The sequence below is a fragment of the Paenibacillus barcinonensis genome, assembly GCF_003217495.1.
GTDB classification, from domain to species: Bacteria; Bacillota; Bacilli; order Paenibacillales; family Paenibacillaceae; genus Paenibacillus; species Paenibacillus barcinonensis.
The window spans coordinates 1-50,462 of sequence record NZ_QJSW01000032.1 but is presented as its reverse complement, the minus strand read 5'-3'; the positions used below and the strand labels follow the sequence as shown (position 1 = coordinate 50,462).

Sequence of the window (50,462 nt, the reverse complement as noted above, 5' to 3'; positions counted from 1 at the left end):
ACGAAGCTGGTGGCGATCTGGCAGGACGTGCTGGGGCTTGGGAAGCAGATTGGCGTTCATGATAACTTCTTCGACCTTGGCGGGCATTCCCTGCGGGCGACAACGCTGGTCAGCAAAATCCATCAAGAGTTGAACGTGAATCTGCCGCTGCGCGATGTGTTCCGGCATTCAACCATTGAAGCGATGGCTGAAGTGATCAGTCGATTGGAGCAGCAGGAATTCCTCTCTATTCCCGTGCTGGATAAGAAGGATTGGTACCCGCTTTCCTCCGTGCAAAAACGGCTTTACATTCAGCAGCAGATGCAAGGTGCCGAGCTTAGCTACAACATGTCCGGCATGACGGTGCTTATTGGACGTTTGGAACGGAAACGATTCGAGTTGGCACTCAAAGCATTGATTGCACGTCACGAAATTTTACGAACCGGCTTCGACATGGTGGGTGGCGAACCGGTGCAACGGATTTATGAGGACTTGGCGTTTGCCGTAGAGTATACCAAGGCAACGGAAAGTGAAACAAGAGGCATTGCGGACGCCTTTGTACGTGTCTTTGATTTGGAGCGGCCACCGCTGCTCCGTGTGGGCTTGGTTGAATGGGAAACGGAGCGGCATCTGCTGATGCTCGATATTCATCATATCGTTACGGATGGTATGTCGATGGGCATCTTTGTCGAAGAGCTGCTGCGCCTGTATAACGGCGAGATGCTCGAACCGCTTCGGATTCAATATAAGGAGTTCGCCGCTTGGCAGCAGTCCGAGCCTGTAAAAGAACGGTTGAAACGTCAGGAAGCTTACTGGCTGGACGTGCTGAAAGGTGAACTGCCGACGCTTGAATTGCCTACAGATTTTGTTAGACCTGCTGTTCGCAGTTTTGAGGGAGATGTGTTGCCTTTCGATATTAACAAGCAGATGACCGAGAGCTTGCAGCGCATCGCAGATGAGAACGGTGCAACCTTGTATATGATGTTATCCGCGGTCTATTCTATCCTGCTCAGCAAGTATTCGGGGCAAGAAGATTTCATTGTAGGCACACCGGTGTCGGGTCGCACCCATGCTGACCTGGAGCCGCTCATCGGAATGTTTGTCAACACGTTGGCGATTCGTCATTATCCGTCAGGGGAGAAGACGTTCCTTGCTTACTTGAACGAAGTCAAAGAAACGATGCTGGGGGCCTACGACCACCAGGATTATCCTTTCGAGGAGCTTGTGAAAAGGCTGCAGGTGCCGCGAGATCAAAGCCGCAACCCTGTATTTGATGTCATGTTTGCTCTGGAGACAAAGGAAGATAACGTTCAAAGCTTCGGGGATATTCAGATCGAATCTTATCCGGAAAAGCATACGGTTTCCCAATTCGATCTGACTCTGGTCATTTCGATGCTGGATGAGGGCATGAACGGGCAGTTCGAATATGCCACGAAGTTGTTTACGCACAATCTGATCGACAATTTTGCTCAGGACTTGCTCGTGATCATCACCCAAATTTGCGAACAGCCTTCAGTGCTGCTCAAGGATATTTCTCTGAACGGGCAATCTGAACAGGAACAAGATGAGTTAGAGGCTATTGATATTATTTTCTAAACCTGTACCCGGCTTGGGTGCATACCGTATTTTCCTCGGTATGTATCCTGCCGGGTATTTTCTATGCTGATGTGTGGGGGGGGATTATAACGGTTGAAGATAGCGTGCTAGTTGTTTGCTACCATTTAAATATGCTGCAGCAAATTCAAATAATGCTGTCTCAGAGATGCTTTCAATGCATCAGGAGTGACAATCTGTATGGAGGTACTGAAACCTGCAAGGCAGCTCACAGTGAAATCCAGTTCATGAGGTTCATAGGTTCCGACAAGCAGGGGAACGCCGTTGTGATGAAGTAATACCTTTCCTGTCCATGAACGGGAACGCGGCGGAGGCTATTGAGTTCACGTATCCCCCAGGTCAGGATGAATACATCACACATTCTGTGCTGCAGGTTGGTGTAAACAAGCTAATGATTGCCGAGGAAGCGATGGATGTGGAGAAACCTTGGTTACTGGGGAACAGTACCTCAATGTGTATTCAGTCTCAGGACCAAGGTCAGATTGACCATTTATATGAAGCGCTATTACAGCATGCAGGGGTGAAGGTGCTTGTGCCATATGAACGGAATGAATCCAGCCCCGGCTATGGAATTGTGCGTGATCCGTTTGGTGTTGTGATACAGCTGTGTGTTACTGTGCATCATTTTTGAGAGCACGGTGATGACAATTTCAACTTAACAATGATGTGTAAAGGGTGATCTTTGACGGCCTTTTTGAAGAAGAGTACATGGGGATATGAATCTCCCTATTGCTCTTCTTTTTTTACCTTATATTACACGAACGTGAATTCTGCACTGGTAAGCAGAGGGAATTTGTTGTATGATCTTGCCCGTGATGTTCAGCAGTATAGGAGCATTGTAGCTGTATAAAAAATATTTTTTGGGATTCATGCAATTTAGTGATCCAAAAGTCCTGAATTGGGGTATCAATACCTAGAGTCTAATGCAAGGAATAAGATGCATTAAACTATGCTATGAATTGCACTTGGCATCCATCTGCATCAGGCAAGTTGTTTAAATGCATCACATTATTGATTACGGGACGGATTGTGGGGGATTTAGATGTCTTTATTGGGGACTGTACAACAGGATGAGGTTACGGACAAGCTTGTGATCAAGGCGATGGAAAATAGCCTGGCGGTTATCCGCTTTGACGTAAATCGCAAGGTTACATACGTGAATGATGTATTCGCTTCAACGATGGGGTATACGAAGGAAGAGATGTGTGGCATGCATCATCGTCAATTATGTTTTGGCAAATTTACAGACACTCCAGCGTATGAGGAGTTCTGGAGAAGTATTTTGAACGGGAAAAGCTTTCAGGACAAGGTGGAGCGGATGGATGCCAGAGGGCAGTCTGTATGGCTCGAAGCCACGTACATGCCGGTATATGATGAATCAAATCAAAAAATACTGGGAGTCTGCAAGATGGCCACGGATATTACAAATCGCCAGAATAATATAACAACCGTTGTGCAGGAGCTGAAGGCACTCTCTCAGGAATTAAACGAGCAGGCCGATGCGGGCATCGGTCGAAGCCATGAACTGCTGTCCAGCGTTGCATATATCTCGGAGGTATCGGCGGCAAACCAGTCTACGTTGACTCATCTTCAGGAGCAGGCGGGCTCCATTCAAGGTGTGGTGCGCACGATTCGGGAAATATCGTCTCAGACTCAACTACTCGCACTTAATGCGGCTATTGAAGCTGCACATGCAGGAGAGTTTGGAAGGGGCTTCGATATTGTGGCGAAGGAAGTGCGCAAGCTGTCTGCGATGGTGGAAAATTCCATTAACGAGATTCGGGACAGTGTCACGGGTATTACCAAGGAAATTACGAATATCACCAATGGTACCAAAAAGGTGGAGCAATACGTGCAGCAGAGCAATGAGCGGATTGAGATTGCGTTAAAGGATTTCAAAACAATTGCAGACGCAGCTCATCTGCTTGATAATAAGGCACAGCATGTGACTCGGATAGTATAACCTGAAGTTGAGAACGATTCTGCTCTTTGCAGGGTCGTTTTTTTGCTGTTCAGGGAATGGAGATAACAAAGCGCTCTATTGGATATGCTGCCCCAAATGCGGAATTTTTACGGAGAAACAGGACACAATAATTCGGGAATACCTGTAATTAGTTTTGGCAGAGAGGGAGGGGAGAGCATGTGGTCCAGCATTATATCGTATATTCCCGAATGGCCGATCTGGGCGCAGGCGATGCTGGTATTCCTTGTTCCTGTGAGCATTACGCTAATCTGGAGATGGTTGAATACAGCTGTGCATAGAGGCAGCTTTTCTCGTTCTGCCAAGCCTTCTTCCATCTCCTCCAGAGACATTTCGCCTGCAGAGGCAGGCATAGGTCCGGGTACGGAGACAGGTCATTATGCAAACATCAAAATAACAGGTGAATATGCGACAGATATGACGAGTGTGAAAGAAACCTTTGCCAAAAATGCAGATGTACATATCCGTGAGTTTATGATCCGAGGTACGAATACAAGAGCCGCTGTACTCTATACAGAAGGACTGGTGGATCAGGAGTTGATTGATGAGCATTTGATTACACCGCTGATGATGAATGGTGTGCCTGAACTCAAACAGGAGGGTTTTGTTCACCCGGAGAATCGACAGATGTTATCGGGCTATCTCCAGAACCAATTGTTGCCTGTCAGCCAGATTCAGGAGACTGGTTCGTTGCAGGAGTTTGCGCTCGGTGTGCTGGTTGGGAAAAATGGATTGCTGGTAGATGGTATGCCAGGCGGTATGCTGATTGGCACATCGAAGGGCAAGACACGAAGCATTGACGAGCCGTTATCCGAGGCATTACTGCGGGGTCCGCGAATGGGATTTACGGAGCAGTTGAGTGATAATACAGGGATTCTTCGTAGATACGGTAGTGATCAAAGTTTGTTCATTGAAAAGATTGAAGTGGGCTCACGCATTAAGAAAGACCTTGCCATTGCTTATATTCAGGACATTGCTGACCCGAAGCTTGTGGCAGAAGTCGAGAAGCGCATTCGTGAGATGGATATGGACAATTTCCTGGAATCGGGTTATGTCGAGCAATTGATTGAAGACAATACACTAAGTCCGTTTCAGCAAATATTAAATACGGAAAGGCCTGACCGGGTGATCGGTGCCCTGCTGGAAGGGCGAGTTGCTATTTTACTAGATGGAACACCATTTGTACTCGTTGTGCCTGTGACCTTCAGCATGCTGCTGCAATCTCCTGAGGATTATTATGAGCGTTGGATTCCCGGAACGTTTATGCGTATGCTGCGTTTTTTGTCCGCCATGCTGGCCCTGTTTGCCCCTGCGCTGTACATCTCGTTTATCTCCTTTCATCCAGGTCTGATTCCTACCAAGCTGGTGCTGACTATTATTGAAACAAGAACGGGTGTGCCATTTCCCTCCCTTATCGAAGTTCTCATTATGGAGCTATCCATCGAAATTTTGAGGGAAGCCGGCATTCGCCTGCCGAAACCGATTGGACCTGCGATGGGCATCGTTGGGGGTCTGATTATTGGTCAGGCTGCGGTGCAGGCGGGGATTATCAGTCAGTTTCTGGTCATCGTGGTGGCCGTTACGGCCATCTCTTCTTTTACCATCCCGGTGTACAGTGCAGGATTGACGCTGCGCATTTTGAGGTTTGCGGCCATGTTCAGCGCTGCTGTGCTTGGATTATATGGTGTGATTATGTTCTTCTTGCTCATTTGTACTCATCTGGCACGGTTGACGAGCTTTGGTGTTCCCTATGTGGCCCCGGCTGTCCCATATCGTTTGAGTGATTGGAAGGATTTTATCATCCGCGCACCGCTCTCCATGATGAGAAGACGCCCTGAGATGATGAATACGGTAGATGAGGATCGGAAGAAGTAGCCGGGCATTGGCTTGAATCAAATGTAAGCGTGGAGGTGTCGTGAAGTGAATGACGCTCAGGGGAAAATAACTACAACACAGGCGGTTGTGATCATCGTCAATTATATGCTGGGTGCAGGCATATTAACGTTACCACGCACGACCAGTAAGGCAGTGGGCACACCTGACGTCTGGATCTCCATCATTGTGTCCGGGATGATCATTACAGGAGTGGGGATCATCCTCGTGACCTTGTGCCGCAGATTCCCCGAAAAGACAGTGTTTCAATTCACAAGAGAAATTACCGGGCGCTGGATTGCGTACATTCTGGGCTGTGCCATGATTCTGTATTTTATGGTTATTGCTGCCTTCGAGATCAGAGTGATGGCCGATGTAACAGGCATGTATTTGCTTGAGCGTACCCCTACGTGGGCTATAGTGATGGTATTTATGTGGATTGGTATCTATCTCATCTCTGGCGGACTATCTGTGATCCTGCGTGTATTTGAGATCATTCTGCCTATCACGCTGGTCATCTTTGTCATGGAAATATTGCTTAGCAATCAGTTGTTCGAAATCGGTAACTTGAGACCGGTGTTGGGTGATGGCATCCTGCCTGTAATTAAAGGATTGAAGCCAACGCTGCTGTCTTATACCGGTTATGAGGTTATGCTGGTCATTACCGCATATATGCAGAATCCGAAACAAAGCAACAAAGCGATGACCTGGGGGTTAGCTATATCCACTGCTGTCTATCTGATTACGGTTGTCATGGTTGTAGGCAGCCTGTCTCTTGACGGAATCAAAACGAGAACATGGCCGACGCTGGATCTGGTGCGAAGCTTTGAGATTCAAGGCTTGATCTTTGAACGCTTTGAATCGCTCCTGCTGGTCATCTGGATTATGCAGATTTTCTCCACGTTTGCGATTACCCATTACTGTGCTTCTGTAGGCATTCGCGACTTGTTCAAGGCGAAGAAGATGGGCAGGATCATGTATGTTCTGCTGCCTATCATTTATGTAACGGCGATGATACCCAAAAATGTAGATGAAACGTTCGCACTTGGAGACACGCTGGGTAACGCTTCGGTTCTGCTGTTCGCGATCTTGCCACTGGTGCTGTTGATCATAAGCATGATACGTAAAAAAGGAGGTAAACACGCATGATTTTTATTCGCCTGCTGAGACGGATTACTTGCGCTGTAGCCATCCTGAGCATACTCTCAGGCTGCTGGAGCAGTCGGGAGATTGAGGACCTGAGCTTGTATGTTGCACTCGGAATTGATGTCGGACATGAAACCGAGTTTGAGAAAAAAATTGGAGAGCAGGGTGGCCGTTATCCCAAGCTGGACAATGTGACAGCCACCGTTCAGATCGCACCAGGCTACTCTAACAGTCAGAAAAGTGATCAGCCGGGTTCCCCTGCATCCGGGAAAACCTCCTATTCCAATGAACGGCTCACGGGGGATTCCATGCTTCAGATTTTTCGTCAGTTCGCCTTGCGACGTGACCGTCCACTCATTGGTCATCATCTCAAAGTGATCGTCATTTCCAAGGATATTGCCAAAAAATATGGACTGGACCAGCTGCTCGACTTTATACTGCGGGATAACGATATTCGTCCGAACTGTCTGGTGTTAATCAGCCATCATCGCGCGGTGGATGTGCTGACTTCCAACGATCCATCACGCATTCCGGCGTTCTATCTCACCGGTATTACGAATAATTCTTATATTTCCAACAAAATTCTGGAGCCCGTCACGCTCGCAAAACTTGATGCACAGATGCAATCCGGGTCGAGCTTTTTGTTGCAAAATGTGCTGAACTATGACGGGGAGGACAAGTTCTCTGGTGGCAGCATTTTTGACGCCAAAACCAAAAAATTTATAGGGGAGCTCGGTCAAACCGATCTGGAGGCGTTATCCTGGCTCAGGCCAAATCAAAAGGGCGGGGTTATTAAAACCTATAGCAAGGAAGGATTTACGGTGATCTATGAGATCAAAAAGAAGAAAACGAAAATTATTCCGAAGGTGGTTGGTGACCATATTTCGTTTCACATCAAGGCAGAGTCCGAGGGCTGGATGATGGAGGATTGGCGTTCCCCGGAAGAGGAAGAGAAAGGAGCTTATCTGGACGAATTGGAAAAGGATTTTGCCAAACTGGCTGAACAACAGATTAAGCAGCTGCTGTATAAGCTCCAGCATACGTATCGAGTGGATGTTGCTGATTTTCGGGACACGATTCGAATTAAATATCCGAAGACGTGGAAGAAGGTGAAGCATAACTGGGACGAGGTGTTTGCGAATATACCCATCACATATGAAGTCAAGACCAGCATTGTGAATCCAGGGTCTTCCACAGAGTGAATTTTTGCAACACCGTAAGCACGCTGGAATACTTTGCAGGTGTAATTCTATTTAATTGTTGACACATTCGACCTCAGTCGATATAGTTATAAAAAATCATTTTCTTATCCAGAGAGGTGGAGGGACTGGCCCTTAGAAACCTCAGCAACAGATCTGAAGGATACTGTGCTAATTCCAGCGGGTGAAAGCCTGATAGATAGGAGCAGTTGTTTTTATTTGTCAGTAACGGCGCACTCTTCGGGAAGAGTGGGTCTTTTTTTGTTTGTTCTGGATGAAGAAGCGGGGAGTACGTCATATGCACAATAACAGCGATAAAGGTCATTTTCAACGTAAGATGCAAACGAGACATTTGGTCATGCTCTCGCTGGGTGGTGTCATTGGAACAGGATTGTTTCTCAGCTCGGGTTACACGATTCAGCAGGCGGGACCGCTCGGTACTATTTTATCCTATCTCATCGGGGCACTTGTCGTGTATCTGGTCATGCTCTGTCTGGGTGAATTATCTGTACATATGCCAGAGACGGGTGCATTCCACAGCTACGCAGCCAAATATATCGGACCAGCTACGGGGTATACGGTCGCTTGGCTGTACTGGCTGACCTGGACCGTAGCGCTGGGCTCTGAATTTACGGCAGCGGGACTGCTCATGCAGCGCTGGTTCCCATCCGTCAATGTCTGGATCTGGAGTGCGCTGTTTGCACTGCTGATTTTTCTGTTTAATGCATTCACGGTCAAACTGTTTGCCGAATCGGAATTTTGGTTCTCTTTGGTGAAAGTGATGACGATTGTTCTCTTTATCATTCTTGGCGGGGCTGCCATGTTTGGCATCATTCCGATGGCTGATGCATCTCCGGCGCCACTCTTTACCAACATCACAGCATCAGGGTGGTTTCCACACGGAGCAACAGCGATACTGATGACGATGCTTGCAGTGAACTTCGCCTTTTCGGGAACAGAGCTGATTGGTATTGCTGCTGGTGAGACGGAAAACCCGGAAAAAAACATTCCGAAAGCCATTCATACGACATTATGGCGTCTGATTATTTTCTTTATTGGTACAATTGTCATTCTGTCTGCGTTACTGCCGATGTCAGATGCAAGTGTACTTGAGAGTCCATTCGTTGCTGTTATGGAGCGGATCGGTGTTCCGTATGCGGCGGATATTATGAATTTTGTTATTTTAACGGCGATTCTTTCTGCTGCCAACTCGGGACTGTATGCTTCTTCTCGGATGCTCTGGTCACTGGCCGATAAAAAGACGATCTCTCCATGGTTTGCCCGCTTGACCAAAAGCGGTGTGCCGTTTAATGCGTTGGTGCTCAGTATGGCTGGCGGTGCACTGGCTTTACTGTCCAGTATTATTGCACCTGGAACGGTCTATATCACGCTGGTCTCGATCTCAGGGCTTGCTGTAGTGGCAGTATGGATGAGCATCAGCGTGTCTCAATATATGTTCCGCAGACAGTATGTTCGGGAAGGGAACAACGTGCAGGATCTGGTTTACCGGACACCGTTATATCCTATTGTACCTATCGTTTCATTTTTGCTGTGCCTCGCCTCCTGTATTGGTATTGCTTTTGATCCAACACAGCGAATTGCTTTATACTGTGGAATTCCATTCATTGTATTGTGTTATATCGTATATTATTTGACAGATCGTACGAAGAAGAAGAGAGGACTGACCCCATGATTCAACGTGAGCAAACGAATGATATTAATGTAATTCAACGTATTCTGCACGAGTATCCACTGATGATTCTGGATGGTGCACTAGCCACGGAGCTTGAGCAGCATGGCTGTGATCTGGATGACCCCCTCTGGTCTGCGCGTGTGTTGCTGGAGAACCCGGATGTCATTGTGCAGGTGCATGCGGATTATTTCCGTGCAGGTGCAGATTGTGCAATCACTTCCAGTTATCAGGCCACTGTCGAAGGTTTCCGCAAGCGTGGCATTGGGGAGCAGGCCGCCCTGGAGCTGATCCGCAAGACGGTAGAGCTGGCTGCAAAGGCGAGAGATGACGTGTGGGCAGAAGTCCGAAATACCGCAGATCACGTAGATGGACCTCTGCGTCGTCCGCGTCCTATAGTCGCTGGTTCCGTTGGGCCATACGGCGCTTATCTGGCGGATGGTTCAGAGTATGTTGGGCATTATGGCGTATCGGATGAGACCTTGGCAGCATTCCATCGTCCGCGTATCGCAGCGCTGGTTGAAGCGGGAGCAGATGTGCTGGCGCTGGAGACGATTCCTTCATTGCAGGAGGCCCGGGTGCTGGTTGAATTGCTCAAGGAATTCCCTGAAACAAGTGCCTGGCTGTCGTTCTCGTTAAAAGACGGGACAAGCATCAGCGAAGGCACACCGCTTGAGGTATGTGCACAAGCCTTTGGCTCCGAGCCGCAGCTTGCGGCGATTGGTCTGAACTGCGCTCCGATGGAAGTGGTGACGGAAGCCATCGGCATACTGCGTAGCTCCAGCGACAAACCGGTTATCGTATATCCCAATTCAGGCGAGACTTATGATGCGGAAACCAAAACATGGAGCGGCCAAGGCTCCTGTGGCAGTATGAAGGATGCATCCGAGCAATGGGTTGCTGCGGGCGCACGGATTATTGGCGGCTGCTGCCGCACAACGCCGCATCAGATTAGCGAGCTGGCGAGGAAGTGGCGGGGGTAATCGACTTGATGTAAGAGTAGCCCTGAACAGCTGAAGATACGGCTGGTTGTAAAGAAGCCCTCACGATCCCTTACAGGATTTGTGGGGGCTTTGTCAGTGTGATTTAGCGTTCTAACGTGAGGAGAGATCTCTTTTTTCTTAAATGAAGTTATTTGCTTAACTGCGAGCTAACTAAGGTACGACCTTCGTCGCTTATGATGTACAGACCCGTTGTGTTATTGAGAAATAGAAAATGTTCTTAGAGTGTTCAGCGCCCTATGTGGGATACACTCAAATGTGTTCCAGATCATCCGTCGGTTCATGCTGCCTTGATTTATAATACTCCGCCGGAGATGTCCCAAAGTGTGTACGGAAAACCCGGTGAAAATAGGAGTAGCTTGCAAAACCGCAGGATTCGGCAATATGCTCCAGTGTCATCTCGCTGTATCTCATCCGCTCCAGGGCGGCATTCAGACGGATTTCGATCGCATACTGAATCATGGTCTGGTTGTAATGCTCCTTGAATAAACGCACGGCGCGTGACAGGCTGAGCCCGGCGTAACGTGCGGCTTCATCCAGCTTGAACGTCACGGTAGCATGTTCTTCGATAAAACGCTTGAGCTTGAGAGCCGAGGAAACGGCCCGATCCGTCTGAATGTTCTCCGTAATGGCCCGGTCAATGTACAGGCATAGTCCGCGCAGCAATGCATCCTTGAGCTCGGCATCTTCCTCCAGCGGCCCGCGCCGTTTCTCCAGCAGCAGGTTGCGCCACAGGCTGATCAGTTTGTCATCCAGTCCGATGCGGCTTACGGTAGGGCGTGATTGGCGTTTCCACCACTTCTCAATCCAGCTGCCTTCACAGAACAGGTAGTAGTCTCCGCTGGACAAACGCCCTTCCTTATGCGGCTCGTCCACTACAAGGCGGTAATCATCTCCCGGTTTGAGTAAAAGCAAATCACCACTCGTCATGCGGAATTCCTGCTCCTGCACGTACACTTTACATGAGCCTTCCGTCTGCAATCGAAACAGATAGGTGGATAGCTCGCCTTTCATATTATGACTGAACGCCTTGTAATGATAGGAGTAGTCACAGATCAGCACGGATGTGGATGTGTCCGATGTGTGCAATGTATCCAAAGATGTACGCCTCCTCAGTATTCGATCCTGTAGTATCCGTGAGTCTGGTGATGTTCGGGTGCAGCTATACAGCGCAACGATAGGATTACTTCAGGATGGAAATAAAATTTGAGCAGATAGTTCATGTTCTGACTATATTGTATATGTTCATTCTAGCCTGTTTTGCGTTAGGATGATACCAGATAGAGCAATGCAAGCAAATTTGAGAGCAGAGGAGTATCTATCATGAAAAAACTTAACATTGGTTTGCAACTTTTTACACTCCGTGATGAAACTGCAGCAGACTTTCGTGGTACACTGCGCAAAGTAGCTGCGCTTGGATACGAAGGGGTAGAATTTGCCGGATATGGTGACATTCCAGCAGAGGAAATGAAAGCGCTACTAGAAGAGCTCGGACTGAAAGGATTCAGCAGTCACGTGTCTCTGCATGCCATGCGTGAGGACTTGCAAAAACAAATCGATTACCTGAAAACGATCGGTGCACAATATATGATCTGCCCTTATCTGATGCCGGAGGATCGCCCGGACAATGCGGAGGGCTGGACAAAGCTGTTTGAAGAATTACAGCAGTATGGAGCCGAAGCGGCGAAACAAGGCCTGATCTTTGGTTACCACAATCATGACTTTGAATTCCATGGTCAGGTTGGAGATGCAAATGCCTTTGATGCGATGTTCGCTCAAACGACACCAGAAGCGGTTCAGGTGGAAATGGACGTATGCTGGGTGCAGTTTGCCGGACAAAATCCGATCGAGTATATTAAACAATATGCAGGTCGTTTGCCGCTGCTGCACTTGAAAGATTTCAGCAAAGACGAGCAGGGTCAGATGAAAACACTGGAGCTTGGACAAGGCGAAGTGAATCTGCCAGCTGTCATTGAAAGCGCAACAAATGCAGGTGTAGAGTGGCTTATCGTGGAACAGGACGTATGCCAGAATCCGCCGCTTGAGAGCGTAGAGAACAGCCATAACTGGCTGAAGCAAAACTACTTGAACCAGTTCTAACTGGCCCAAATGCTAAGAGCGTTAACCTGTATTCATTGTAGATGTAACTTCTGAACGTGTTAAACATAAATCTAATAGTCAAAGGAGACTTTTATACATGAGTAAAATTAAAGTTGCTGTATTCGGCTGTGGAGCGATTGCCCAGCGCAGACATATTCCAGAGTACGCTGCCAATGAGCACGTAGAGCTTGTTGCATTTGCTGATCCGGTTGTGGAGCGTGCGCAGGAAATGGCTGAAATGTATGGAGGTAAAGCGTATTCCAGTTATGAGGAATTGCTTGCGAGCGAAACAACAGTAGATGCGGTAAGCGTATGTACACCGAACTATCTGCATGCACCGATGACGATTGCCGCTGCCAATGCGGGCAAGCATGTGCTGGTTGAGAAGCCAATGGCGGTTTCCACTGAAGAAGGCGAGCAGATGATTGAGGCGGCTAAGAAAAACGGCGTATATCTGATGGTGGGTCACAACCAACGTCTGATGCCACCTCACATCAAAGCAAAAGAAATTCTCGATTCCGGCCGATTGGGTAAAGTGCTGAATTTCCGCACATCCTTTGGTCACCCAGGTCCAGAAGGCTGGAGCCTGGATGGAGCAGGCAGCTGGTTCTTCCGTAAAGAGGAAGCGATCATGGGCGCAATGGGCGACCTTGGCGTGCACAAATCCGACTTCATCCGTTATTTGCTGAACGATGAAGTATCCGAAGTGGCTGGTTTCATCAGCACGCTGCACAAAGAAGGCACGGATGTGGATGACAATGCTACATGTCTGCTTCGTATGAAGAGCGGTGCAATTGGCACACTTGTAGCCAGCTGGACACAATACAGAGGCGGAGACAACAGCACCGTGCTATGGTGTGAGAACGGTGTAATGAAAATCGGAACTGTCGACGGCGATGAAGTCATCGTTGAGCTGACCAATGGTACGGTTGAAACGTACAAAGTGGGTGCTATGGCGACAAACGAAAAACAAGTACCAAGCGGTGTGATTGATGCGTTTGTTGAGTCCATCGTGACCAAGACACCACCAACCATCTCCGGTGAAGAGGGCTTGCGTTCTCTGCAAGTGATTCTGGCTGCATTTGAATCCGAGAAAACAGGTCAGATCATCAAGCTGTAGTAAAGTAACTGCAGATGGATAAACTTTGAACTAAAGGGCATTCTCCAGTGCGTTAAGCTGGCGAATGTCCTTTTTTGGTGATGGATCTGATAGCTGTGTGAAGCAGGGTACGCTAAGATGGCTCTAACGGCCTCTTTTTCGCAAGTAGAATCAAGCACGGTAGTTTGGATTACTCCATAATGACTATAGAGCGGTTAGAGCGAGGTGAGAAAACGAATGTATGAGTGGCAGAAGCAAATCCAAATCATCGTTGACGAGATTGATCAGTGTATTCAACAACGGAGTGTTGAATCCATAACGTTGCAATATCTTTCTCGTAAATTAGGTTATTCCGAATTTCATACAACGAGAAAATTCAAGGAAATATCGGGTGTGCCATTCAGAGATTATCTACGGTATAGAACATTGGCCTTTGCACTAAAAGAGGTTCGAGATAGTGAAAAAGGCCTTCTGGATATTGCTTTTCAATATGGTTTTTCATCCCATGAGGCATTTACCAGAGCGTTCAAGACGACCTATGGTATAACGCCAAGTGAATATCGTAAAAAACCAACTCCTGTCGTTCTTCGTACCAAGATAAACGCGTTTGACCGCTACTTTTTAGGATTAGGGGAGATTGGAATGATCAAGTCCACTGATGATATTAAAATGTATTTCGTAACGATTCCCGCACACAAGTTTTTGCATATTAAAAATGATGAAAGTAATGGGTATTGGGATTTTTGGCAGAAGCAAAATCGGATTCCAGGACAGGATTTCGAAACCATTACCGGACTTCTTGATAGTATTAAGGGCAAACTGGATGATGATGGAGGGAGCGAATCGAATAGTAGTGCCGGTCAGATTATGGCTTACCTGAACGATCCGAACGGCAGACGCTGCGATTGGGGCATTCCACGTACAGAGTGTTACGGTGTGCGTCTTCCTTTGGATTATAAAGGCGAAGTTCCCCCACAAATGCTTATGATGGAGGTTCCAGAAGGCGAGTATGTTGTTTTTGAACATGGGCCATTTGATTATGAGCAGGAGAATCGCAGTGCGGAGGAGAAGATCGAAAAGGCGATGACGGCGTTTGATTTTACAGGCTCTGAATATTGCATGGATACTTCTTCGGGCAGGATCACCTACTTATATTTTAATCCCGACCAGGCTTTAAAATATATTAGGCCAGTACGGAAATTGTAACGTGTAGACGGATTGGCTAGTAGTGGCGTTGTGCGGAGGCTACCCCATTGACAGCACAGAGCATCGGAGCGATGAACACGTCAAAAACAGTGGAACCAGAGCAGATAAGAGAACTGTGCTCGGTCCCGCTGTTTATTGTTTTTTCATGATGAATGACGTGGTTACTTCCTGTGATCATGTTCGCAAAAATATCACTTCAGATGGCTGATAATGGCTCGCTTCAGGCTGTTTGAAGCTTCAGTATCATTTTTATACACCTGCCGGTTTGACCTCACTCGCCAGATCAATCCAGGCGATCTCTTCGGGGGTCAGGATGATACGTGAGCCTTCGTCACAGGAGAGCAGCTCAGCCTGATTCTGCGCTCCGATCAATGCGCAGGTCGGGAAGGACTGATTCAATACGTATGCCAAGGCAATCTGAATCGCCGTTGTGTTCTTCGATTCAGCCAATTCCCCGGCACGGCGCAAGCGTTCCCAGTTGCCATCGCTGTAGAATACACGTACCAGGTCAGCGTTGTCTCGTACCTCAGGCGTGAAGCGTCCAGTGAAGAAGCCGCGAGCCTGCGAAGACCAGGACAGGAGCGGCAGTTTTGTTTGCTCATGCCATGCGAGCGTCTCGGCATCCGCTGACACACAGCCTGCCCAGAATGGCTCGTTCGCCTTGGCGAGACTGAGGTTCGGGCTGCTGAATGTGAATCCTTTGAGACCGTGGGAGGCGGCATATGCGTTAGCCTCTTCTAACCGCTGCCAGGTCCAGTTGGAGGCGCCGATGGCGCCGATTTTTCCAGATTCGATATGTTCGTTCAGTGCCTCCAGAATTGCAGCCACAGGTATGTTCGGATCGTCCCGATGCAGCGCATATAGCTCGACATGCTCCGTTTGCAGGCGCTCCAGACTGTCTGTCAGGTCACGGCGAATAGCATCCGCGTTTACGCGCGGGCCGTTCTGATCATGGTGTGCCCCTTTGGTGAGAATGACCATCTGGTCGCGATTGCCGCGTTCCTTCATATAACGTCCCAGAACCTCTTCACTCTGTCCGCCGCAATAGATATGTGCAGTATCCACCGTATTGCCACCGATCGCGAGGAACGCATCCAGGTTAGTCGCAGCCTTCTCATAAGCATCATGCACGAAATAGTCTGTTCCTTTAATTAAGCGGGAGATACGTTTGCCTGCACCGGCAATATCAATATATTCCATAGATAAACCGTCCTCTCTTATATAAGGGTAGTTTGTTTTAGAGCATTAATTTCGTCCTAAATCATAAAGTGTGCTGTATGCAGTACCTCCGTCTTTGCCTCACAGCGTGATTCGTGTACGTTCTTCTGCTGAGCGAAGGCAAGCTTCGAGCACTTTCATATTGGCCGCCGCGTCGGAAGGAGCGAAACGAAGCTCTTTACCCTGAAGTACAGCACGAGCCATATCGTCACCTTGCAGAGCGTAGTGATTGACCTGCTGCACTTCAACCTCACGGCGTTCCCCACCTGATGTAACAAAAAAGTTGGAACTGCTATCCTGATGGGCAATATAAGCAGAAGGTACTTCAATAATCCCGTCAGATCCAAGCACCTCCAACGTATTACGGAAGGCTGCCCACATGCTGCTGTCAAAGGTAACGCCAATATGATTGTCGAATTCAAGCAGACCCGACGCCATCATGTCCACCTGGTCATGCTCCGGGGAGAACATGCCGATAACGGTTACTGCCTTCGGCTCCTGTCCCAGCAGGAGGCGAGCTGCACTAATGGAATAACAGCCGATATCATACAGTGCGCCGCCGCCCCACGCCTTGCGAAAACGCACGTTGCCGGATGAACCGGAATTGTTAAACGAAAACGTACTGTGAATGCCGCGAATTTCACCAATCTCACCGCTGGCGATGATATCTCGAATCTGGTCATAACGCGGATGATGACGGTACATGAACGCTTCAGCCAGATGCACGCCTGCATCTGCACAAGCCTGAACCATTTCGAGAGCTTGCTTTTCGGTGAGAGCCAGCGGTTTTTCACATAAAATATGCTTGCCTGCCTGTGCTGCGCGGATCGTCCATTCCCGGTGCAGATGGTTCGGCAGCGGAATGTAAACGGCATCAATTGCATCGTCCTCTAAGATTGCTTCATAGCTGCCGTAAGCCTTTTCAATACCAAGTTTATCAGCGGTTTGCTGTGCTTTATCGAGATCCCGGCTGGCGATCGCGGTCACCTCGTTCAACTCTGATTGCTGTAAGCCAGGAATGACGGAACCTATTGCAATGTTGGCGCTGCCAAGAATACCCCAGCGTAACTTTTGAACAGAATTCATAACTTGTTTCCTCCTGTATTTGAATGTATATTGTGATTATAATGAATAGCTGAATGAATTAAAATGATAATATATTGAATTTGATTAACACAATATTGTTTAATGGAGTGAACCACTATGATGAGACAGACGGTGCTCTTGACCCTGCAGGATATTCCCTATTTCTGTTACCCGGAGTCTGTCGGACATTATACGGACCATGAACAGCATGCCGTATTACGAGAGGCCGGCGTGCTGAACAATTTTAATATTCACTATGTTGCAGCCGGTAAAGGGTATGTGGAGGCAGATGGTGTGGTGCATGAGCTTAGGGCAGGTCAGGCAGTGCTCTACTTTCCACATCAGCGGCAGCATTATTATAGTAGTAAAGACGAGCCTTGGGACGTGCGGTGGGTGCATTTTTACGGGGAACGTCTGCATGATTATATGCTGGAGCGCGGGCTGCATCGCAATTTGTTATGGACGCTAAGACAGCGTACGTCCTGGGAGGAGGCTCATCTGGCGCTGCTTGACGAGGCCGAGCAGAACAAGATGCTTCGTCCAGCACAGCTGTCGACGCTCACGTATGCTTTACTTGCTGAATTTGTGCAGCATGCCGTGCCGCTCAAGAACACACGCGCAACAAGCAAAACGGAAAGCCGGGTGCTGGCGTTACTGCCGCAGATGCAGCAGGAGGCATGTGAGCCTTTTTTGTTACAGGACTGGGCGGATCGCGCAGGGGTGAGCACGTATTATTTTTGCAAAATATTTAAAAATGCCGTGGAGATGACCCCACTGGAGTTCATTACGCGCTCCCGGCTGCAGATGGCGAAGCAGTGGCTGCTTGAACGTCCTTCGGACAACATCGGGCAGATTGCGGAGGAAGCGGGGTACCCGAATGCCAGCTATTTTAACCGACAGTTTATGGCGCATGAGGGCATGACGCCCACCGATTATCGGGGACTGTATCACCATTAGGGCATACGGAATACCCAACCTTTCATTTGAGCGGATTGCTCCTGTACGCCTCATCTGGATACTGACAACGAAGCATTGATATCGGACCATTCATTCGGAACGGCGTGCTAGTCTGTGTACAGGCTGGTTGTTTGTTTGACAAGGGCGTTCAATCAGGTCTATTATGGATAAATTAAATCCGTATACAATGAGGTGTGCTCTCATGAAATATTCCAAAGCGACAAACTATGCGCTGCATACGATGCTGTATCTCGTCAGTACAGCGCCTGAGCAGCTGGTTAGCGTGCATCAACTGGCTGATTTTCAGAAAGTGTCTCCAACATACCTGTCCAAAATTCTCACCAAGCTAGTGAAGGCGGGCATGATTGAATCCACATCTGGTGCCAATGGCGGTTATCGGCTGAGCCGCAGGAACCCTGATCCGTCTTTTCTGGAAATTATTCACGCGATCGAAGGCCGGGCCTCCTTGTTTGAATGCTCGCAAAACCATAATGCCGAATGTTTGATTCAGCAGGTGATGGTTCAGGCTGAGGAAGAGATGGAGAGTTTCCTGCATCATAAAAAGATGTCCGAGCTGGCTTCTCAGATGAGAAATGCCTATTCGCTGTGATGCCCCTAGACATCACAAGCCTGCTATAACAGACGGATAATCAGTCTTCTGTATTCAGAATATTATTTGTAATCCCCCACATTTCGTCAGAGATGCGGGGGATTTTTCATACGTGAAAGGGTGTGCTGCCACTGAATCAGACCAGGCAGAACAGCCGGTCTAGTATTTCATGAAGACGTAGTGCTACAATAAGGAAGATACTTTCTATACATACTTGATTGCAATCTCACATCTCTGGAGGGAAATACTTATGAGTCTAACGACAACGATGACCGAATTGGAGCAGCTGCTGGCTCTGGAGCAAATTCGCAATACCAAGGCACGCTACTGCCGTTATATTGATACGAAAGCCTGGGATGAGCTGGGTGAGGTTTTTGCACCGGATGCCGTTGCCGATTTCAGTACGGAAGGGAATCCTATTCCGGTTTTGACTGGTCGTGATACGATTGTGCAGGTGTTCCGTGATCTTGTAGACCCGGCGGTAACTGTACATCATGTGCACAGTGGAGAGGTAGAATTTGTATCGGATACGGAGGCAAAAGTCATCTCGCCTATGGAGGACTGGGTGACGTTTCCTGAAGGCAATGAGAACAAATCCTTTCACGGATTTGGGCATTATCACGAGACATTTGTGAAGATGGACGGACAATGGTGCATTCAGCATACTAGCTTGAAACGTCTGCGACTGGATTTGTTTGAATAATATCACATGGTTGCACCGGAAGTTATTCCTATCCTGAACTGGCTTTAAGGTGTACGCGCAAGCGGATATAAGCTGATTGAGGGTGTCGTCTACGTCCAACGTTAACAAGTCATGCTTTCTTTCAGCTGTACAATATAGAGAACAGGGCTGTTCCTAGTCATCTGCACGGACTGATGGGACAGCTTTTTTGTTATATCAGAACACACCATCTATCAAATGTAAAAAAAGAAAAAACCAGAAATTCTGTCTGAAGACAGAGCTTCTGGTTCAAACGGGACAGGGCAAGTCTCCCGGCCTTTAGCGGGTTACTTGTGGTTTGCGTGACTGCATTCGCAAATACATTTGCGAAAAGATTACAGATGCGAGGCCAACCGCAGTCATGCCCCAGAAAATAAAGCTATAAGCCGAGGATAGCTGCATGTTCTGCATCGCGGTCAGGGCAACCCCGGTTACCGCTACGCTGAAAGCACCGCTGAAAAATTGACTGAGCTGGAACAAGCCCATGCCTGCGCCCACCTGATCCATGGACAGATTACCCGACAACTCGTTGGATACACTGGTCGTCAAGGAAGAGAAACCAACACTGAGCAGCATATAGACAACCATGATGGCATAGATGCTGTGGTCTGCAAACAGAGCGAACAATCCGGCCGCAGCCAGCAGCAGCCATGGAGCATATTTTAACAGAAGTGTGTTGCCATGACGGTCAATCATACGCCCGATGCGGTTGGACAGCAGCATGGATATGAGTGCACCAGGGAAAATAACAAGTCCCGACTGGGCAGGTGTCAGTTCATAGAGATGCGCGAGAACCTGCGGCAGCAGAAACAATGTGGCAAAATTATTGATATACGATACAATGCCCAGCGAGCTGAGAATCATATATTTCTTGTCTTTGAAAAGTGAAGGCTGTACAAACGGATCTGCGGCGCGGCGAATACGGAGCCAGAACAGCAGCAGTGCACCTACCCCAACAATGAGAGTGATGGCCTGACGTGAGGTCAGGAATAACAGGATACCGGTGGTACCAATGGCAAGCAGGATTGCGCCGAGCAGGTCGAATGAGCCCTTTTGCGGCATTTCCTTAGGTAACAGCTTATAGAATACAGGGATCAGAAACAGCGTTAATCCTGTAACGATAAACAGATCATGCCAGCCCAGAAACTGTGTAATGCTGCCTCCAAGTACGGGACCCAGTCCAAGACCGAGTGAACTGGCGGACATGATGACAGCCATGGATTTGCCCCGTCGATCATTCGGGATATACCGTGTAATCAGAACGATAGCGAGACCGGGAACAGAAGCTGCACCTGCAGCCTGAATCAGACGGGCAATAAGCAGTATAATAAAGTGATTGCTGAAGAAACCAAGCACAGATGCGGCTCCGAGCAGCGTAAGTCCGGTTGTAAACAAGGTGCGTATCGGCACAAAGTCCGATAACCGTGAGAATGTAATCGAGGAAATAGCAAATACAATCGAATAGCCCGTAACAATCCACGAAGAAGCAACGGATGTCAGCTTGAATTCGGCCGCGATTTTGGGCAGAGCGAGATTAAACATCATCGTATTCATCACGACGAGTATAACGGTGAAACCAAGCAGTCCCACAATCAAACCTTCCTGTAGTCCTGTCCGTTCCTGCGGAGATGCGGTTGCGGTGTTGTTCATAAAAAACCTCCTAGTATGATGTGCATTTCGCAATATTTCAGAAACGGCTTGTAACATTTGCAAAATGGTGTATAGTCTCAGCCCTTGTGTCTCACAACAAGGGATGCCTGCGAAATTATATAAGTTCGATTGGTATCGAACATTAGAAATATATCATGAATTTGTGATAAAATACAATGCATAGTCTGTAAAAAAGGAGACGCACGTATGAAAATTTTACATCATCCACAAGTGGCTGATATCGAGCTGTCCTCTGTGCTGTATGCCCTCAGTGATCCAATCCGGCTTGGGATTGCAGCCGAAGCGGCGAGAAGCGGTGAGCAGCCATGCAGTCATTTCCATGCGCCTGTTGTGAAGTCCACGATGTCGCATCACATCCGCACCTTACGGGAGGCAGGTGTTATTCGGGTCAGAGTACAGGGAACTCAGCATTTTCTCACCCTGCGGTCTGATGATCTGGAGGCACGTTTTCCAGGGCTACTGCAGCCTATTCTGCAAGCCGCGGCACAGAGCAATATAGATCCGTCTTGAGCAATGTCCTTTCTTCAGCATGAAGAGGGGGCATTTTTTGTTGTCTCTGATTGATCGTAGCGAGAGACGGTACGTTATCCATAGATGGAGGAATCCCTGATGGTTGCATGTTAATGATGCGACATTCTATGTTGTCCCAGCGCTTCTATAATGAGGGTGAACACACAAATGAAACACCAGAAAGGCTTTAAGCCGATCTGGTGTTTTTTCTGTTATCTTTTGCAAGTTAACGGTATAACATAAAATCTCTATCTTGATAAAAAAATAAGTTAAAATTCCAGATTAGGGTAATCTGAAACGGATTATGTTCCGAATATTATAATAGATAGTCATTTTTGGATAGAAATTACACAGCGTGACAGGGGGCGGCATGATGGTACGGAACTCGAAGACCCTTCAGGAATGTATTGAAAAGGCAAGGCAGAGACTTTATCATATTGCGAGTCAGTATACCGATTTGCAGCACCCGGAAGTCATTCGTCAGTCGATGGAGCTGGATGAATTAATTAACGAATACAACGATGTCAAACGGTTTATTTCACAATCAAACCATCATAGCTAGGGTCAAGTGTACGAACGGATGACGGAACCTCTTAGGAAAGTCGTCGTGTTCTTCGTAGAGCGGCTCCTCTTCTTTTCCAAACTGAAAAAAGTTGTATATTACATACGCTGAATCATTTATAGCATGAATGATTTTTTTCAGAGCGAAGGCTCTCTGGTATGAATGTAATCATACGAAAGTCGGACAAGTTCAACATGGATTTCATATTTACACCGAAATGGGGCTGCAAGCGGCTCAATTCGGTGTTTTTTTGTATTCATCCGAGTTTTTACGCCAGAAGAATAGCTGCGAATTCAGAATTCGATAGGGAACAACCGTGCGTAAGACTTATTGTTGCCGGTGTATTTAAGCATGTAAAATAAGAATTGATATGTAACATTACTGCATATTTTCTATCCGTTCATCGTCAGATGTAGATTTGCTTGAATATAGGAAGAACGATCGTAGTGTCTCGGCACAACATACATACAGTACATCACACGGGAAGGCAGGAGAACAGATGACAACAAAGGTGGAGCAAGCGCTGGAAGAGATGATTGAGGCGGTTCATGAATGGTTTGATGAACAGGCAAAACGTACAGATTTGCAACAGACCTTGAAACGAACGACACTGCAGATGGGCATATTCGATGACATCTTCCTTTTATATAAGCCCGGAAGAACCGTTGTGGACAGTCTGGATATGGGATGGGACGAAGGCTCCTTTTTGACACAGAACATTCGTTTTACAGAGGAAATGGTTCGCACTGAAATTCAACCGCGGCTGGTTGAGGTGGTTCAGGAAAGAATGGCGGAATGGGTGGATACGCCGCTGATAGATTACCGCTTTATCTTTCGCGGAAAATTCCCTGCAAGTGATGGCATGCTGAAGCTAACGCTGCTGGAGTATGTCAATCAAGAGAAAAGACAGCTACTGCTGGATCGGGTACGTACTTATACAGAGCAGAAGCTGGAAAATGGCATTCATCCGACCAAGCCGCTTGAAACACATTTTTTGGCAAGTCATCTGCTTGATCCCGTACTGTATCCTGCTTTGGATGCGGCATGGATCATCAGACAGTATGAACAGATTCAAACGTTGAATCGGGAACGGAAGGAAGCACTTGCAGAACACCGCCATACGATCATTTATGCCTTGACGTTATGGGCGGAGCGGCAGTTTCTGCCGAAGTATTTCGACGTACAGACTTCAGCATACCGTGAGAATGAATACACCTTGAAAAGTGCAGAGCAGCTGGAGAGACTGAATCAAGATCAGGCTGAGGCTCAGAATTCCATAGATTTGCTGTTATATGCGGCAGTGCTGATCTTACGTTTTGAACCCAGCTACAGCAAGCCGAGGGGGCTCAAGTTTCTGGAGCTGGCAAAGCAACTAGGCAGTGAACAAGCGAAGCGTATGTTGACAGAGGGCAGTGGTGCCTATCCACCAGAAGATACGTATGTCCAGACGAAGCAGGTGGAAGGCCAGGCCAATGATGTCTTTGCCCGGATTACGATCCAGATTCGTGAAGAGAGCCCGGAGGCATATCGGCAGGCACTGGTTTTTATTATTCGTTTGCTGGAGCAGGGCTTTCCGAAAAACTATCATATCAAGCTGAAATCCAAGGCGAAGCAGTATCTCCCAATCAAAGGTCTTGCCAAATCCGATACACATCGTTTCTTCGCGAATGCTCTACAGTACCCTGAACTGCATCCTCTTCTGGAAACATATGCACGAGCAGCCATGCAGCAGTTTGAGTTCTATGCAGATACCGAAGGCGAAAAAAACGGTATGCCGGGCAGTTATGCTGCCTTTGGGCTTGGGCTTGAGAACGAGCAGTTTTTTGCTTTAATTAATGACTATATGGATCAGGTGGACGATGAGCATCAGATGATCCAGGACAAGTTTATCGCTGCGTTTGTTGAAAAATACGGGGTAACCGCACATTCCATGCCCGTTCTGGTCCATAGTCTGCGCCGCTCAACCGATGGCTTGAAGCTGAAGGTGCTGCCGGAGTTCGAGCACGAGGAGAAGCTGGCGTGTCTGCTTGAACAGGTGCAGACGCTGGAAGCGTTTGAAGTCGAGCGTGTGCTTTACCCGATCTTCGGCAAGCTGGAGAAGCTGGTCACTTTGGCGCGCAAAGCGGGCGGAAAACGGAAGGAATTGCTGCTGTCGTTGGCACAAGCTGCGGGCAAGTGAGCGTTCAGGTGAGTCAAAGAAAATTGTACAGACTCAGATGTAGTCATAAGGAGAGGGGGAGCCGGAATGAAGGCATTAACGAGGAGCGTCTGGCAAGAACTATCCGAGCAGGACAAGCAGGGATGCATGAAACGAATCGAGCTGATGCTTCCTGAAGGGATGCGGTATGAGGGACTGAAGACGTTTGAACGATTCGGACAACGTACAGAGACGGGGGTGTTCACACACGAGGGGGAGCGGTTCGTATTTGTTCCGGGTGATCAGGTAACCCTTGGCTGGGAACAGTGGCAGCACGGAATGGATGAAGCAACCTCGGTTGATTTTCAAGAAACGGCTGACACCCAAGGCATAGAGGACGTGCAAGCCTTCCTGACCAGCCAGATGTCACCCGTGAGAGAAGTTACCATAGGGCCGATGCTTGTAGAATGCGAGACGATCTCACTGGGCTGGATTGAAGTGTCGGAGGAGGAGGCGTTTGCTCAGGAAAATGAGGATTTTCCTGAAGCGCTGGCGCAATTCAAGCAGTCCGGGTTGAATGAATATGAACTGCATTTGCAATTTCGGATGGTCCGACATCGTGAAGGAGATATCCAAATTTTTTGGTTTAATGAAGGGATCGACCTGGAGGATGTTGTGAAGGAAGAAACAGCGGCCGGGTTTGGTTTGCTGACCGAGGACGAGTGGGAGTATATCTATGGAGGCGGCTGTCGTACGTTATTCCCTTGGGGTGACAGCTTTGATTATACGATGAGATTGAGGTATTTCGGAAAACTCAACGACCAACCCGCTGCAGCGAATTCATATGACTTGGAGCTGCCCAATTTTTTTGGTATCCAGTTTAGGGGAGACCCCTACAAGTATGAGCTTACGCTGGCTGCAGACGGTGAAGTAATGCCTAAAGGCGGGGATGGCGGCATGCTCGTTTGCGGGGGAACAGGGCCATTGCTTGGCTTCCTGCCAGCAGCTTCCGTATTTTTTCGCGACGAGAACGTTGATGAGCTGGACTGGGAGGAACTAATGGACGCCCTGTATTATCGCCGGGTCATCCGTTTGACGGATGTGAAGGTGGATGAGATACCGGAATCATAAACAGGGGGCCCGCAATGTATGAGGAAACCTCATATCGCAAGGCGTGGTATATCAGTGGATCATTAATTGTTTAGTTGGACCTGATTCAATATGTAAGGTTTAGATTACAACGATTAAGCTTTCCTAGACAAAAACACACATCAGATCGGCTATTAAGTCTGGAGAACGTAAGGGCCGAAATGATGCGTGTTTCGTTATTTTTGTTTATTTATATTTATTTCACTTTTTGCACAGCTACTGCCATTTGCTCCAGTTGAGTATGCGTCAATTGGTTATTTGGCGAGCTGAGCGTGACATAGCGATCATCCAGCTTGAAAGAGAGCATGTCAGTGTTATCTGGTGTGTACCATTTGGCAGATACGCCGTTAGGCAGTTTTACCGTTTTGCCATCGTAGCTGAAAGAATAGTCTCTTGGAGATATCGTTACATTCATGCGATTGAATACAAAGTTCACGCCATCTCCGCCTGCACCCACACTTTTGAATGCATCTCCAGCAACCATATGCTGCGGTGCATACGCTGCCGTAAAGCCATCAAATTTGGCAAATGAGCTGCGAATATTGTCCAGCTGCTGTTTGGAGTAGTTTACATTTTCGTAGGCTGTGATGCCTTGATCGTTGCCGCTGTTCACTTTTTGTACAGAGACAGCCACTTGCTGCAGTTGGTCTTGGGTAAGCTTATGATCTGGCGAGCTAAGGGTGACATAGCGATCATCAAGCTTGAGGGTGAGCATGCCTGTATCACTTGGTGTATACCATTTTGCACTAACGCCGTTGGACAGCTTTACTTCTTTGCTTGTATAACCATCCGAATAATCTCTTGGAGAAACATCCACCCTCATATGGTTGAAAATAAAGCTCACACCATCGCCGCCAGCGGCTACGCTTTTGAACAGGTCACCTGCCGTCATCTGTTGCGGAGCATACGCTGTCTCAAAGCCATCAAATTGAGCGAACGCTTTGTGAATCGCTTCTTTCTGAGCAGTGGTATACGTTATGCTCGTCAAAGCCGATGGATTGCTGTTATTTAGACTACCGATGATTACTTGTTTGTTAGCGCCATCGTACGTTACGGGCACATGCAGCGCTTCGGCAAGTGCGCGAACCGGAAGATAAGTCGAGTTGTTATACGTGATAGGGGCAAGCTTAGTACCGTTGTCATCTGTTGGCGCGTAAGCTGCACCGTCTACGTTAAAGCTGATTCCATGATTGAGATAAGCGGAGATTTTCTCCAGCTGTGTTCCGGCGAATACCCCGGCTGCTCCTGTTAATGTCATACCCAGCACCATCACCGTAGCTACGGATTTCTTCATGTTCTTTTTCATATCGTTTCTCTCCTTCAATTCGGTTTATTTTTGTCTTGCTGTTCCTTATGGCTTTATATTACCCCCCGAACTTATCCAGAATAATTCTGAATTATCTCCAACTTGTAAACATGTGTAACCATCTTGTATGTATGTCAGCTTGCATAGTATGAACTTAGGGAAATTGCCCGAAATGAGACACGGAGAAAGGTGGAGATCGCATGAATAAACACGGTATTGAAGAGTTATATGAAAAGGAGAGGGGAGTTGTTACCTCCCCAATGATGGAGTATATGAAGCAAAGCATGGAGAGACTTGCTGTATTTCAAAATGTACTGCGTTAGTGGGGATGTCGAGCATCATCCATTGTACACATACAAAATCAATCCGCCTATGCCCAGTACGACAGCACCAACGTATACATATGTAAGTTTGCTCAGATTTTGCTTCGTACGACGATCATATTCAGGATTGCTGAAGCGATTGGCTTTGGAGTTTCCGATGATCAGAGTAGCAATTCCTCCAAATAAAGCGATGCCGATGATCAATGCATAAGGCAGCCAAGTCATGAGTGAGCCTCCTTTTCCAGCCGGGGAATGAGTTTGCTTCTATTGTATCTCAGGTTTACTCGCAATGTAAGCTATAATTGAGAAATATAGGAAAATGTATTGAGGTTTTACAACATATTAAGTTTCCACCGGGCTTAGATTCATTAAAACTTTAATTTATTTTTATGATATAAAACATAGATATATCAAGCGTTTGCGGCTTTCGTTATCGGAAGCTGCAATTTTTTTTGCCTGCGAAGTGATCCAGATTTGCGAACCCTGCGTTACACCTCATGAAGACAACGACAAGGAAAGAAAAAATACTTGAAACCAACCCAAGGAGTGAATACACAATGAAGATGAAGATGAAAACATTTATTGCACCTGTACTTAGCTTGTCCCTGTTGATGCCGGGAATCGCGGGAGCTGCTGCTGCCCCTCAGGCATCCACGTCCATGACGATGATGAAGGCATCGGTGAATACACCTGCCGCTGACCTGAGAGCAAACCTCGATCATTTGTTGTCTGAGCACTTTGCTCTTGCAGTAACGGCGATGGCGAAAGCTTATGACGGAGCCAAGGATGCAGACGCCGCGTACAAAGCACTTGACCAAAATGCACTGGATATGCAGCCAGCCATTGCTTCCCTTTACGGTGAAGCGGGTGCCAAAGAATTCGAACGCATCTTCCGTGCACATAACAAATACACTGACGATCTGGTGAAAGCAACGAAGATGGGTAACCAGGCTGGCATCAAGCAGGCTCAGGATAACATCAACGGATTCGTGGATGAGTTCTCTACATTCCTGAGCGCAGCTACAGAAGGCAAACTGCCGAAAGACGCAGCAAAACAAGCATTGAAAGTGCATGAGGATCTCGTGCAAAAAGTATTTGATGAGTACGTAGCCGGAGATTACACCGATGCTTACAAAGCTTATCGTGAAGGCTTCAAGGAGATGTTTGACGTAAGTAAAGCTCTATCCACTGCAATTACAACGCAAATGCCTGAGAAGTTTAACAACACCAAAGCCGATACGAAAGCAGCTGATCTGAGATCTGCACTTAACCATCTGGCTTCCGAGCACTTTGCACTTTCCGCTCTGCAGATGCAGGAGCAGTATGATGGACGTACAGCAGCATCGAATGCTCTTGTAACAGCAGAAGCTGGCAATACAGCAGACTTCAAAGCAGCTATCGCTTCTATCTATGGTAATGAAGGCGCCAATGCGTTTGAGAAAATTTGGGTAACAAACCACGTTAACGCTCAAAGCGACTATGTTAAAGCTGTCAAAGATAATGATGCAACTGCACGTGCAGCAGTGCAAAAACGAATCGACGGCTTCACAACGGAATTTGCCACATTCCTGGATGCCGCAACAGCAGGAAACCTGCCGAAGTCCGCAGCACAGCAAGCGCTGACCACACATGAGAACCAGGTGCAGAAAGTGTTGGATCAATACGCGGCAGGCAACTATGATGCTTCTTACACTACCAATCGTGAAGGTTACAAAGTGATGTTTGGTGTAGGTCAAGCGCTGGGCAACGCGATTGTAACTCAGTTCAATGACAAGTTCCAAGAGACGACGCCAACAACACCTGCACCAACACCAGCACCAGATATGACAACCGTTTGGATGAAGCTGAACAGCAAAATGCTGAAAATTAACGATAAAACAACCAACATGGACACTACACCTGTGCTGTGGAAAAATACAACCTACATCCCGCTGCGTTTCCTGAGTGAAGGCATTGGTGCAACGGTGAAATGGGACAAAAAAGCACAGCAAGTTACTGTCATGGCTGGTGACGATACCCTTGTATTCTGGGTGAACAACACCGTTATGGAAGTGAACGGCATGAAGAAAAACGTAGGCTCCACCGTGTTTGTAAACAAAGATGGACGGACTCAGGTTCCACTTCGTTTCATTGCTGAATTGCTTGACTGGAATGTGAAATGGGCTCAAAAGGATGGTTCCATTACGCTGACCAAAGCTATGTAAGCTGAGCAGAATCTAGTTATGAACGATATTTATATTTAATAATAGCCTTATATCAAAGAGCTGCCCCGCATGGGGCAGCTCTTTTCAAGGTTAATCAGGCAGAGATATGATTGTGATACATAATCTTCTCAACAGGATGACGTACCGTTTGATGTCCCTCTTTGATGCCTTTGCCAACCGCAATCAACATAACATCCAGATACCTGTCCGAAATATTCAGAGCGGATTTGAGTTCTGCAGAATGATACCCAGACATCGTAATGGTTTGTAATCCGGCCTCCTGGGCGAGCAGCACGAATGACATCGCAGCGAGACTTACATCACGGGTGAGTTCAATCGCAAGCTCCTGCTCTGTTTTGGAGGCATAATACTGGATGGCGGCATCGGTCAGAAAATCCCGGCGTGACTCGTCATAGAAGCCGGCCTGGAAGCCCTCTTCAAGAATAGAGGTAATGTTGTTTTTAGCAAACGCCTCGTAGTCTCCCAGCATCAGGATTAAGGCAGAAGCCTCCAGAACCTGTTGCTGATGAAAGGCGATAGGCAGTAGGGTAGTTCTTAATTCGGGATCATCAATCACAAGGTAACGAGTGGCTTGAATATTATTCCCGTTCGGTGATTTACTTGCCAAAGCGATAAGTGTACTCAGCGTCTCCTCGTTCAAAACGTAATCTGGATCGAAATGTCGAACGGAACGTCTTTTTTCCAATAGGGTCTGTACTTGCATGGGATCATCTCCATCGTTGTTATTTAGAGTCTGTTTGGATTATAGTAGACAGCAGCAGAGAAGAAAATAACGCACATTAAAGTGGCCTAGCAACCTGAAAGTATCTATTAGGAGGAGAAGCACGTTGGTGAAATATAATACTGGAATTAATATTTTCATGGATATCGCAGGTGGGAAGTGGAAGTGCCTGATTTTGTATTTCTTGAGTCAAAACGTGGTAAGAACGAAAGAGTTCTATGAATTAATACCTGGCATTACCCAGAAGGTCCTGACAGAGCAATTGAAGCAATTGGAGAAGGATGGATTGGTTTCCAGAGAGGTGTTCAACGAAATTCCTCCCAAAGTCGAATACAGCCTGACAGAACTGGGCCAGTCCTTTGTGCCCGTATTAAAAACGATGTGTGATTGGGGCAACAGGTACGCAGAGATGAACGGAAATCCACGGGATAAACGTATCCAATGTGATCAAGGGTGATCCTTAAATTCCAAATATTTGATATAATTGCTGTGTAGTGACTCGATAGAGGGCATACATAGGTGGAATGCACAGAATAAACGTACGATAATCCAATATGAATGAAGAAAGAGGAGGACAGAGGCATGAGTGCAGCATCCCATTCAGAGCAGCCCGCCAAATGGGCAGAAACCCGGTTATTTATCGCCTGGGCTGTGTCTGTAATTGCAACCTTGGGAAGTCTTTATTTAAGCGAAATCAAAGGCTTTCTTCCATGTGATTTGTGCTGGTTCCAGCGCATATTTATGTATCCATTAACGATCCTGCTCGGCATTGCGTATTTCAAGGATGACGTGGGCATTGCCAAATACGTGCTTCCGCTCAGCTTTATCGGAGGGGGTATATCCTTGTATCACGTAACGATCCAGCGTATTTTCTCGGCTACAGGCAACGCGGTGGCCTGCGGCAAGGTACCTTGTTACACCGATTACTTGAACTGGTTTGGTTTTATTACAATTCCACTGCTGGCTTTGATCGCATTTGTTATCATTATTGTGATGTTATGGGGAATTGGCAGAACATCTAAACGTTCTTCTTAACATTTTCTATTGAAATCTTCTTCTTAAATCTGGATATGTGGAAAGGAACTGTGGTGATGAGGGGACAAGCTCGCTGGTTTATGCCTGTGGTCATACTCATGCTGGTGTTTATCCTGCCCGGATGCTCCTACACGGAGCAATCTGCGTCAGGCGAGATGCCGGAAATGATTCGAGTGAAGCTGATGATGCCGGATCAGGCAAAGGTGAACGAAGAAGTTGCCTTGCAGATCAAGCTGACTCAGGGAGAGAAACCTGTAAATGATGCCGATCATGTACAGTTCCAAATATGGAACGAACAGAATGAGCCTGCAGCACCTGCTGCTGAGCAAGGTATGATGAATGCTGATGAGCTTGAGGCTCGCGGGGCAGTAAAGGCGAGTGCAGTAGGTGACGGTGTGTATGAGGTGAGACATACGTTCCAGGAGCCAGGGGTATATGTTGTCCAGGCACATGTAACCTCAGGTGCAATGCATACGATGCCGCGTGCGAAGGTAACCGTCGAATAATGGGTACAATTTTATAATTCAATCCTTGACCTTGAAGTATGCTTCAAGGTTTATTCTTGTTGTATCAACAACGTTTGGAGGAAGAATAATGAGATTATTCGAATGGATTTTCGTGCTTGTAACGATAGTCGCAGCGCTTGGTTTGCCATTTTATCCGAAACGGAAGAAGCTGGCGACAGGTATGCTTTCCGCTTTGATTATCGCCTTTTTGCTGCATGCTGTTATAGATTCACTACGGGTGATGCTGCTGCCATCCTATATTGTTGCGGTCATCCTTTTCATCCTATTCATCTTTCGACTGATGAGATCATCCCGCAGGGGCGCTGGCCTGACATCGACACCATATAAGAAGAGATCGAGAGTGCAAACATGGCTTCGAGGCCTCCTGATCTTTATTCTTGCTGCCTTCTCGGGTGTAGGTTCAGGCTTGCTTACTCGATACTTCCCTGCATTTACGATGCCTGAGCCGACCGGACAATTCGCTATGGGTACCTTTTCGCAGCGGCTTGTGGATGAGTCCCGCGAAGAGACGCTCTCGCCTGAGATCGGAGACAAGCGTGAACTGATGATTAATGTATGGTATCCGGTAGATCCGCAAGCGGCAAAAGGCATCAAGCCCGAATCCTACCCCGCTGAGCTGGGGGAAGCGATCAGTCTCGTTTTTGGCATCCCGCCCAAGGTGTTCAGTTATCTGAATACAATTCCGACACATGTGGTGAAAGGGGCAGCGATGTCCAAGGCAAACAGCACTTATCCTGTTGTTTTGTTCTCCCCCGGTGTGCGTTCGGCTCGCTTCCAAAGCATGACTGCGGTTGAAGAGCTGGTAAGCCATGGATATATCGTTGTGGGTATGGATCATCCTTACACGTCAGCTCAGGTTACCTTCCCGGACGGACATGCTGTCTCTTATGAAGCTGGACCCAAATTCGCTACGTCGCAAGAGCTGTATCAGTATAATGTGGAAGGGGTAGGCATTCGTGCAGCAGATGCGCGCTTTGTGCTCGATACGCTGGAACAGTGGAATGTGAATGATCCTAATCATGTGCTGGAGGGCAAGCTGGACCTGAATCATACAGGCATCATGGGGCATTCTTATGGCGGGGCCACAGCAGCCGAAGCGCTCGCACAGGATGAACGTTTACATGCCGGGCTTAGTCTGGAGGGGGGATTCTGGGGCACCGTCTCCAAGACAGCGTTGAAGCAGCCTTTTATGTACATCATGTCGGGTGAAACCGCCAAAAGCTTTGATCCAAAAGCTTCAGCCAAAGATAAAGTATTTTATCCCGAATTTGAGCCTGATCTGAAACATGTGATGACAAGTAGTCTGAATGACACCTATTTTTTGACGGTGGATGGATTTTTCCATCAGAGCTTCACCGATATTGCTTTGATCTCACCGCGTCTGTTTGCCAAGCATATGCCTGCGGAGCATAATATTGATATTACGCGAAGTTACGCGCTCGCCTTTTTTGACCGTTATTTGAAAGGGGAAGCACAACCACTGCTACAGGGGAGCTCAGCGAAATTTCCTGAAGCATCCTACGATCAAGAGTATACAAAAATACGTAACAAATAAGCAGATTAAGTCTAACCAAAGGGGAGATCGGTGTGCACACCATGACAAGAGGCCAGTTAGCCAAAAGAACAGGGGTAAGTATGGCAACGCTTCGTTATTATGAGGATAGTGGCATATTGCCAGCTCCGCATCGCTCCTCTAACGGTTATCGCGTGTATACCGAGGATTATCTGGTTAAAGTGAAATTTATCAAGGATGCACAGACACTCGGGTACTCCCTGAAAGAAATACAGGAAACACTGGGGCTGCTGAGCCAGGAGGATATGGAAAAAGACACGCTAAAGGCCCTTGTTCGTGAGCGAATTGCCGATATTGAGCAGCATATTCACCATCTGAAGCAGATGCAGAAACACCTGGCTACATTGCTGCACACACCCGAGGACGAAATCGACAGTTACATTCAATCGTTCAGAGTAAACAGGAAAGAGCCGTGATAACGGCTCTTTTTGCTATTATGGAGCCAGTTAGCAGTTGAGCAAGCAGCAAGTGAAAGGAGAGCACAGAGGAGGAAGGAGCACCACCAGAGAGGAGCACCTTATATGCTTTTATACCAAAAACAACGACCTCTACTGCGAATCTAATGCCTGTATTCAGGTGTTCTGCTCAGGAGATAGTTGATCCAGTCATGACATACCCGCTTCACGCAGAAAATGATGCACAATCTGCGTCTGATACTTGATGCGTACAGCGCGTTTCAGGCTCCAGCACGTTTCAACGGTAACCGACTTCGCTTTCATCAGCCTTGAAGCAGCAGTACGAGCAGAACCCGGCAGTTCATGCCGCTTCAGATTAAAATGATACTTGTGAACCGGGATGGATCGGTTCATACGTTCAATGATTTTTCGGCAAATCGCCACACTGGAGCTGCCCGGATTGGTGATCAGCGTTTGTCCAAGCACGCGTGGACTGAGCTGTGAGAGGCCGTTGGCTTCATGCAGATCAAGCCACCAGTCGGGCTGATGCGCACGCGCAAGCTGGAACACGGCGGCAGCCAGTGGATGCTTGGCTTTGCCGGATTTATGGCGGGGGAACGTACGATTCAGGTCGGGCTTGCCTCTTATTTTTTTCGCATATGCCTGCTGGTTGACTCTTGGTACAATAATTAAAGTTCCGCGATGAATCACATAGCGCCCTGCTATATAGTCATCTGCAAGCTTCTGCGCAGCGGCCATGCTCGCCGTTTCATTGCCATGAACCCCGGAAGTAATCATCATGACAGGCCCAGGATTCATTCCACGAACGATGTAATAGGGCGCAGCATAGACGCTTGACGCGGCTAGAACATGTCTACTTACAAGCATGATCCTCACCTCCGTTACTACAGTACGTCATGTCCTGCTTTCTTGTAACGGCGTTCGAACAGGCCTGTATCCCGTTTCACTATAAAATAGGCCAAACCTGGACTAATCATCAATATACGTTGTGAATCACATCCTCAAAGTCTGGTTCCTTCATCTCGATATCGTCAATCTCTCCCCACTGCTCCAGCTCCTTCAGAATGTCCATCGTACGCCATTCCTTCCGATTTACCAGTGCAGTCAGCACCTGATCGTCCATGCTTGTAACCTGAATGGCAGAAGGCAGCGTATTCGGCAGCTGAATCTGTCCACGGAAGGCAACACGGATCATGGTAGGCAGGCCGATGGTATCCCGCAGGGAGGAGATCGTACCGTCATAGGTCAGCTGCCCATGGTTGATGACCATAACGCGGCTGCATAACTGTTCGATATCATCCATATCGTGGGTGGTGAGCAGAATGGTTTTGCCAAACTCTTCATTTAATGTGCGCAGAAACTGGCGAATGTTCCGCTTGGCGTTTACGTCCAGCCCAATCGTAGGCTCGTCAAGGAAAAGCAGCTCCGGATCATGCAGCATGGACGCTGCCAGATCCGCTCGCATCCGCTGCCCGAGGGAGAGCTTGCGAACGGGGGTTGCCCAGAACGATTCGAGGTCCAGCAGTTCAGCGAACTGGGACAGCCGTTTTCTTTTGATCTCGGCACTTACGCCGTACATTTCTGCCAAAATATCATACGAATCCTTCACGGGTAAGTCCCACCAGAGCTGGCTGCGCTGTCCAAAAACGACCCCGAGCTTTCGCACTGTCCTGCGCCGTTCCTCATGTGGATTCATGCCGCCCAGCCGCACCTCACCCGCAGTGGGGTGAAGAATGCCTGTCAGCATTTTGATCGTGGTTGATTTACCAGCCCCATTCGGGCCGATATAACCGACAAATTCACCTTGCCGGATATCAAAGCTGATATCTCGTACCGCTTCTTTGGTCACAACCTGGCGTGAAAACAAGGTGCGCACCCCTGAGAAGCGTCCTTCCCGCACGACAGGGGTTTTGAACTCTTTTTGCAGATGGCGTGCCGTAATCATATTCATCTGTGTTTCGCCTCCTTGTTTTAACTGACTTCGATTAAATAAATTCAAACTGATTTCAATAAACTAACTGCCTGTACTCTGATATTTGGTCATGCCGAAGGCCCAGAACCGTAAACTTGCGGCCAAGCATAATAGAGCTATTGCAGCAATCAGTGCCAGCACCCAAGCACCGCCTTCACCGCGCAGCAGGTAGAGTGCCGGAATATAGTTGACGAAGCCCACGGGAATAACGATGAGCAGCAGACTGGACATCCATTTGGGATAAAGTGTGAGCGGGTATTGAGCCGCTGTACGGGCGGCATCCTCTGTGATGACCTGCAGTTCCTCGATACGTGTTGTCCAGAAACCAATTGTTGCTGTAGCGAGTCCGATGGAAAAAAGTATGATGGCCCCCGTTACGATAACAAACAAGGAGAGTGGAATGACCGTCCATCCGATCTGCCCGCTGTTCATCATTCCCGACAGCGACCAGCAGAGAATAAATCCGCCCTGAAGCACTTCACCCACCATCAGGCGAAAATTTTGTGGCAGTAGTGCGAGCAGTACGGGCATGGGGCGTGTCAGCAATTGATCCAGTTCACCGCCTACCAGATATTTTTCCAGATGATGCACCTCGTTGCCGAATGTACGGTACAGCGTTTTGGATAATGTCATGATAGCGAAGAGATAACCGACCTCATGTAACGACCAGCCCTTGATCGCGCCGAACTTGTGCAGCACCAGTGCGACCATCAGAAACTCGGAAATTTGAATAAGTGCGGCCAGAATAGCCCCTAGCACAAAATTGAATTTATATTGCATCCGGCTGCGGATGCTTGTGCGAATGAGTATTTTATACAAATGAAACCAGGAAACTTGCTTCATCCGCCCTGCACCTCCACTTTACGACGTAATACTTTGGTTATAACGAGGCAGAGCAGTGTCATGAACACACACCAAAGCAAGGTTCCCCAGAGCAAGGAGCCATCCTCAAAGCCTAGATAAATTCGGGTAGGAACATAAAGTAAAAATGGATAAGGGGACAGCCAGGCCAGTTGTTCCAGCCACTTCGGTAGCCATTCCAGCGGAATAAAGAAGCCGGCCATCAGGTTCATTAGCGCATGATTGGCCCAGTGCAGCCAGGATGACTCTGTGGTCCACATGGATGTGACACCAATAATGTAATTCATACAGATGGACAAGTATGCGGCGCCGGCAAGGGCAAGTGCGGCATATGCGAATGTCCAGGCCTCTGAAGGCCATTTCAGGGAAAAAACGATGGAGTAGAGCAGGTAGATGGGAAGACTTTTGTACACGAACTGGTAGGCGATCTGCCCCCATTCCCGTGCCATCAGGTGGAAGAACAGATGTACCGGACGCATGAGATCCAGTGCAATCTGCCCTGTCCTGACACTGAGCGGGATGCCTAGTCCGTTGGTCATGAACCCTGAGATCCAGAGTGCTGATTGGGTGAATGCAATGTAGCTGATCATGCCCTGTACTCCGTATTCTCCAAGCTGGTGGTCGGCCCCGATGCCGATCCAGAGACAAGCATACATGTAGCCAAACATGGCGCTTGCCAGGTTATGTACCAAGTGTGCCCCGCGATATTGCAGGTTTCGTGCGTAGGCCTTGGAAGCCAACGTAAAATAAAGCATATGACACCTCCGATAAGTGGATTGAACGGCGGACCCGTTCACTTCAGTCAAGGCGAAAAAGAGAGAAGGACAACAGCATACCAATTTATTCCTTCACAGGCAAGACATTTTTTTTACGAATACTGGAATATAAGGTATTGTTCATGAATGTGCCACAAGACATTCGGGGATGAATGACTTTATAATGAAGGGGTTAGACAGGCAAGCGTTTACAATTGTTTATATTAAAATTTTAAATAACCGCCGGGCATGTGCCTGACGTTAGTAGGATACAGAACGAACAACCCGGCAAGAGAGAAGGATGTCATGAAGAAAATTGCATGGGTCACCGACAGCACCAGTACACTGGATTCCGCGTTTGCGGAGCAAAATCATATCTACATCGTGCCGCTGCGCATCGTATTTGGCGAGGAATGTTACCGGGAAACCGAGGAAATCTCATCGGATATGTTCTATGCGAAGCTGGAGGCATCTTCCCGCTCGAGCAGCTCACAGCCGCCAATTGGTGAATTTATTGAGCTGTATGAGTCACTTCAAGGCGAGTACGATGAGATCATTACGATTCATTGCTCCACTGCACTTAGCGGAACACTCCATACCTCAATGCAGGCTGCGGAGATTGCAGGTGTGAAGGTAACCGCAATTGATTCAAGAGCAGGAGCCTATCCTCTTCGCGAGATGATCATGCAAGGGCTGGAATGGCAGAAGCAGGGGTGCTCTCCCTCCGAGATCAAAGCCAATATTGAACAGATGATTGATAACATGTCGTTTTACCTGATCCCTGCGAGTCTTCAAAATCTTCACCGTAGCGGGCGTGTGACTGGAACACAGCTGATTATAAGCCAACTGCTCAAGATTCATCTGTTGCTTCGGTTCGAAGAGGGCAAGGTGGTCGTGAATGAGAAGATCCGCACGTTTAGACGCACGAAAGAGCGTATGCTTGATATGCTGAAGAAGGACATGGAGAAGGTCAAACATGTGTGCATCATGCATGCGAACAATCATGAGGAGGCTCACACCATCAAACAGCAGATTACGGAGCTGCTGCCTCGCCTGAAGACGGAGATCATGCCGTTTATTCCAGTCGTAAGTATTCATGCTGGCGCCGGTACCATAGGGCTGTGCTGGATTCGCAGTGATAAAGCATAGGGCATTGAACGAATAAGGAATCCTATACCCACCTGATCCAGCACACTTGAAAGTTCAAGTGCCTGTCTGGTCAGGTTTTTTTGGTTCTATCCCTGCCATGTTCATCAAACTGAAAACCATGCGCGGCATGGCTTGACATGCCATTGACATCCGCTCGTACAAGGGATAGGATAGTGTCAACTGAAACACGAAGGAGATTAGAACGACCATGACTATTCCTAAAACGTTGACCATCGCAGGTTCAGATACGAGCGGCGGTGCAGGTATTCAAGCGGATTTGAAAACATTCCAGGAGCTGGGTGTATACGGGATGACCGTATTGACAACAGTTGTTTCCATGGAGCCTGAAACATGGGATCACCAGGTATTTCCTGTAGAGTTGAATGTGGTCGAGGCTCAGCTTCGTACCGTTCTGGACGGAATTGGTTTTGATGCAATGAAAACGGGCATGCTCGGTTCAGTCGATATCATTGAGCTTGTCGCCAAACATATTCGCCGCAGTGGTCTGCCACAGATCGTTATTGATCCGGTTATGGTCTGCAAAGGTACAGATGAAGTGCTGCAGCCGGAAAACACGGAAGCGATGATTGAATTTCTGCTGCCAGGTGCAGATCTCGTAACGCCGAATCTGTTCGAGGCTTCCCAGCTGGCGAAGAGTGGCCCGATTCGTTCCAAGGAGCAGATGGAAGCTGCTGCAGCGACCATTCATGCTCATGGTGCCAAACATGTACTGATCAAAGACCGTGGTGTGATTAACCCCGGTAAAGCGATGGATCTGCTTTATGATGGTACAAACTATGAATGGTTTGAAGCTGATGTTGTTGGTTCCGGGTATACGCACGGTGCAGGATGTACAACCTCCGCTGCCATTACCGCAGGTTTGGCCAAAGGTCTGTCCGTGAAAGAAGCTGTGCGTGAAGGGAAAGCCTTTGTAACGAAAGCTATTGCTGGTGGATTCCCGTTGAACCGCTTTGTTGGACCTACACTTCATGTTGCCCATCGTCTGGAGCATCAACGTTAATTATCGTCATGGAGGCAGGGTTTTCACGTAAGGATACCTGCTGCGTCATCGTTTATGATGATAATAGCATTCACCAAATTTCATCTAAGGAGCGGTCAACAAACAGTGCATTGCTTGTTGGCCTCTTCTTTTTTTCTGTTCTTTTTGATAAAAAATAGTAACTTTTGGTATATATTAATCGTATATATGGTGAAGCTGAACGCTGTATGTAACTGGATGGATATGGATACTTCAGGACACATGAACGACACATGAAGCAGGTATGTTAATGTAAGAAATCGAGAAGGAGAGTCGGTCATGGTCAGAACCGTGCTGCTGGTAGAAGACGAAAGCCGCATTCGAGAGATTGTGGCCGATTATTTTATAAAAGAAAAATGGAATGTCATTGAAGCTGAGGATGGGGTGCAGGCATTGGAGCAGCTTGCCCAGCACCAGGTTGATCTGGTCATTCTGGATGTATTGATGCCTGAAATGGACGGGTGGACATTATGCGGTCATATTCGTGCCACTTCCACCGTACCTATTATCATGCTTACCGCAAGATCAGAGGATGATGATAAAATCCATGGCTTCCAGCTAGGGGTTGACGATTACGTCACCAAGCCGTTCAGTCCTCGTGTCCTGGTTGCACGGGCTGAAACGCTGATGAAACGAGTGGAAGGTGCAATCGGGAGAGAGCAGGGTATTATTCGCTTCGGCGAGGTTACGCTTGATCCGTGGGCCCGACGTTTGGAGATCAGCGGGGTAGAGGTAGAGCTTGCCCCAAAGGAGTATGATCTGCTTCTCTATCTCGCTCGAAATGCCGGTATCGTTCTGTCCCGGGAAGCGATATTGAATCGGGTATGGGGATTTGACTTTGAAGGTGACTCCCGTGTCGTGGATACTCACATCAAAAAGCTCCGCAGCAAACTGGGCGATGAAGCGAAATGTATTCGTACCGTCATTGGTACGGGGTATCGTTTTGAGGCCGAGACATGAGAAAAAACGGCGTAACGATGAAGTTGTTTCTGGTCATGGCCGGATTTCTGCTTGTATTATACGGAACAACGGTACTTGCCCAGCTGATCTGGTTCCCCGATTTTTATCAGCATCAGAAGATCAGCAGTATGAAAAAAAAGCTGTCCAAGTTTGAACAGCAGTATTCCTCCAGCCGCTGGAGTGATCTGCAGCTTGCCAAAGAAACGGGCAAATTCATGCGTCAAAATCAGTCCCATCTTGTCATTCTGACAAGCACAGGCAGGCTGGTGAACGATCCTTTTCACATTACGCTGTTACAGGAAGACGGCAAGCATGTCAAGGTATCACTGTCTTTGTTTATCAATAGCGAGAACGCCGGCTGGATCAGGTCGCATCTGAAATTTGGACAAAAGCTGACCGTGAAGGGGCCTTCAAGTGATCAGAGCGCTCCTGAGTCGATGGTATATCCATTTAAAATTCAGGACGGGGCTTCGACTGCATGGGGAACCGAAAGCTTTCAGGAATCACTACTGCCTGTGCAGGAATGGACCGGGGTATTAACAGAGATTGTGCTTCCAGATCTCGCTACCTGGAGTCAAAGACAAGGCCTGCTTGTGCAGGCGCTCGACAGTAGATTTCCGTTGTCGGCAGAGGATCAGAAGGTGTTGTCCAGCGGAAAGATGCTCAATGAAGAATGGGTGGACAGCTGGAGTGGTGTCCGCAACGTTATCACCATTGCTCCGGTACATCGTGCAGGGGCAGAGCAACAGCTAATCTTCTCTTTAACCTCGTTGCAGGAGATGCGGGAGGCGAATGAAGCTACACGCTTATTTTACGGGTATTTCGGTATCGGAGCATTTGTGCTGATATTGTTGCTTGCACTTCTTTTATCACGATTCATAACGAAGCCGCTTCTGGCCTTGAACCATGTAGCCAAGAAGATGTCCACGCTGGACTTTACAGTGAAATCATCCATTCGACGTAAGGATGAGATAGGCAGTCTTTCGGACAGTCTGAATGCTTTATCAAGTACACTCGGCCAGACGCTGGAGGAACTGAAGCAGGCCAATGACCAGATGCGTACCGATATGGAGCTGAAGCAGCAGATTGAACAGCGTCAGCGCAAGTTTTTTGCCGATGCGTCTCATGAGCTCAAGACACCGATCAGCATTATTAAAGGCTACTCCGAAGGTCTGAAAGACGGGGTAAGTGAGGGCAAACGAGAGCGATATATTGAGATTATTGCTGACGAGGCCATCAAGATGGAAAATATGGTGGAAGAGATGCTTGATCTCGTGAGGCTTGAATCCGCGGCAATTCAGCTCAATACCGAAGCAATTGCTCTGGATGACATGATCGAAGATATTGCGGGACGTCTTGGGCCCCAACTGAAAGATAAAGGGCTCGAGGTGGTGCTGGTGTCCACGACCGAGCAGAGTATTGAAGGCGATCGAAGCAAGCTGGAGCAAGTATTTTACAATATTTTAATGAATGCTATACGTCACGCGATTCCACAAACCGATATAATGATTGAGATCAGCAGGCATGAGGGTTGTGTACACGTGACGATTGAAAATAAAGGTGAACACATTGCAGAAGAGGAACGGCAATATATATGGGAGAGGTTCTACCGTGTAGAGCGCTCGCGCAACCGCAAAATGGGGGGCACCGGTCTGGGGCTGGCTATTTCCAAGCAGATTCTCGATCTGCACGGATGCGGGTATGGCGTAGAGAATACATCGGATGGCGTACGCTTTTATATTTCATTTCCTAAAGCCTAGTATGAAAGGAAGTTAAATCTTATGAAGTCTTTACCGTCTATTTTAACCTTGGGGAATTTAAGTTCAGGAATGCTGGCGGTCATTATGGCCATTCATGGCGAGTTTTCCCTGGCCGTGACGATGATATGGGTAGCTATGGTTTTTGATCTGTTCGATGGATATGCGGCACGCAAGCTGCATTGTGAAGGGGAGTTTGGCAAGGCGCTGGATTCACTGGCTGATGTAGTATCCTTCGGAACGGCACCTGTACTCATTCTGTATCTCAATTCAATGACTGAAGTAGGTATGCTGGGCATGGCATTAACGGCATTGTTCCCGGTGTGCGGTGCGCTTCGGCTTGCACGTTATAACTGTCAGAAAACACCGATTAGCGGTTTTGTAGGGATGCCGATTACTTTTGCAGGGGGGCTAATGTCCTTCTTTGCACTCTGGAGCCCTTATTTTACAACGGGTGTGGCGTATCTTGTTATTGTTGTGTTATCTGGTCTCATGGTTAGCCAAATCCGTTTCCCTTCATTGAAGCAAATACTGCCCTCTCATGAGAAGGATATTGTGGAACCGAAATAAGGAGCGAGTCAGTAATGGAATTTGCTAAAGAATTTATTGGTCAATATGGATATTTTGCGATCTATGGTCTACTCGCTTTGGGTGTCTTTGGGATGCCAATTCCGGATGAGGTGATGATGACCTTTGTTGGTTATCTCGCCTCCATCTCGGTTCTGAATTATTCTGTGTCCATTGCGGTCAGCTTTGGCGGGGCATTTACGGGCGGGCTGCTCAGTTATACCATTGGCAGGAAGGCCGGACGCCCCTTATTTGATAAATACGGCAAATGGATCGGGGTAAATGCCAAACGGTTCAGCAGGGTGGAGACCTGGTTTCTGAAGTATGGATCCTGGTCGATCATTCTCGGGTATTTCATCCCCGGCATTCGTCATCTGATGTGCTGCTTCTCCGGCATGAGCCGTATGGCGATGAGCAGATACGTTCTTGTATCCGGTATTGGCGCATTTGTCTGGTGTGTGGTGTTTATCTCCATTGGTTTCTATGTAGGTGTATTAACGTAAATGGGACAAGCCTTTGTGCAGGAACTGGAAACTTTTTTTGAAATACAACTCAGGATTGAAGACCTCTTTGTGTGTAAGGTGGTCTTTTTTTATTGTGTATGTCGCGCTAGCTTCAAAGTCCTGTACTGCTTGCGTATGGCCTCATTCGCACCTCACCAGCATGAGTGGCATTAGTAAGCAAGATCAGGAAATCTTGTTCCTCCATTAGCTCGAAGCATTAACGGATTGGATCAAGACTAACTTCCCTAGGGGAGTGGAGGGGAACAGGCTCTTGCTGCTTAATTCTGAAAGAAAGTCTGACTCAGAAGGCGGCAAACCACCTCGGATGCACCTGAGCTGTGTAATAGAGGTACATCAGTGCACGTCAGGAGCGCGGCAGAAGCACGTAAGCACGTCACGAGCACGAAAAGAGTATCAGAGACACGGGAAGCGCATCAGAAGCACAGAAGCACAGAAGCACATCAGAAGAACATAAGAAAAGTGTATAAAAGCACATCAGAAGAGCATTAAGTGGTACGCGGGACTCGATGTGAAAATAAACAAATTCATTGCATGTATCGCGCATTCCATAAAGTAGCCCCTCAAACTCATTCCATGCTTTAATCCACGCTGAATCCACTCCAGACTAGAGCAGATCCAACCTAGGTCCAGCCTAAGTCCAGCCTAAGTCCAACTAAGTCCAGCCTAAGTCCAAAGCATCCTCACAACAAACCAAGCTCTAACGATCTCAGATAATCTTATTTTGGGAATCTGAACCGGTTTAGAATTCTAACGATCACCCGAGAGCTTATTGCAGCCGAATATCTGGAAATATCCCCGTTTTATAGCCAAATGACCCGATTAAGGTTTCCTGAGATCGTTAGAAAATGAAAAGGTGTCAAATCCTCCAAATAGCGTTTCTGGGGATCGTTAGAAAAAAGTGACATTTAGAAAGTCCCCCACACGCTCAATCCACGCTGATGACTTTACTCACTTGCCTCACAGTCGCAATGCATACGTTCGATATCGCTGAGTGCCACTCGCCACATATACCATTTGCTGCTCAAGCAGCCTCCTAAGTACCCTTCGGGTCTGGACATCGGAGATTCGCAGATGGGCAGCCAGCTCCGAAGGTGCAAAAGGGCGAACAAGCCGTCTCGCATAGCGGACAGTCTCCGCTTCCAGCCAGTTCAGGGACGCAGATACATCCGAGGCCATGAATTTCCCCATAAAAGCCAGCACCAGCTGCTGACACTGCTTGGGTTCATCCTGGATGGACAGATAGGCGATCGGTAGAAATATCCAGTCATCCAACGTTAACAGACAGTGGCGCCAGCACAGATCTTTGAAACGTCTCACATCCAGATCACGAGCATGCGGACCGTAGCCTTGAATTTCGATGCCACCTTTTACACCGTTGCCTGGTAAATATGCCAGATCCAAATAACGATAGCCGTTGTGAAAATCCCGAACTTCCCATTCAGGATACAAATGGTTGAAATTTTTCATCACCGGAAACCAGACTACACGCAGAAACTCCAATGTGGCATGCTCAAGTCCTTGTTCAATACGGGAACGTACCCTCGGGTTTGTTTCTTTATCCAGCAGCACTCTCATCCACTCTTCATAAGCCTCTTCAAAATCACGACCCATTGTACCCACGGCAAACCTCTCCTTCACAAATCAGCTTATAAAATACAAAAAAGCCGCTTTGTCATTCCCGACCTTCACAGTGGAAGGAAAGAAGAAAGGACAAAGCGGCGTGTGCTTCACGACCGACAATGATTTATTTTCTAATCTTAATTACATTCGATTATAACGTAGATGCTGTGCAGATGCTATTCCCCAGCTACGGCAAGAGGAAACAGCAACTACTATAGCATACCTAACTCATTCAGCGTGATACCTAACTCATTCAGCGTCATACCACTCACTCAACGTCATCCCGAGTCATACATACTACCCCATTGACTGATCACAGGTACCACCCAACTCATTCACGCAAGCAACACACATCCAATTTAAACTCAGCATACTTGTATATCGGCCTTTCAGCAAAGCTCTTCACATTCTACGCGAGGCTGTCTTATCCGTTCAGATGTGATTCTTCAATGCCGCGCTCCACACGCTGTTCTCCCTTTTTGCGGGCAAACGTGATTTTGAGCAGAGGTGGAGTGACGAGTGTGGTGATGATAACCATGATTACAACGCTGGTAAAATACTCAGAATCGAGTAAGCCTGATGCAAGCCCAGTGGAGGCAATAATCAGTGCAACTTCCCCTCTGGAGATCATGCCCGAACCGATAGCAAGTGAAGAGGCACGGTCAAACCCGGTCAGACGAGCACCGACACCACCACCAAGCAGCTTGGTTAGAATAGCCACAATGCTAATAACAACGATTAGCCAAATTTGAGAGCCTACACCCTCGAAGGTTACGTTAAGTCCAATGCTGACAAAGAATACTGGAACAAAAATACTGTAAGCAATCGGCTCGACTTTTTGCTCTACCTCATGTTTGAAGCCGGTTTGGGAAATGGCAATGCCTGCCGCAAATGCACCGATAATGCCTGCAACACCCATCCACTCCGCGAAGTAAGAGAAGCCAAAGCAGATAATCAATCCCGCGGTAATGACCGTTTCCGTTACCCGGAGAGGGGCCATCCATTTCATGATACGTGGTACGAGCAGCCAACCGACTGCAATGATGATCACGAAGAACAGCAGCTTTTTACCTATAAGCAGGCCGATGGAAACATCTCCACCACCCGTTCCGAGCAGGCTCATCATCACCGCAAGCAGCACAACAACGAGCACATCATCCACAACGGCGGCCCCCAGAATGGTCGTGCCTTCGCGTGAGCCGAGCTGATCCATATCCTTCAACGTTTGTACGGAGATGCTGACTGAGGTGGCGCAGAACAACAATCCAAAGAACAGTGCATGAGTCTGCGACATGCCAAAAGCAATAGCCGACCCATATCCTCCGATAAAAGGTAAGATAACCCCGCCTACCGCTACAGCGAAAGCAGCCTTCCAGTTTTTCTTCAATTGGTCCAGATCCGTTTCCAGACCTGCGATAAACATAAGCAACAATACCCCGATTTCGGCCATGTAATGAATAAAATCAGTTTTTTCAACCCAGCCAAGCAGGGCAGGTCCAATCACAACACCTACAATAAGTTTTCCCAGCACCGACGGCTGGCCTAATCTGACAGACAGATCACCCGCAAGTTTGGTGAAGATCAGAATTAGAGCAAGAACGAATATAAATTCCACAGACGGTTTCTCCTCTCTGTTCGCAGCATACTTAGAATAACCCTTCCAAGGAAAAATAACCCCGTCCAGCCCTTTAACAAAACAAAAAGGCACAGAACAACGATAACCCTTATCGTCCCATGCCTGAAAAAGACAAAGAGGGGCCCTTGGTGACAGGCTCCTCCGTATCCATGCGTATGTGATTAAGTACATTAATTATACCACATATGGAGCGCTGGGTAAAATAGAGCTTGGGTAATATGGGATGAAAATCCCCTCAAAGGGGCATTTATACGTAAGGACAGATTTTTTTGTTCAGAGTGTTGTCACTTAACAGCCCCGAACAGCCGCGATATAATGATATAGAACACAGAAAGTTAGGATATGAGGAGGATTTTGCATTGGCTAAAAAGGAAAGAGGGGATCTGAACATGTCATCCAATCAGACAGCCCCGACCAGTAATAAAAATTTTGCAGGTATCATTATTACCATCTCCATTCTTGCTAACGTTATAATCCTGTTATTGTTTTTCGCACCATCCATCGGTTACAAAGGCCAGGTTACATTTGACATTACCGTGTTGCCGCGCTTTAATGCCGTATTTAACAGCTTTACCTTTATCTTTTTGCTGGCTGCGCTGATCGCGATTATCAAGCGTAACGTCAAGCTGCACAAGCGCTTTATCCTTGCGGCATTTACGACCACGCTGCTGTTTCTGGTGACGTACCTGACCTTCCACTACCTGTCCCCGGAAACATCCAAGTTTGGCGGCGAAGGCATCGTTCGTACCATCTATTTCTTCATTCTCATTACACACAGCATTCTGGCCGCGCTGATCGTACCATTGGCGTTGTTTACGCTGGTATGGGGCTGGACGAACCAACTGCAGAAGCACCGCAAAATTGCACGCTGGACTATGCCAATCTGGCTGTATGTAAGCTCTACAGGTGTGGTTGTTTATCTGATGATGGCGCCGTATTATTAATTCATTTCATATCATGAATGGTTAATGAGATGCATTATGTTTTGAGAGAGCTACAGTAGGAAGGGGGTTCGCGTGATGTACAGAATCGTGTTGATTCGTCATGGACAGAGCATGTGGAACGTGGAAAATCGCTTTACCGGTTGGACGGACGTGGATCTGACCGAAGATGGATACGGAGAAGCGCGCAAGGCGGGCAAAATTTTGCAGGAGCAGGGATTTGATTTTGATTGCGCCTATGCCTCGGTATTGAAGCGTTCTATTCGTACCTTGGATATTGCACTGGATGAGATGGACCTGATGTGGATTCCGATCACAAAGACCTGGAAGCTGAACGAGCGTCACTATGGCGCACTACAGGGACTGAACAAACAGGAAACGGCCTTGAAATACGGGGAAGACCAGGTTCACGAATGGAGACGATCCATTCACGTTTCCCCTCCGGCTTTGGAAGAGAGCGATGAGCGATATGTCCAGGATCTGGACAAGTACAAACGTCTGGGATGCACCATTCCGCGAACAGAGAACCTGATGGATACGTCCAAGCGAGTGCTGGAATATTGGAATGCAGAGATCAAACCGATGGTTTCTTCGGGCAAAAAAGTGCTGATCTCCGCGCATGGCAATACGCTTCGTTCACTCGTCATGCATCTGGACCAATTGTCCGAAGCAGATGTGATGGCGCTCAACATCCCGACAGGCATTCCGCTGGTCTATGAGTTGAACGAAGAGCTACACCCGACAGGTCATTTTTACCTGACGGCCGATGGCTCCACATATCAACATGAAGAGATGAAACACGTAGCCACACCGTCAGATTAAGGACGGGCACGAACCGTTTATCTCGTTCAAGGCATAAGCTCTGTGAAGCACTGTAGAGCTGGACTTATTAACTCGATACCGAAACACATCTCCAGAAGATGATTGCCAGTTTAATGGGTAATCATCTTTTTTCCAATAAAGTATCTTTAACCTGATCAGCAGGTACTGCCCTCGAAGTGAATTGTGTGAAATCTTTAGCTCGAATTATAGAGTAAGAAGTTGGTTTATTTTCACAGGCAGAGCTGTTTCTCGTTTCGTTTACTTCAGAGCGGGTAAAACTCAAACAAGACACGATGTACATGAATCCTGAAGGAGGAGAGTTACATGTCCAAACGCAAATTGCTTATGACAGCGATCGGAGCTGGCGTGACGTATCTGATGAGAAATAAACAGGCCCGGGATAAAGTAATTAGCACCGTATCCAGTATGGTGAAAAGGAAAGGGTCCTCTTCAGCCCGCAGTGCCAAAGCCCGAGTGGAGGTCAATAACAGGGAGTGGAGAGACTGAGACAGGCTGAATCATAAAGAACATGGTGAAGCAGAACCCGGGACGATGTGTTTCGGGTTTTTCTGTATATGCCTTGGCATGGCATACTGTGCTTGTATGCGATTTTTGCCAAGAAGAATGATACAATGGATACTTGCAGAACGTATGGAGAGGAGAGACGTTTATGGAAAAAGAGAGCACGTCCATGAAACAAAATCGTCTGGGCACATCTGACTTGATGGTGAGTGAGATCGGGCTGGGCTGTATGTCACTTGGAACGGAAGTTAAACCGGCGGTAGAGCTGATTCATGAAGCGCTGGATCGTGGGGTCAATCTGCTGGATACAGCAGATTTATATGATGCAGGCCGTAACGAGGAAATTGTGGGACAAGCGATTAAAGGCCGCCGCGATCAGGTAATTCTGGCTACCAAGGTAGGGAACCGTCGTATTCTCGGCAAGCAAGGCTGGTCATGGGACCCATCCAAGGCTTATATCAAGCAGGCTGTTCACGAAAGCCTCAAGCGGCTGCAGACGGATTATATTGATCTGTATCAGCTGCACGGAGGCACGCTGGATGATCCGATGGATGAAACGATTGAAGCATTCGAGGAATTAAAGCAGGAGGGGCTTATTCGATATTACGGCATCTCCTCCATCCGTCCAAATGTCATTCGTGAATATGTGGAGAGATCCTCCATTGTTAGTGTGATGAATCAGTACAGCGTGGTTGATCGCAGAGCAGAAGAGGAAGTATTGCCTGTACTTGAGCAGCATCATATCAGCGTCATCGCTCGTGGGCCGGTGGCCAGCGGTGTGCTGGCTGACTCGGGAGTGGCCAAGGCGGACAAGGGTTACCTGGACTATACGCCAGAGCAGCTGCATCATATCCGTCAAGGACTTGCGGGACTGGTCACGGATAACCGCAGCATGGCACAGACGGCGATTCGTTATGCGCTCTCCCATCCAGCGGTGGCGGCTGTTGTTCCAGGTGCCAGCTCCAGAGCGCAATTGCTGCACAACATTGCCGCTTCGGCTTCGGCGGCACTTACTGCAGCCGAAATCCAGACGATTCGGGAGCATCACCCTGCGAATCGCTACACGCAGCACCGCTGATGGACGAAGACCTATTTTCAAATGTAACTATTCGAGGTACAATAGAGTCAGGCGTTAGCCTGTACTGTCAAAAAAATCTTAACGAGCCAACGGCAACAGCCCAGCTCTGATGTAATCAACGTTAGCTCCGCGAAACTGTAGCTGAACAAGCAATATATCCAAAAATCACCTTTAAGGAGAGAACCTCTAATGGAAAGAATACAAAGTGAACAGCAATATCGTGATCTGATTAACTCTGACGGTTTGACCGTGATCAAATTTGATACAACCTGGTGCCCGGATTGCAAAAACCTTGACCGCTTTATCGGGGATGTCATTGACCAGCACACGGATAAATCCTTCTACGCGCTAGATGCGGAACAATTCCAGCCGTTTGCTGACGAAAATGGCGTGCGCGGCATTCCAAGTCTGCTCGTGTTCCAGAACGGCAAAAAGCTCGCACATCTGCACAGCAAATGGGCCAAAACGCCTGCTCAAATCTCCGAGTACCTGGAGACACTTGAATCCAAGGTTTAAGCTCAGTTCATAGAGGGGCTGTCCCATAAGTCATAAAAATGAATTGGGATAGCCCCATTCTCCAAAATTGTGCAACAAAAAGAAACCGTTCCTTGGTAAAATGGAAGTG

The 50,462-nt window shown here is 47.8% G+C and carries 49 protein-coding genes and 1 riboswitch; of the genes, 36 read left to right on the top strand and 13 right to left on the bottom strand.

Going from position 1 to position 50,462, the window contains the following annotated elements:
* From DFQ00_RS26830 to mmuM, 8 genes are all read left to right on the top strand, one after another.
* On the top strand, positions 1-1,575 hold a 1,575-nt coding region (locus tag DFQ00_RS26830; protein ID WP_244214005.1), incomplete at its 5' end, for a condensation domain-containing protein.
* 310 nt (positions 1,576-1,885) lie between these two features.
* Positions 1,886-2,224, top strand: a complete 339-nt coding sequence (locus DFQ00_RS26825) for a VOC family protein (RefSeq protein WP_110899490.1) — start codon at positions 1,886-1,888, stop codon at positions 2,222-2,224.
* 411 nt (positions 2,225-2,635) lie between these two features.
* Entirely contained in the window at positions 2,636-3,556 is a 921-nt protein-coding gene (locus DFQ00_RS26820) for a methyl-accepting chemotaxis protein (protein ID WP_110899489.1), read from the top strand.
* 177 nt (positions 3,557-3,733) lie between these two features.
* Positions 3,734-5,449 carry a spore germination protein gene (locus DFQ00_RS26815; protein WP_110899488.1) on the top strand — a complete coding sequence of 572 codons (1,716 nt, stop codon included), beginning with the start codon at positions 3,734-3,736 and terminating at the stop codon, positions 5,447-5,449.
* Between the two features lie 45 nt (positions 5,450-5,494).
* Complete coding sequence (locus tag DFQ00_RS26810; RefSeq protein ID WP_110899487.1) at positions 5,495-6,595, top strand: GerAB/ArcD/ProY family transporter; 1,101 nt, start codon at positions 5,495-5,497, stop codon at positions 6,593-6,595.
* Positions 6,592-7,794: a Ger(x)C family spore germination protein gene (locus DFQ00_RS26805; RefSeq protein ID WP_110899486.1), complete on the top strand. Its 1,203-nt coding sequence runs from the start codon at positions 6,592-6,594 to the stop codon at positions 7,792-7,794. The genes DFQ00_RS26810 and DFQ00_RS26805 overlap by 4 nt, the downstream gene beginning before the upstream one ends.
* A gap of 101 nt (positions 7,795-7,895) precedes the next feature.
* A riboswitch (SAM riboswitch) is annotated at positions 7,896-7,997 on the top strand.
* A gap of 92 nt (positions 7,998-8,089) precedes the next feature.
* On the top strand, positions 8,090-9,484 hold the full coding sequence (gene mmuP / locus DFQ00_RS26800) for an S-methylmethionine permease (RefSeq protein ID WP_110899485.1): 1,395 nt from the start codon (positions 8,090-8,092) through the stop codon (positions 9,482-9,484).
* Positions 9,481-10,464 carry a homocysteine S-methyltransferase gene (gene mmuM, locus DFQ00_RS26795; RefSeq protein WP_110899484.1) on the top strand — a complete coding sequence of 328 codons (984 nt, stop codon included), beginning with the start codon at positions 9,481-9,483 and terminating at the stop codon, positions 10,462-10,464. Before mmuP ends, mmuM begins: the two co-directional genes overlap by 4 nt.
* Positions 10,465-10,734: 270 nt before the next feature.
* Here mmuM and DFQ00_RS26790 read toward each other — a convergent pair whose 3' ends face one another.
* Positions 10,735-11,580 (bottom strand): helix-turn-helix domain-containing protein, encoded by an 846-nt coding sequence (locus DFQ00_RS26790; RefSeq protein WP_279630438.1) that lies wholly within the window; start codon positions 11,578-11,580, stop codon positions 10,735-10,737.
* 225 nt (positions 11,581-11,805) lie between these two features.
* Between DFQ00_RS26790 and DFQ00_RS26785 the strand changes: the two genes are divergently transcribed.
* From DFQ00_RS26785 to DFQ00_RS26775, 3 genes are all read left to right on the top strand, one after another.
* A complete protein-coding gene (locus DFQ00_RS26785; RefSeq protein ID WP_110899483.1) occupies positions 11,806-12,582 on the top strand; it encodes a sugar phosphate isomerase/epimerase family protein in 777 nt (258 codons plus the stop codon).
* Between the two features lie 97 nt (positions 12,583-12,679).
* Positions 12,680-13,702: a Gfo/Idh/MocA family protein gene (locus tag DFQ00_RS26780; protein ID WP_110899482.1), complete on the top strand. Its 1,023-nt coding sequence runs from the start codon at positions 12,680-12,682 to the stop codon at positions 13,700-13,702.
* A 216-nt stretch (positions 13,703-13,918) separates the two neighbouring features.
* The gene (locus tag DFQ00_RS26775) at positions 13,919-14,887 is read left to right on the top strand and encodes a helix-turn-helix transcriptional regulator (protein ID WP_110899481.1); all 969 of its coding nucleotides are present in this window, start codon (positions 13,919-13,921) and stop codon (positions 14,885-14,887) included.
* A 249-nt stretch (positions 14,888-15,136) separates the two neighbouring features.
* On the opposite strand, the gene DFQ00_RS26770 is transcribed toward DFQ00_RS26775, so the two are convergent.
* Both DFQ00_RS26770 and DFQ00_RS26765 read right to left on the bottom strand, forming a co-directional pair.
* Complete coding sequence (locus DFQ00_RS26770; RefSeq protein WP_110899480.1) at positions 15,137-16,087, bottom strand: aldo/keto reductase; 951 nt, start codon at positions 16,085-16,087, stop codon at positions 15,137-15,139.
* A 99-nt stretch (positions 16,088-16,186) separates the two neighbouring features.
* Entirely contained in the window at positions 16,187-17,191 is a 1,005-nt protein-coding gene (locus tag DFQ00_RS26765; RefSeq protein ID WP_110899479.1) for a Gfo/Idh/MocA family protein, read from the bottom strand.
* Positions 17,192-17,308: 117 nt separating this feature from the next.
* Here DFQ00_RS26765 and DFQ00_RS26760 point away from each other — a divergent pair, with 117 nt between their 5' ends.
* The 3 genes from DFQ00_RS26760 (at position 17,309) to DFQ00_RS26750 (ending at position 19,461) form a co-directional block, all read left to right on the top strand.
* Entirely contained in the window at positions 17,309-18,148 is an 840-nt protein-coding gene (locus tag DFQ00_RS26760) for an AraC family transcriptional regulator (protein WP_110899478.1), read from the top strand.
* A 202-nt stretch (positions 18,149-18,350) separates the two neighbouring features.
* Positions 18,351-18,758 carry an Rrf2 family transcriptional regulator gene (locus tag DFQ00_RS26755; RefSeq protein ID WP_110899477.1) on the top strand — a complete coding sequence of 136 codons (408 nt, stop codon included), beginning with the start codon at positions 18,351-18,353 and terminating at the stop codon, positions 18,756-18,758.
* Positions 18,759-19,008: 250 nt separating this feature from the next.
* Positions 19,009-19,461: a nuclear transport factor 2 family protein gene (locus tag DFQ00_RS26750; protein WP_110899476.1), complete on the top strand. Its 453-nt coding sequence runs from the start codon at positions 19,009-19,011 to the stop codon at positions 19,459-19,461.
* 297 nt (positions 19,462-19,758) lie between these two features.
* On the opposite strand, the gene DFQ00_RS26745 is transcribed toward DFQ00_RS26750, so the two are convergent.
* Positions 19,759-21,129, bottom strand: a complete 1,371-nt coding sequence (locus DFQ00_RS26745; RefSeq protein ID WP_110899475.1) for an MFS transporter — start codon at positions 21,127-21,129, stop codon at positions 19,759-19,761.
* Between the two features lie 207 nt (positions 21,130-21,336).
* Between DFQ00_RS26745 and DFQ00_RS26740 the strand changes: the two genes are divergently transcribed.
* The 4 genes from DFQ00_RS26740 to DFQ00_RS26725 all read left to right on the top strand — a co-directional run bounded on the left by DFQ00_RS26740 (position 21,337) and on the right by DFQ00_RS26725 (position 25,490).
* On the top strand, positions 21,337-21,660 hold the full coding sequence (locus DFQ00_RS26740) for an ArsR/SmtB family transcription factor (protein WP_110899474.1): 324 nt from the start codon (positions 21,337-21,339) through the stop codon (positions 21,658-21,660).
* A gap of 373 nt (positions 21,661-22,033) precedes the next feature.
* Positions 22,034-22,222, top strand: a complete 189-nt coding sequence (locus DFQ00_RS26735; protein WP_110899473.1) for an aspartyl-phosphate phosphatase Spo0E family protein — start codon at positions 22,034-22,036, stop codon at positions 22,220-22,222.
* Between the two features lie 499 nt (positions 22,223-22,721).
* Positions 22,722-24,401, top strand: coding sequence for a DUF6138 family protein (locus DFQ00_RS26730; RefSeq protein WP_110899472.1), 1,680 nt, complete (start codon positions 22,722-22,724; stop codon positions 24,399-24,401).
* Between the two features lie 66 nt (positions 24,402-24,467).
* A complete protein-coding gene (locus tag DFQ00_RS26725; RefSeq protein WP_110899471.1) occupies positions 24,468-25,490 on the top strand; it encodes a formylglycine-generating enzyme family protein in 1,023 nt (340 codons plus the stop codon).
* Positions 25,491-25,704: 214 nt separating this feature from the next.
* On the opposite strand, the gene DFQ00_RS26720 is transcribed toward DFQ00_RS26725, so the two are convergent.
* The gene (locus DFQ00_RS26720; protein ID WP_110899470.1) at positions 25,705-26,814 is read right to left on the bottom strand and encodes a stalk domain-containing protein; all 1,110 of its coding nucleotides are present in this window, start codon (positions 26,812-26,814) and stop codon (positions 25,705-25,707) included.
* A 200-nt stretch (positions 26,815-27,014) separates the two neighbouring features.
* Here DFQ00_RS26720 and DFQ00_RS30230 point away from each other — a divergent pair, with 200 nt between their 5' ends.
* Positions 27,015-27,137, top strand: coding sequence for a hypothetical protein (locus DFQ00_RS30230; RefSeq protein WP_279630437.1), 123 nt, complete (start codon positions 27,015-27,017; stop codon positions 27,135-27,137).
* Between the two features lie 15 nt (positions 27,138-27,152).
* Here DFQ00_RS30230 and DFQ00_RS26715 read toward each other — a convergent pair whose 3' ends face one another.
* The gene (locus tag DFQ00_RS26715) at positions 27,153-27,362 is read right to left on the bottom strand and encodes a hypothetical protein (RefSeq protein ID WP_110899469.1); all 210 of its coding nucleotides are present in this window, start codon (positions 27,360-27,362) and stop codon (positions 27,153-27,155) included.
* A 338-nt stretch (positions 27,363-27,700) separates the two neighbouring features.
* Here DFQ00_RS26715 and DFQ00_RS26710 point away from each other — a divergent pair, with 338 nt between their 5' ends.
* Positions 27,701-29,341, top strand: a complete 1,641-nt coding sequence (locus tag DFQ00_RS26710) for a copper amine oxidase N-terminal domain-containing protein (RefSeq protein ID WP_110899495.1) — start codon at positions 27,701-27,703, stop codon at positions 29,339-29,341.
* 94 nt (positions 29,342-29,435) lie between these two features.
* Here the strand turns inward: DFQ00_RS26710 and DFQ00_RS26705 are convergent, their stop codons facing one another.
* Positions 29,436-30,065: a nitroreductase family protein gene (locus DFQ00_RS26705; RefSeq protein ID WP_110899468.1), complete on the bottom strand. Its 630-nt coding sequence runs from the start codon at positions 30,063-30,065 to the stop codon at positions 29,436-29,438.
* 124 nt (positions 30,066-30,189) lie between these two features.
* Here DFQ00_RS26705 and DFQ00_RS26700 point away from each other — a divergent pair, with 124 nt between their 5' ends.
* The 5 genes from DFQ00_RS26700 to DFQ00_RS26680 all read left to right on the top strand — a co-directional run bounded on the left by DFQ00_RS26700 (position 30,190) and on the right by DFQ00_RS26680 (position 33,634).
* A complete protein-coding gene (locus DFQ00_RS26700) occupies positions 30,190-30,540 on the top strand; it encodes a winged helix-turn-helix transcriptional regulator (RefSeq protein ID WP_110899467.1) in 351 nt (116 codons plus the stop codon).
* Positions 30,541-30,665: 125 nt separating this feature from the next.
* Positions 30,666-31,118, top strand: a complete 453-nt coding sequence (locus tag DFQ00_RS26695) for a disulfide oxidoreductase (RefSeq protein ID WP_110899466.1) — start codon at positions 30,666-30,668, stop codon at positions 31,116-31,118.
* Positions 31,119-31,174: 56 nt separating this feature from the next.
* Complete coding sequence (locus DFQ00_RS26690; protein WP_167433851.1) at positions 31,175-31,624, top strand: FixH family protein; 450 nt, start codon at positions 31,175-31,177, stop codon at positions 31,622-31,624.
* 88 nt (positions 31,625-31,712) lie between these two features.
* Positions 31,713-33,200, top strand: coding sequence for an alpha/beta hydrolase family protein (locus DFQ00_RS26685; protein ID WP_110899464.1), 1,488 nt, complete (start codon positions 31,713-31,715; stop codon positions 33,198-33,200).
* A gap of 32 nt (positions 33,201-33,232) precedes the next feature.
* On the top strand, positions 33,233-33,634 hold the full coding sequence (locus DFQ00_RS26680) for a MerR family transcriptional regulator (RefSeq protein ID WP_110899463.1): 402 nt from the start codon (positions 33,233-33,235) through the stop codon (positions 33,632-33,634).
* 189 nt (positions 33,635-33,823) lie between these two features.
* Here DFQ00_RS26680 and DFQ00_RS26675 read toward each other — a convergent pair whose 3' ends face one another.
* The 4 genes from DFQ00_RS26675 to DFQ00_RS26660 all read right to left on the bottom strand — a co-directional run bounded on the left by DFQ00_RS26675 (position 33,824) and on the right by DFQ00_RS26660 (position 37,222).
* A complete protein-coding gene (locus DFQ00_RS26675; RefSeq protein WP_110899462.1) occupies positions 33,824-34,501 on the bottom strand; it encodes a M14 family metallopeptidase in 678 nt (225 codons plus the stop codon).
* Between the two features lie 109 nt (positions 34,502-34,610).
* Positions 34,611-35,579, bottom strand: a complete 969-nt coding sequence (locus DFQ00_RS26670) for an ABC transporter ATP-binding protein (RefSeq protein WP_110899494.1) — start codon at positions 35,577-35,579, stop codon at positions 34,611-34,613.
* A gap of 69 nt (positions 35,580-35,648) precedes the next feature.
* A complete protein-coding gene (locus tag DFQ00_RS26665) occupies positions 35,649-36,449 on the bottom strand; it encodes an ABC transporter permease (RefSeq protein ID WP_110899461.1) in 801 nt (266 codons plus the stop codon).
* The gene (locus tag DFQ00_RS26660) at positions 36,446-37,222 is read right to left on the bottom strand and encodes an ABC transporter permease (RefSeq protein WP_110899460.1); all 777 of its coding nucleotides are present in this window, start codon (positions 37,220-37,222) and stop codon (positions 36,446-36,448) included. Before DFQ00_RS26660 ends, DFQ00_RS26665 begins: the two co-directional genes overlap by 4 nt.
* 249 nt (positions 37,223-37,471) lie before the next feature.
* Between DFQ00_RS26660 and DFQ00_RS26655 the strand changes: the two genes are divergently transcribed.
* From DFQ00_RS26655 to DFQ00_RS26630, 6 genes are all read left to right on the top strand, one after another.
* Positions 37,472-38,371, top strand: a complete 900-nt coding sequence (locus tag DFQ00_RS26655) for a DegV family protein (protein WP_341866288.1) — start codon at positions 37,472-37,474, stop codon at positions 38,369-38,371.
* Between the two features lie 208 nt (positions 38,372-38,579).
* Complete coding sequence (gene thiD / locus DFQ00_RS26650) at positions 38,580-39,392, top strand: bifunctional hydroxymethylpyrimidine kinase/phosphomethylpyrimidine kinase (RefSeq protein WP_110899458.1); 813 nt, start codon at positions 38,580-38,582, stop codon at positions 39,390-39,392.
* Positions 39,393-39,689: 297 nt separating this feature from the next.
* Positions 39,690-40,370, top strand: a complete 681-nt coding sequence (locus DFQ00_RS26645; RefSeq protein WP_110899457.1) for a response regulator transcription factor — start codon at positions 39,690-39,692, stop codon at positions 40,368-40,370.
* Positions 40,367-42,130, top strand: coding sequence for a sensor histidine kinase (locus DFQ00_RS26640; protein WP_110899456.1), 1,764 nt, complete (start codon positions 40,367-40,369; stop codon positions 42,128-42,130). Before DFQ00_RS26645 ends, DFQ00_RS26640 begins: the two co-directional genes overlap by 4 nt.
* 21 nt (positions 42,131-42,151) lie before the next feature.
* Positions 42,152-42,697, top strand: coding sequence for a CDP-diacylglycerol--serine O-phosphatidyltransferase (gene pssA / locus DFQ00_RS26635; RefSeq protein ID WP_110899455.1), 546 nt, complete (start codon positions 42,152-42,154; stop codon positions 42,695-42,697).
* 14 nt (positions 42,698-42,711) lie between these two features.
* The gene (locus DFQ00_RS26630) at positions 42,712-43,197 is read left to right on the top strand and encodes a DedA family protein (RefSeq protein ID WP_110899454.1); all 486 of its coding nucleotides are present in this window, start codon (positions 42,712-42,714) and stop codon (positions 43,195-43,197) included.
* Between the two features lie 978 nt (positions 43,198-44,175).
* Here DFQ00_RS26630 and DFQ00_RS26625 read toward each other — a convergent pair.
* Positions 44,176-44,829 (bottom strand): transcriptional regulator, encoded by a 654-nt coding sequence (locus DFQ00_RS26625; protein WP_110899493.1) that lies wholly within the window; start codon positions 44,827-44,829, stop codon positions 44,176-44,178.
* Between the two features lie 433 nt (positions 44,830-45,262).
* Positions 45,263-46,453: a cation:proton antiporter gene (locus DFQ00_RS26620; RefSeq protein WP_110899453.1), complete on the bottom strand. Its 1,191-nt coding sequence runs from the start codon at positions 46,451-46,453 to the stop codon at positions 45,263-45,265.
* Positions 46,454-46,863: 410 nt separating this feature from the next.
* On the opposite strand from DFQ00_RS26620, the gene DFQ00_RS26615 reads away from it, so the two are divergent.
* The 5 genes from DFQ00_RS26615 (at position 46,864) to DFQ00_RS26595 (ending at position 50,353) form a co-directional block, all read left to right on the top strand.
* The gene (locus DFQ00_RS26615) at positions 46,864-47,418 is read left to right on the top strand and encodes a DUF420 domain-containing protein (protein ID WP_174812315.1); all 555 of its coding nucleotides are present in this window, start codon (positions 46,864-46,866) and stop codon (positions 47,416-47,418) included.
* Positions 47,419-47,493: 75 nt separating this feature from the next.
* On the top strand, positions 47,494-48,237 hold the full coding sequence (gene gpmA / locus DFQ00_RS26610) for a 2,3-diphosphoglycerate-dependent phosphoglycerate mutase (RefSeq protein ID WP_110899452.1): 744 nt from the start codon (positions 47,494-47,496) through the stop codon (positions 48,235-48,237).
* Between the two features lie 324 nt (positions 48,238-48,561).
* Entirely contained in the window at positions 48,562-48,744 is a 183-nt protein-coding gene (locus DFQ00_RS26605; protein ID WP_110899451.1) for a hypothetical protein, read from the top strand.
* A 184-nt stretch (positions 48,745-48,928) separates the two neighbouring features.
* Positions 48,929-49,837, top strand: a complete 909-nt coding sequence (locus DFQ00_RS26600; RefSeq protein ID WP_110899491.1) for an aldo/keto reductase — start codon at positions 48,929-48,931, stop codon at positions 49,835-49,837.
* Between the two features lie 189 nt (positions 49,838-50,026).
* Positions 50,027-50,353 (top strand): thioredoxin family protein, encoded by a 327-nt coding sequence (locus DFQ00_RS26595; protein ID WP_110899450.1) that lies wholly within the window; start codon positions 50,027-50,029, stop codon positions 50,351-50,353.
* Positions 50,354-50,462 lie beyond the last annotated feature (109 nt).

Bases quoted from the DNA above. Each gene is read 5' to 3' on its own strand.
- DFQ00_RS26685 (WP_110899464.1), top strand. From the start codon at position 31,713: ATGAGATTATTCGAATGGATTTTCGTGCTTGTAACGATAGTCGCAGCG.
- DFQ00_RS26750 (WP_110899476.1), top strand. From the start codon at position 19,009: ATGAGTCTAACGACAACGATGACCGAATTGGAGCAGCTGCTGGCTCTG.
- mmuM (WP_110899484.1), top strand. From the start codon at position 9,481: ATGATTCAACGTGAGCAAACGAATGATATTAATGTAATTCAACGTATT.
- DFQ00_RS26770 (WP_110899480.1), bottom strand. From the start codon at position 16,087: ATGGAATATATTGATATTGCCGGTGCAGGCAAACGTATCTCCCGCTTA.
- DFQ00_RS26725 (WP_110899471.1), top strand. From the start codon at position 24,468: ATGAAGGCATTAACGAGGAGCGTCTGGCAAGAACTATCCGAGCAGGAC.
- DFQ00_RS26825 (WP_110899490.1), top strand. From the start codon at position 1,886: ATGAACGGGAACGCGGCGGAGGCTATTGAGTTCACGTATCCCCCAGGT.
- DFQ00_RS26625 (WP_110899493.1), bottom strand. From the start codon at position 44,829: ATGGGTCGTGATTTTGAAGAGGCTTATGAAGAGTGGATGAGAGTGCTG.
- DFQ00_RS26780 (WP_110899482.1), top strand. From the start codon at position 12,680: ATGAGTAAAATTAAAGTTGCTGTATTCGGCTGTGGAGCGATTGCCCAG.
- DFQ00_RS26775 (WP_110899481.1), top strand. From the start codon at position 13,919: ATGTATGAGTGGCAGAAGCAAATCCAAATCATCGTTGACGAGATTGAT.
- DFQ00_RS26765 (WP_110899479.1), bottom strand. From the start codon at position 17,191: ATGAATTCTGTTCAAAAGTTACGCTGGGGTATTCTTGGCAGCGCCAAC.
- thiD (WP_110899458.1), top strand. From the start codon at position 38,580: ATGACTATTCCTAAAACGTTGACCATCGCAGGTTCAGATACGAGCGGC.
- DFQ00_RS26710 (WP_110899495.1), top strand. From the start codon at position 27,701: ATGAAGATGAAAACATTTATTGCACCTGTACTTAGCTTGTCCCTGTTG.
- DFQ00_RS26715 (WP_110899469.1), bottom strand. From the start codon at position 27,362: ATGACTTGGCTGCCTTATGCATTGATCATCGGCATCGCTTTATTTGGA.
- DFQ00_RS26820 (WP_110899489.1), top strand. From the start codon at position 2,636: ATGTCTTTATTGGGGACTGTACAACAGGATGAGGTTACGGACAAGCTT.
- DFQ00_RS26660 (WP_110899460.1), bottom strand. From the start codon at position 37,222: ATGCTTTATTTTACGTTGGCTTCCAAGGCCTACGCACGAAACCTGCAA.
- DFQ00_RS26695 (WP_110899466.1), top strand. From the start codon at position 30,666: ATGAGTGCAGCATCCCATTCAGAGCAGCCCGCCAAATGGGCAGAAACC.
- DFQ00_RS26805 (WP_110899486.1), top strand. From the start codon at position 6,592: ATGATTTTTATTCGCCTGCTGAGACGGATTACTTGCGCTGTAGCCATC.
- DFQ00_RS26595 (WP_110899450.1), top strand. From the start codon at position 50,027: ATGGAAAGAATACAAAGTGAACAGCAATATCGTGATCTGATTAACTCT.
- DFQ00_RS26605 (WP_110899451.1), top strand. From the start codon at position 48,562: ATGTCCAAACGCAAATTGCTTATGACAGCGATCGGAGCTGGCGTGACG.
- DFQ00_RS26630 (WP_110899454.1), top strand. From the start codon at position 42,712: ATGGAATTTGCTAAAGAATTTATTGGTCAATATGGATATTTTGCGATC.
- pssA (WP_110899455.1), top strand. From the start codon at position 42,152: ATGAAGTCTTTACCGTCTATTTTAACCTTGGGGAATTTAAGTTCAGGA.
- DFQ00_RS26665 (WP_110899461.1), bottom strand. From the start codon at position 36,449: ATGAAGCAAGTTTCCTGGTTTCATTTGTATAAAATACTCATTCGCACA.
- DFQ00_RS26735 (WP_110899473.1), top strand. From the start codon at position 22,034: ATGGTACGGAACTCGAAGACCCTTCAGGAATGTATTGAAAAGGCAAGG.
- DFQ00_RS26755 (WP_110899477.1), top strand. From the start codon at position 18,351: ATGAAATATTCCAAAGCGACAAACTATGCGCTGCATACGATGCTGTAT.
- DFQ00_RS26785 (WP_110899483.1), top strand. From the start codon at position 11,806: ATGAAAAAACTTAACATTGGTTTGCAACTTTTTACACTCCGTGATGAA.
- DFQ00_RS26645 (WP_110899457.1), top strand. From the start codon at position 39,690: ATGGTCAGAACCGTGCTGCTGGTAGAAGACGAAAGCCGCATTCGAGAG.
- DFQ00_RS26615 (WP_174812315.1), top strand. From the start codon at position 46,864: ATGTCATCCAATCAGACAGCCCCGACCAGTAATAAAAATTTTGCAGGT.
- DFQ00_RS26730 (WP_110899472.1), top strand. From the start codon at position 22,722: ATGACAACAAAGGTGGAGCAAGCGCTGGAAGAGATGATTGAGGCGGTT.
- DFQ00_RS26655 (WP_341866288.1), top strand. From the start codon at position 37,472: ATGTGCCTGACGTTAGTAGGATACAGAACGAACAACCCGGCAAGAGAG.
- DFQ00_RS26690 (WP_167433851.1), top strand. From the start codon at position 31,175: ATGAGGGGACAAGCTCGCTGGTTTATGCCTGTGGTCATACTCATGCTG.
- DFQ00_RS26675 (WP_110899462.1), bottom strand. From the start codon at position 34,501: ATGCTTGTAAGTAGACATGTTCTAGCCGCGTCAAGCGTCTATGCTGCG.
- DFQ00_RS26720 (WP_110899470.1), bottom strand. From the start codon at position 26,814: ATGAAAAAGAACATGAAGAAATCCGTAGCTACGGTGATGGTGCTGGGT.
- DFQ00_RS30230 (WP_279630437.1), top strand. From the start codon at position 27,015: ATGAATAAACACGGTATTGAAGAGTTATATGAAAAGGAGAGGGGAGTT.
- DFQ00_RS26600 (WP_110899491.1), top strand. From the start codon at position 48,929: ATGAAACAAAATCGTCTGGGCACATCTGACTTGATGGTGAGTGAGATC.
- DFQ00_RS26815 (WP_110899488.1), top strand. From the start codon at position 3,734: ATGTGGTCCAGCATTATATCGTATATTCCCGAATGGCCGATCTGGGCG.
- DFQ00_RS26640 (WP_110899456.1), top strand. From the start codon at position 40,367: ATGAGAAAAAACGGCGTAACGATGAAGTTGTTTCTGGTCATGGCCGGA.
- DFQ00_RS26740 (WP_110899474.1), top strand. From the start codon at position 21,337: ATGAAAATTTTACATCATCCACAAGTGGCTGATATCGAGCTGTCCTCT.
- mmuP (WP_110899485.1), top strand. From the start codon at position 8,090: ATGCACAATAACAGCGATAAAGGTCATTTTCAACGTAAGATGCAAACG.
- gpmA (WP_110899452.1), top strand. From the start codon at position 47,494: ATGTACAGAATCGTGTTGATTCGTCATGGACAGAGCATGTGGAACGTG.
- DFQ00_RS26705 (WP_110899468.1), bottom strand. From the start codon at position 30,065: ATGCAAGTACAGACCCTATTGGAAAAAAGACGTTCCGTTCGACATTTC.
- DFQ00_RS26670 (WP_110899494.1), bottom strand. From the start codon at position 35,579: ATGATTACGGCACGCCATCTGCAAAAAGAGTTCAAAACCCCTGTCGTG.
- DFQ00_RS26745 (WP_110899475.1), bottom strand. From the start codon at position 21,129: ATGAACAACACCGCAACCGCATCTCCGCAGGAACGGACAGGACTACAG.
- DFQ00_RS26760 (WP_110899478.1), top strand. From the start codon at position 17,309: ATGATGAGACAGACGGTGCTCTTGACCCTGCAGGATATTCCCTATTTC.